This is a genomic window from Pseudoalteromonas sp. MM1 (genome assembly GCF_030296835.1).
Taxonomy (GTDB): domain Bacteria; phylum Pseudomonadota; class Gammaproteobacteria; order Enterobacterales; family Alteromonadaceae; genus Pseudoalteromonas.
In genome coordinates, this window is record NZ_AP027923.1 from 576,711 (window position 1) to 634,381 (window position 57,671).

47 protein-coding genes (2 of these 47 cut by a window edge) are annotated in these 57,671 nt (G+C 38.7%); 34 read left to right on the forward strand and 13 right to left on the reverse strand.

Features of this window, described 5'->3' with window-relative positions:
- The 9 genes from QUE46_RS19225 to asd all read left to right on the forward strand — a co-directional run.
- A protein-coding gene (locus tag QUE46_RS19225; RefSeq protein ID WP_286248185.1) for a DUF3450 domain-containing protein crosses the window boundary here: on the forward strand, positions 1 to 120 show its 3' end. 633 nt of this gene lie to the left of the window's left edge; the window shows 120 of its 753 coding nt (coding positions 634-753); the start codon falls outside the window, past its left edge; it ends in the stop codon at positions 118 to 120.
- Positions 121 to 130: 10 nt separating this feature from the next.
- Entirely contained in the window at positions 131 to 1,498 is a 1,368-nt protein-coding gene (locus QUE46_RS19230; RefSeq protein WP_286248187.1) for a MotA/TolQ/ExbB proton channel family protein, read from the forward strand.
- Between the two features lie 3 nt (positions 1,499 to 1,501).
- Entirely contained in the window at positions 1,502 to 2,029 is a 528-nt protein-coding gene (locus tag QUE46_RS19235; protein ID WP_286248189.1) for a MotA/TolQ/ExbB proton channel family protein, read from the forward strand.
- 51 nt (positions 2,030 to 2,080) lie between these two features.
- On the forward strand, positions 2,081 to 2,494 hold the full coding sequence (locus QUE46_RS19240; RefSeq protein ID WP_004586342.1) for a biopolymer transporter ExbD: 414 nt from the start codon (positions 2,081 to 2,083) through the stop codon (positions 2,492 to 2,494).
- 12 nt (positions 2,495 to 2,506) lie between these two features.
- Positions 2,507 to 3,112: an energy transducer TonB gene (locus QUE46_RS19245; RefSeq protein ID WP_029772986.1), complete on the forward strand. Its 606-nt coding sequence runs from the start codon at positions 2,507 to 2,509 to the stop codon at positions 3,110 to 3,112.
- Between the two features lie 33 nt (positions 3,113 to 3,145).
- The gene (locus QUE46_RS19250; protein WP_286248192.1) at positions 3,146 to 4,468 is read left to right on the forward strand and encodes a CDC27 family protein; all 1,323 of its coding nucleotides are present in this window, start codon (positions 3,146 to 3,148) and stop codon (positions 4,466 to 4,468) included.
- 303 nt (positions 4,469 to 4,771) lie between these two features.
- Positions 4,772 to 6,373, forward strand: coding sequence for a hypothetical protein (locus tag QUE46_RS19255; protein WP_286248193.1), 1,602 nt, complete (start codon positions 4,772 to 4,774; stop codon positions 6,371 to 6,373).
- A 97-nt stretch (positions 6,374 to 6,470) separates the two neighbouring features.
- The gene (locus tag QUE46_RS19260; RefSeq protein ID WP_286248195.1) at positions 6,471 to 9,188 is read left to right on the forward strand and encodes a TonB-dependent receptor plug domain-containing protein; all 2,718 of its coding nucleotides are present in this window, start codon (positions 6,471 to 6,473) and stop codon (positions 9,186 to 9,188) included.
- A 199-nt stretch (positions 9,189 to 9,387) separates the two neighbouring features.
- Positions 9,388 to 10,527, forward strand: a complete 1,140-nt coding sequence (gene asd / locus QUE46_RS19265) for an aspartate-semialdehyde dehydrogenase (protein ID WP_286248197.1) — start codon at positions 9,388 to 9,390, stop codon at positions 10,525 to 10,527.
- 55 nt (positions 10,528 to 10,582) lie between these two features.
- On the opposite strand, the gene QUE46_RS19270 is transcribed toward asd, so the two are convergent.
- Positions 10,583 to 11,743: a GGDEF domain-containing protein gene (locus tag QUE46_RS19270; protein WP_286248201.1), complete on the reverse strand. Its 1,161-nt coding sequence runs from the start codon at positions 11,741 to 11,743 to the stop codon at positions 10,583 to 10,585.
- 276 nt (positions 11,744 to 12,019) lie between these two features.
- Between QUE46_RS19270 and QUE46_RS19275 the strand changes: the two genes are divergently transcribed.
- Complete coding sequence (locus QUE46_RS19275) at positions 12,020 to 13,135, forward strand: DUF748 domain-containing protein (protein ID WP_286248204.1); 1,116 nt, start codon at positions 12,020 to 12,022, stop codon at positions 13,133 to 13,135.
- 45 nt (positions 13,136 to 13,180) lie between these two features.
- Here the strand turns inward: QUE46_RS19275 and QUE46_RS19280 are convergent, their stop codons facing one another.
- Positions 13,181 to 13,996 carry an ion transporter gene (locus QUE46_RS19280; protein WP_286248206.1) on the reverse strand — a complete coding sequence of 272 codons (816 nt, stop codon included), beginning with the start codon at positions 13,994 to 13,996 and terminating at the stop codon, positions 13,181 to 13,183.
- 89 nt (positions 13,997 to 14,085) lie between these two features.
- Here QUE46_RS19280 and QUE46_RS19285 point away from each other — a divergent pair, with 89 nt between their 5' ends.
- The 7 genes from QUE46_RS19285 to QUE46_RS19315 all read left to right on the forward strand — a co-directional run bounded on the left by QUE46_RS19285 (position 14,086) and on the right by QUE46_RS19315 (position 22,451).
- Positions 14,086 to 14,298 carry a hypothetical protein gene (locus QUE46_RS19285; RefSeq protein WP_286248208.1) on the forward strand — a complete coding sequence of 71 codons (213 nt, stop codon included), beginning with the start codon at positions 14,086 to 14,088 and terminating at the stop codon, positions 14,296 to 14,298.
- Between the two features lie 3 nt (positions 14,299 to 14,301).
- The gene (locus QUE46_RS19290; RefSeq protein WP_286248210.1) at positions 14,302 to 14,583 is read left to right on the forward strand and encodes a hypothetical protein; all 282 of its coding nucleotides are present in this window, start codon (positions 14,302 to 14,304) and stop codon (positions 14,581 to 14,583) included.
- A 59-nt stretch (positions 14,584 to 14,642) separates the two neighbouring features.
- Entirely contained in the window at positions 14,643 to 14,837 is a 195-nt protein-coding gene (locus QUE46_RS19295; RefSeq protein ID WP_138540049.1) for a YwbE family protein, read from the forward strand.
- Complete coding sequence (locus tag QUE46_RS19300) at positions 14,834 to 15,349, forward strand: DUF4240 domain-containing protein (protein WP_286248215.1); 516 nt, start codon at positions 14,834 to 14,836, stop codon at positions 15,347 to 15,349. The genes QUE46_RS19295 and QUE46_RS19300 overlap by 4 nt, the downstream gene beginning before the upstream one ends.
- A gap of 188 nt (positions 15,350 to 15,537) precedes the next feature.
- On the forward strand, positions 15,538 to 15,825 hold the full coding sequence (locus tag QUE46_RS19305) for a hypothetical protein (protein ID WP_286248218.1): 288 nt from the start codon (positions 15,538 to 15,540) through the stop codon (positions 15,823 to 15,825).
- Complete coding sequence (locus QUE46_RS19310) at positions 15,815 to 21,838, forward strand: M4 family metallopeptidase (protein WP_286248220.1); 6,024 nt, start codon at positions 15,815 to 15,817, stop codon at positions 21,836 to 21,838. The genes QUE46_RS19305 and QUE46_RS19310 overlap by 11 nt, the downstream gene beginning before the upstream one ends.
- A 145-nt stretch (positions 21,839 to 21,983) precedes the next feature.
- Positions 21,984 to 22,451, forward strand: a complete 468-nt coding sequence (locus tag QUE46_RS19315) for a hypothetical protein (RefSeq protein WP_286248222.1) — start codon at positions 21,984 to 21,986, stop codon at positions 22,449 to 22,451.
- Between the two features lie 34 nt (positions 22,452 to 22,485).
- Here QUE46_RS19315 and QUE46_RS19320 read toward each other — a convergent pair whose 3' ends face one another.
- The 3 genes from QUE46_RS19320 to QUE46_RS19330 form a co-directional block, all read right to left on the reverse strand.
- A complete protein-coding gene (locus QUE46_RS19320) occupies positions 22,486 to 23,748 on the reverse strand; it encodes a Y-family DNA polymerase (protein WP_286248223.1) in 1,263 nt (420 codons plus the stop codon).
- Positions 23,736 to 24,149 (reverse strand): LexA family transcriptional regulator, encoded by a 414-nt coding sequence (locus QUE46_RS19325; RefSeq protein WP_055017071.1) that lies wholly within the window; start codon positions 24,147 to 24,149, stop codon positions 23,736 to 23,738. The genes QUE46_RS19320 and QUE46_RS19325 overlap by 13 nt, the downstream gene beginning before the upstream one ends.
- 81 nt (positions 24,150 to 24,230) lie before the next feature.
- Complete coding sequence (locus tag QUE46_RS19330; protein ID WP_286248228.1) at positions 24,231 to 24,650, reverse strand: MarR family winged helix-turn-helix transcriptional regulator; 420 nt, start codon at positions 24,648 to 24,650, stop codon at positions 24,231 to 24,233.
- A gap of 126 nt (positions 24,651 to 24,776) precedes the next feature.
- On the opposite strand from QUE46_RS19330, the gene QUE46_RS19335 reads away from it, so the two are divergent.
- From QUE46_RS19335 to QUE46_RS19345, 3 genes are all read left to right on the forward strand, one after another.
- Positions 24,777 to 25,520 (forward strand): siderophore-interacting protein, encoded by a 744-nt coding sequence (locus tag QUE46_RS19335; RefSeq protein ID WP_286248230.1) that lies wholly within the window; start codon positions 24,777 to 24,779, stop codon positions 25,518 to 25,520.
- Between the two features lie 140 nt (positions 25,521 to 25,660).
- On the forward strand, positions 25,661 to 26,650 hold the full coding sequence (locus QUE46_RS19340; protein WP_286248233.1) for an LLM class flavin-dependent oxidoreductase: 990 nt from the start codon (positions 25,661 to 25,663) through the stop codon (positions 26,648 to 26,650).
- A 293-nt stretch (positions 26,651 to 26,943) separates the two neighbouring features.
- Positions 26,944 to 27,942: a patatin family protein gene (locus tag QUE46_RS19345; protein ID WP_286248235.1), complete on the forward strand. Its 999-nt coding sequence runs from the start codon at positions 26,944 to 26,946 to the stop codon at positions 27,940 to 27,942.
- Positions 27,943 to 28,007: 65 nt separating this feature from the next.
- On the opposite strand, the gene QUE46_RS19350 is transcribed toward QUE46_RS19345, so the two are convergent.
- From QUE46_RS19350 to QUE46_RS19360, 3 genes are all read right to left on the reverse strand, one after another.
- Positions 28,008 to 28,865, reverse strand: coding sequence for a DMT family transporter (locus QUE46_RS19350; RefSeq protein WP_286248237.1), 858 nt, complete (start codon positions 28,863 to 28,865; stop codon positions 28,008 to 28,010).
- A 95-nt stretch (positions 28,866 to 28,960) separates the two neighbouring features.
- Complete coding sequence (locus QUE46_RS19355) at positions 28,961 to 29,671, reverse strand: AraC family transcriptional regulator (RefSeq protein ID WP_286248239.1); 711 nt, start codon at positions 29,669 to 29,671, stop codon at positions 28,961 to 28,963.
- Positions 29,672 to 29,744: 73 nt separating this feature from the next.
- Positions 29,745 to 30,176 carry an Lrp/AsnC family transcriptional regulator gene (locus tag QUE46_RS19360; protein WP_055254207.1) on the reverse strand — a complete coding sequence of 144 codons (432 nt, stop codon included), beginning with the start codon at positions 30,174 to 30,176 and terminating at the stop codon, positions 29,745 to 29,747.
- A 167-nt stretch (positions 30,177 to 30,343) separates the two neighbouring features.
- Between QUE46_RS19360 and QUE46_RS19365 the strand changes: the two genes are divergently transcribed.
- The 6 genes from QUE46_RS19365 to QUE46_RS19385 all read left to right on the forward strand — a co-directional run bounded on the left by QUE46_RS19365 (position 30,344) and on the right by QUE46_RS19385 (position 35,763).
- Positions 30,344 to 31,426 (forward strand): ornithine cyclodeaminase, encoded by a 1,083-nt coding sequence (locus tag QUE46_RS19365; RefSeq protein WP_286248245.1) that lies wholly within the window; start codon positions 30,344 to 30,346, stop codon positions 31,424 to 31,426.
- Positions 31,423 to 32,334 (forward strand): citrulline utilization hydrolase CtlX, encoded by a 912-nt coding sequence (ctlX, locus tag QUE46_RS19370; RefSeq protein WP_286248247.1) that lies wholly within the window; start codon positions 31,423 to 31,425, stop codon positions 32,332 to 32,334. Before QUE46_RS19365 ends, ctlX begins: the two co-directional genes overlap by 4 nt.
- Positions 32,335 to 32,459: 125 nt before the next feature.
- Positions 32,460 to 33,866: a sodium:alanine symporter family protein gene (locus QUE46_RS19375; RefSeq protein ID WP_286248249.1), complete on the forward strand. Its 1,407-nt coding sequence runs from the start codon at positions 32,460 to 32,462 to the stop codon at positions 33,864 to 33,866.
- Between the two features lie 139 nt (positions 33,867 to 34,005).
- A complete protein-coding gene (locus tag QUE46_RS19380; protein ID WP_286248251.1) occupies positions 34,006 to 35,019 on the forward strand; it encodes a patatin-like phospholipase family protein in 1,014 nt (337 codons plus the stop codon).
- Positions 35,020 to 35,276: 257 nt separating this feature from the next.
- On the forward strand, positions 35,277 to 35,405 hold the full coding sequence (locus QUE46_RS20310) for a hypothetical protein (protein ID WP_374761415.1): 129 nt from the start codon (positions 35,277 to 35,279) through the stop codon (positions 35,403 to 35,405).
- 100 nt (positions 35,406 to 35,505) lie between these two features.
- On the forward strand, positions 35,506 to 35,763 hold the full coding sequence (locus tag QUE46_RS19385) for a DUF2442 domain-containing protein (RefSeq protein WP_286248253.1): 258 nt from the start codon (positions 35,506 to 35,508) through the stop codon (positions 35,761 to 35,763).
- Between the two features lie 1,107 nt (positions 35,764 to 36,870).
- On the opposite strand, the gene QUE46_RS19390 is transcribed toward QUE46_RS19385, so the two are convergent.
- The gene (locus QUE46_RS19390) at positions 36,871 to 37,434 is read right to left on the reverse strand and encodes a YSC84-related protein (protein WP_055019010.1); all 564 of its coding nucleotides are present in this window, start codon (positions 37,432 to 37,434) and stop codon (positions 36,871 to 36,873) included.
- A gap of 143 nt (positions 37,435 to 37,577) precedes the next feature.
- Between QUE46_RS19390 and QUE46_RS19395 the strand changes: the two genes are divergently transcribed.
- Positions 37,578 to 38,789: a tyrosine-type recombinase/integrase gene (locus tag QUE46_RS19395; RefSeq protein ID WP_286248255.1), complete on the forward strand. Its 1,212-nt coding sequence runs from the start codon at positions 37,578 to 37,580 to the stop codon at positions 38,787 to 38,789.
- Positions 38,789 to 39,988: a sodium:proton antiporter gene (locus QUE46_RS19400; protein WP_286248257.1), complete on the forward strand. Its 1,200-nt coding sequence runs from the start codon at positions 38,789 to 38,791 to the stop codon at positions 39,986 to 39,988. Before QUE46_RS19395 ends, QUE46_RS19400 begins: the two co-directional genes overlap by 1 nt.
- A 144-nt stretch (positions 39,989 to 40,132) precedes the next feature.
- On the opposite strand, the gene QUE46_RS19405 is transcribed toward QUE46_RS19400, so the two are convergent.
- The gene (locus tag QUE46_RS19405; RefSeq protein WP_286248259.1) at positions 40,133 to 43,180 is read right to left on the reverse strand and encodes an FAD-binding and (Fe-S)-binding domain-containing protein; all 3,048 of its coding nucleotides are present in this window, start codon (positions 43,178 to 43,180) and stop codon (positions 40,133 to 40,135) included.
- Between the two features lie 145 nt (positions 43,181 to 43,325).
- Between QUE46_RS19405 and QUE46_RS19410 the strand changes: the two genes are divergently transcribed.
- Complete coding sequence (locus QUE46_RS19410; RefSeq protein ID WP_286248261.1) at positions 43,326 to 43,535, forward strand: PGPGW domain-containing protein; 210 nt, start codon at positions 43,326 to 43,328, stop codon at positions 43,533 to 43,535.
- A gap of 65 nt (positions 43,536 to 43,600) precedes the next feature.
- Here the strand turns inward: QUE46_RS19410 and ppsA are convergent, their stop codons facing one another.
- Positions 43,601 to 45,976 (reverse strand): phosphoenolpyruvate synthase, encoded by a 2,376-nt coding sequence (ppsA, locus tag QUE46_RS19415; protein WP_286248262.1) that lies wholly within the window; start codon positions 45,974 to 45,976, stop codon positions 43,601 to 43,603.
- Between the two features lie 154 nt (positions 45,977 to 46,130).
- On the opposite strand from ppsA, the gene QUE46_RS19420 reads away from it, so the two are divergent.
- Positions 46,131 to 46,940, forward strand: a complete 810-nt coding sequence (locus tag QUE46_RS19420; protein WP_286248265.1) for a pyruvate, water dikinase regulatory protein — start codon at positions 46,131 to 46,133, stop codon at positions 46,938 to 46,940.
- A 60-nt stretch (positions 46,941 to 47,000) separates the two neighbouring features.
- On the opposite strand, the gene QUE46_RS19425 is transcribed toward QUE46_RS19420, so the two are convergent.
- On the reverse strand, positions 47,001 to 48,350 hold the full coding sequence (locus QUE46_RS19425; RefSeq protein WP_286248267.1) for a class II 3-deoxy-7-phosphoheptulonate synthase: 1,350 nt from the start codon (positions 48,348 to 48,350) through the stop codon (positions 47,001 to 47,003).
- A gap of 971 nt (positions 48,351 to 49,321) precedes the next feature.
- On the opposite strand from QUE46_RS19425, the gene QUE46_RS19430 reads away from it, so the two are divergent.
- Positions 49,322 to 50,197: a DNA replication terminus site-binding protein gene (locus QUE46_RS19430; protein ID WP_286248269.1), complete on the forward strand. Its 876-nt coding sequence runs from the start codon at positions 49,322 to 49,324 to the stop codon at positions 50,195 to 50,197.
- 60 nt (positions 50,198 to 50,257) lie between these two features.
- On the opposite strand, the gene QUE46_RS19435 is transcribed toward QUE46_RS19430, so the two are convergent.
- Complete coding sequence (locus tag QUE46_RS19435) at positions 50,258 to 51,472, reverse strand: hypothetical protein (protein WP_004586302.1); 1,215 nt, start codon at positions 51,470 to 51,472, stop codon at positions 50,258 to 50,260.
- Positions 51,473 to 52,246: 774 nt separating this feature from the next.
- Between QUE46_RS19435 and QUE46_RS19440 the strand changes: the two genes are divergently transcribed.
- The 3 genes from QUE46_RS19440 to QUE46_RS19450 all read left to right on the forward strand — a co-directional run.
- On the forward strand, positions 52,247 to 53,485 hold the full coding sequence (locus QUE46_RS19440) for an AAA family ATPase (protein ID WP_004586301.1): 1,239 nt from the start codon (positions 52,247 to 52,249) through the stop codon (positions 53,483 to 53,485).
- A gap of 15 nt (positions 53,486 to 53,500) precedes the next feature.
- The gene (locus QUE46_RS19445; RefSeq protein WP_286248273.1) at positions 53,501 to 54,463 is read left to right on the forward strand and encodes a transcriptional regulator; all 963 of its coding nucleotides are present in this window, start codon (positions 53,501 to 53,503) and stop codon (positions 54,461 to 54,463) included.
- A 435-nt stretch (positions 54,464 to 54,898) separates the two neighbouring features.
- A protein-coding gene (locus tag QUE46_RS19450; RefSeq protein WP_286248275.1) for a DEAD/DEAH box helicase crosses the window boundary here: on the forward strand, positions 54,899 to 57,671 show its 5' portion. Its footprint extends 371 nt past the window's final position; 2,773 of the gene's 3,144 nt are visible here — the first part of the coding sequence; its start codon is at positions 54,899 to 54,901; the stop codon falls past the right edge of the window.

Genomic DNA, 57,671 nt, shown 5'->3' on the forward strand with positions numbered 1-57,671 from the left:
ACAAAATCGTTTGTTACATTACCAGACTCAACAATTAGCCAAATCAACAAAGGTTTACGCATAGCACGTAAGCAACTTGCCCCAGATATGTTAACTCTGCCAGTACACGCAGCAGAATAAGAGGTTGAAAATGAAACTGTTTACTCAAATGACAAAAATGGCCCTTTTTGCTGCAAGCCTAAGCTTTGCAAGCACAAGTGTGGCTGCTGAGCCTATGGATTTAGACTCATTATTAAAAACACTTGAAGAAGGCAAATCGGCTCAAAGCGCACAAAACAAACAACGCGAACAAGAATTTATGGCGCGCCAAAACGAACAAGTGCAAATGCTTAACAATACACAAGCAAAACGTAATCAAATGCTTGTCGAGTCTGAGCGCTTAGAAACACAGTTTGAAGAAAACGAAGTAAAACTTGCTAACTTAACAGATACACTGTCTAAACGAATGGGTTCTTTAAAGGAGCTATTTGGTGTGCTTCAGCAAGTTGCAGGCGATTCTAGCAATAAGTTTGCTACCTCTGTGGTATCAGCTGAAATTGCGGGTCGTAGCACATTTATGGATGAGCTAGCACAAAAAATGGGCTCTACTTCAAAGCTTGCCTCTATCGAAGATATTGAAAAAGTATGGTTTGAGCTACAACGTGAAATGACAGAGCAAGGTAAAGTAAGCCGCTTTACTACCGATGTAATTGTACAAGGTGGTGAAAAAGCACAGCAAGAAGTGGTGCGTGTTGGTGCTTTTAACTTAATCTCTAACGGTAAATACCTAGAATTTAACCCAGTAACAAATACCTTAAGCGAGTTAAATCGCCAGCCTGTAGCGCGTTTCACTGCAACAGCAGATGAGTTACAAAACACTAAAAGCGGTGTTGTACAGTTTGCGCTTGACCCAACGGGTGGCTCAATTTTAGGCTTATTAGTGCAAGCACCAGATACCGAAGAGCGTGTGCACCAAGGTGGCACAGTCGGTTATGTTATTTTAGGTGTAGGTGTCATTGCTTTACTTATTTCACTTGAGCGTTTTTTCTCATTACTGATTATGGGCGGTAAAATTCGTCGTCAACTTAAAGATGATGTAGCACGCGATGACAACCCACTTGGTCGCGTAATGAAAGTAAAAGATCAGTTCCCTGATGTTGCCCACGACACATTAGAACTTAAATTAAGTGAAGCTATTTTACGTGAAATGCCAAAAGTAACGCGTAATTTAACGCTGATTAAAATCATCTCGGTGGTGGCACCGTTACTAGGTTTACTAGGTACAGTAACCGGTATGATCAACACCTTCCAAGCAATCACATTATTTGGTACAGGTGACCCTAAACTAATGGCTGGTGGTATTTCGCAAGCATTGGTTACAACGGTTTTAGGCTTAGTTGTGGCAATTCCTACGGTATTTTTATACACCCTACTCAATACACGCGCTAAAAACATATTGCTTACTATTCAAGAGCAAAGCGCAGGTATTATCGCACAGCGAAGCGAGAAGGGAGCATAAACCATGGTGCTATTGATTGACTCAATCAATGCTATCCGTGATTTTCTCGACACTGGTGGCCAAGTCCTCTTGGTCATCGGGGTGTTAATCTTCGCGATGTGGTTATTGATACTCGAGCGATTTATTTATTTTTTCAAAGGTTTTCGTAGTTACAAGCAAAACGTAAAAGCGCAGTGGAAAAACCGTGCAGAGCGCAATAGCTGGAATGCTGAGCAAATACGCCAGGCAATGATCTCTCGTGCCTCAATGCGTTTAGACACCAACTTAGCGCTGATAAATGTAATGGTTGCATTATGTCCGCTACTTGGCCTATTAGGCACAGTAACGGGAATGATTGAAGTATTTGATGTAATGGCAATTACCGGTACAGGTAGTGCGCGCTCTATGGCATCAGGTGTTTCTAAAGCAACTATTCCAACCATGGCAGGTATGGTTGGTGCACTTTCGGGTGTATTTGCCTCTACGTTTTTACAACGCAGAGCCAAGCGCGAAGTTGAACTACTACAAGACAGCATGGTTTTAGACCATTAAGTAACATTTTGATAAGTGGCTTATATAGTCGCTCATCCTAGGAGAATAAAAATGAGAGCCCCGTTAGGAAATCTATTACAAGAAGACGAAGCAGAAGAAATTAACATGACCCCAATGTTAGACGTTGTATTTATCATGCTTATTTTCTTTATTGTTACCGCCTCGTTTGTGAAAGAAGCCGGTATTGACGTAAACCGCCCAGAAGCCGCAACAGCGGTTAAAAAAGAACGCGCAAATATTTTAGTGGCTATTTCTGATACAGGCGAGATTTGGATTAATAAACGCCAAATCGATGTACGAGCAGTGCAAGCTAATATTGAACGCTTAAAAGCTGAAAACCCACAAGGGAGCGTGGTCATACAGGCTGATAAAAAAGCCACCACTGATATGTTAATTAAAGTAATGGATGCGTCGCGTGCTGCGGGTGCGTTTGATGTGTCAATTGCTGCACAAGATGCGTCTTAAGGGTTAGTCATGTTGCGATATTTAGTAGCATTAATAGTAGCGGGCGTAGTGACCTTTATGCTGTTTTTAGGCATGCAGGCACTGATCACCGGTGGTGAAGGTGCCATGTCGGAGCCAGTAAAAGGAAACGTTCTAGACTTTGTACGTTTGAAAAAAGAAGAAACAGTACAGAAGAAAGAACGTAAACCGCAAAAGCCACCTACTCCAAAAGAGCCACCACCGCCAATGGAGTCGCCGCAAATGCAAAATAATGATGCAAACGCGGCCAGCAATAATTTTGACTTTGGCGCCGATGTAGGCAGCGACGTTGACCTAGCAGGTGGCTTAGCGCTTGAAACCAGTGATGGTGAATATCTACCCATTGTAAAAGTAGCTCCTGTGTATCCGCGCCGTGCTTTGTCACGTGGTATTGAAGGCTACGTAATTGTGGAATTTACAGTAACTAAACAAGGTACTGTAAGAGATCCGCAAGTAGTAAAAGCGGTTCCTGAGTCACTGTTTGATAGAGCTGCGATGGATGCTGCACTTAAATTTAAATATAAACCGCGCGTAGTAAATGGTGAAGCCGTTGAAGTGGCGGGTGTTCAAAACAAAATATCTTTCCAAATTAATGGTTAATTTATCTTAATTGGATGAAATAGCGAGGCGATTATGAAATTACTACCTACAGCTAAAAATTTAAAGCTGGCATTATTTTGCACTGCCGCGATTAGTGCAAGTATTGTTGTGCCAAGTACACTAAGCCTTGTGCCAGGGCTAAACGTAGCCACTGCACATGCAGAGCAAAAAACAAAGCGTGTACCCGCATTGCGTGAAAAGGTTTATAGCCAACTCGCTCGTGCGCAAAAGCTTGCTGACGATGGCGATGTAAAAGGCGGCCTTGAAGCACTTGATAGCATTCAAGAGCGAGCGTCTAGTATGAACTCGTACGAAATCGCGATGATGCATAACTTTTATGGCTTTATTTATTACAACGAAAATGATTTACCTAAAGCGATTGCCTCTTTTGAAAAAGTGGTAGCCGAAGAGGCTATTCCAGAGTCATTACGTTTAAGTACTACGTTTAGCCTAGCGCAGCTTGCAATGGCAAATGGTGAGTATAAAAAAGTAATTGCGTTTTTAGATAAATGGGATGAAATAAATACCAAACCTATTACTGAAGGGTATTATTTACTTAGAGCGCAAACTTACTATCAGTTAAAAGAATATCCAAAGGGACTTGAGTACATCAATCAAGTTATTGCTCTTAGCGACAGCGAAGGTAAAACCCCTAAAGAAAATTGGCTGGTACTTCAGCGCGCTATGTATTACTCACTTAATCAAACAGATAATGTAGTTGCAGTACTTGAGCGCATGGTCAAACTTTACAATAAACCAGAGTACTGGGTTCAGCTAGCTGGTATGTACGGAGAAACGGGCAAAGAAAAAGAACAACTAGCAGTAATAGAAGCAGCTTATCAACAAGGCTTTTTAAAAACTAAGTCTGACTTAAGACAATTATCACAAACTTACCTTTATAACGGCCTAGCATACAAAGCGGCTAAAACAATGAGTGATGCGATAGAAAGCGGCGTTGTAGAAAAGTCAGCGAAGAACTATGCCTTTATTGCAGAGGCTATGATCCAGGCCAAAGAAGACGAAAAGTCGATTAGTTACTTTGCAAAAGCGGCTGACCTATCAGAGCATGGCAAGTACGATCAACGCTTAGCTGAAGTTTATGTTAACATCGAGCAATACGAAGAAGCCGCTGATGCTGCGCGTAAGGCGCTTGATAAAGGCGGTCTTGATTTTGAATCAAACGCCTACGTTGCGCTAGGTATGGCACAGTACAATATGCAAAATTTTGATGCGTCTATTTTAGCGTTTGAACAAGCCCAAAAGCATGATAAATCACAACGTTTAGCAAATCAGTGGATCAAATATGTGAAGCGTGAAAAAGTGCATGCGCAAACACTTAAAGCCGCGTTACTTTAACTTTTTACTCTAACGCTATTTTATACCAATAAAAGAGCGTTTACCTTTTTCATAATCGCAACACCAAAACCGCCTTAGGGCGGTTTTTTTCGTTGTTAAATTATTTAAGTTATTGAATTTAAGATAATTACTATTGTCATCTTATGGTTACCAAACTGTAACTACTTTGTCATATCCCTCCCGTATCTTATTTGCATCCGATAACTCAGGTCACCTTAATGCATGAGTATCGTGCCTTAAAGTGACTTAAGTTTTTTACTTAATGCACTAACAAAATAATTAAATACTTTAACGGAGTGAACAATGAAATTATCTGATTTATTCAAGGTCAGCCTAGTAGCAACTGCAATGACGCTAGCTGGCTGTGGCGGCGATATCGAAATTACACCTACTGTAAACGATAACAGCTCAACAACAGATAACAGTGTTAATAATTCAAACAATACCACTGGTTCAACAACTGAAGAAGAAGCTGTTTGTGCAAGCTACGAATCAGATGCAGGTACGGTAACAGGTGTAGTAAGCGGCATTGATTGTTTATACAACGACTCGTTTGCGAGCAAAACAATTTCTATCACAAGCAACATTACTTTCGCTGAGCTACCTGATGGCGGTGTTCACGTTTTTGAAGATGCATTACAAATTGGTGAAGACGGCAGCACAGTAGATGGCTTTGAAGTACTAGCAAATGGCCCGACAATGACTGTTGAACCAGGTGCTGTCTTAGCATTTGGCTCAGGTGAAGCAATTGTACGTATTGCACGTGGTGCAAAAATTCAAGCGGTAGGTACTGAAGAGAAGCCGGTTGTATTTACTTCTGCAAATGCGTTCGACCGTTTTGATACAGCAGGTGAAGGCGCACGCTACGCAGATTGGGGCGGTATCATTATTAATGGTAACGGTATTACTGACCAATGTACTGATGCAGAGCGTGACGGTGGTACGTGTAACGTAGCTTCTGAAGGTATTACAAGCTACTTTGGTGGTAACGATAATGCAGACTCTAGCGGTAATATTAAATGGGCTAAAATTTGGTACGCAGGTTCAGGCCCTCGCGTTGGTGGTGAAGGCGATGATTTAAATTCACTAACACTAAATGCAGTTGGCTCTGGTTCTGAGTTTGATTACCTACACATTCACCAAGGTTTTGATGACGGTATTGAAATTTTTGGTGGTGCTACAACGCTTAAACACGTAGCGGTAACAGATACACAAGATGATTCATTTGACTTTGACGCAGGTTGGCAAGGTAAAGCTCAGTACTTATTTATTCAACACGGTACTGTGACACTAAATGACGGCACTGTAGTTAACATGGGTAACAATGGCTTTGAGTCTGATGGTGTTAAAGGTTCTTCTACCGAGCAAGTGTCTCCATCTAATCCAACGGTTGCCAATGTAACGGTTGTAACTACCGATGGTAACTCGGTACGTGATGATGACCCTTCACAAGCTTACAAGTTTGATGACCAATTTAATTCAAGCATTTACAACACAGTTATCGTTAAGCAAAACGCCACTAACACGCAATGTATTGAGTTTTCAGGCGACGGTGAAGCACAAGCAGATAAAATCTCATTCACAAGTTCTGTAATGGCGTGTTCTGCAAACTTTACTGATACAGATACGTTTGCAAGCGGCCCATTAGCAGGTCAAACAAAAACAGCGTGGTTTGAAAATGACGGTGCTAACCAAATCTTAACTGATGATGTTGCAGTACTTGCAGATAACGGTTTTGCTACAAACACCGCAGCTAGCGAAGTAACGGTTACTGCAACAGACTTAAGCACAAGCGATTCATTCTTTGAAAGCGTAAACTACATTGGTGCAGTATCGGATCAGGATACAGACTCTAGCTGGTACAAATGGGTTGAAGCGGCTGTTACAGCAGCAAATGCTGACTAAATAGCAACACCCTTTATAACCTCTAATTAAAGGCGCCTTGTGGCTTGTTATTTAAGCGTCAGGCGCCTCTTTTGTATAACCTGATTAGGATTATCTCATGTCTAAAAAGCATAGACTCAATCATATTACCTGGGCAATTGGTTTAGGTTTAGTTGCTCAGTCAACCAGCTTAATTGCTGCCCAAGCCGATGAACAGTTAACAAGCGAACAAGAAATAGAAGAAGTTGTTGCTGTAGGTACGCGTTTACAAGGGAGCGCTGCGGCAGTTGTAGAAGAGCGTAAAAACCAAGCCTTTGTTGCCGATATTTTAGGCTCTGAACAGTTATCACGCACGGGCGACAGCGATGCTGCATCTGCGCTTCGTCGTGTAACAGGCCTAACGCTTGTTGATGGTAAGTTTATTTACGTTAGGGGCCTTGGTGAGCGTTACTCAAGTGCGCGTTTAAATGGCGCTTACATCCCAAGCCCAGATTTAACCCGTAACGTTATTCCGCTGGATATTTTCCCTGCCAGTATAATTGAAAGTATGGCCGTTCAAAAAGCCTACTCTCCAGACATGCCAGCAGCGTTTGGTGGCGGTAATATAGATATTAGAACTAAAACCGCACCGAGTGAATTTACAGCAGGTATTGAAGTGGGTGCAGGTTACGATACCGCATCGAGTGATGGATTTACTTACAATCGTAACGAAAATGGCATTCCGAGTGTTTTAACTGAAGCTATTTCTACCTACCGTGGTAATTTTGGTATTGGCAATATTGTTAGTAGTGAAGGTTTTGAAGATGGCGATTTAACGCGTGCAGAACAAGCAACCGCTGTTAATAACGCACTCTTAAAATCGCTTCCTCGCGATTATGAGTTAAAAGAAGAGTCTTTAGACCCGCGTTATAATATTAAAGCCCATTATGGTGATAGCTTTGAAGAGAGCTATTTTGGTGGCAAGGTTGGGTTTTTGCTTGCCGGTGCTTACAAAAGCGAATGGGATTTTGAAGAACGTTTTAGCTCAGTTATCACCCAAGATTTAGAAAACGAAGAAGGCAATATTGATTGTACAACGTCGTTAGCGACCAGTGATGATGTGAGTAACTCGTGTTACAACACAGTCAAAAATTCGCAAGTGACGACTGAAACCGAAAGCTATAACGGTTCATTAAGCTTGTCATATCGTTTAGGTACTCACAGTATTTCAGCTCAACAGCTTTACATTATTGATAATGAAGATGAATCTGAAATTGCTATTTCGCAAAGCCCTGCGGGTAGTTCTACGTTTAGTATTGCCGGTGATGGGATTGCAAACCGTAATCATGAGTTTAATTACGAAGAACGCCAATTAAACATTACGCAGTTTATGGGCCAACACACCTTTTTAGATTATTTTGGTATTGGTGCCGATTGGCAGTACACCGAAGCTAAAGCAACGACTGATATACCTACCAGTGCCGATTTTGAGTTTCGTGACACTTATAATAGTGATGGCAGTTATGCAGGCTCAACTATTACAGGGGATGATAACCGTGTAATTATGTCATACACCAATATGCAAGAGCGTGTTAAATCGTACGGCGGTAATTTAACCTTGCCACTTAGCTTTGAGCGTATGGAAGTTGAGTTTAAAGTGGGTTACGATTTTTCTGACAGAGCCCGAATATTTAATACCTCAAGCTTTGCTATAAACAATAGTGGTGGCTCTGGTATTTCAATAAACGACGGTAGCAATGATGCGCTTAATAATAGTGGCTTTTTAACTGACGACTTTATTGATAATAACGCTGTGTTAGTTGACTTTAATGAGCCAACTGCGCCTGATGCCGATGATTACATTGCTGCGCAAAAGGTGGATGCAGGTTATGCGTCTTTCGATGTGTTTTATGATCAATGGTTAAGAATAAGCGGTGGTATTCGTTATGAAGAGTTTAAACAAACTTCTATCGGTACATCGAGCCTTATTTTTGATGAAGACGATTTAAATACCTTTTACGATCCAGATAAAATTCAAGCAGGCTCTGTAATCACCGATGATTGGTATCCGGCACTGTCTATTACCTATGTAGGTGGCGATGATTACCAGGTACGCTTAGGTTATGGTGAAACAGTAGTACGCCCTGATTTTCGTGAAGTAGTGCCCGTTACGTATTATGACCCTTTGACCGATATTAGAACATTTGGTCGTACGGGGATTAAAAGTAGCCCAATTAAAAACTATGACTTACGTTATGAGTATTATGGACAAGCCGGTAATTCATTTAGCGTAGCGGCGTTTTATAAAGATATTACAGCGCCAATTGAAACAGTTTTAAACATTGGTGATGAAGATTACTCAGCATCGTTTATAAATGGTGAAACAGCAGAAGTATATGGTATTGAAGCTGAATGGCTACAAGACTTAACTTTTGTAAGTGAAGGCCTATTTACTAGCGGTAATATCACATTAAGTGATTCTGAAGCGTCTATTGACCCAGCACTTGCGGGTACATTAACTAATCCTAAAAAACGTATGACAGGCCACTCTGAGTATGTAGTTAATTTACAATTAAACTACGATTCATTAGATGGCATGCACAGCAGCTCATTAGTTTATAACGTTTTTGGTGAGCGAATTTTAGCAGCCGGTGTTGCTAATAGGGATGACGCGTATGAGCAACCATTTCACTCACTTGATTTAGTTTACACCTACTACCCAGATTTTAATTCTAAGATTAAGTTTAAAGTTAAAAACTTACTCGATGAAGATCAAGAGGTAACCCAATCAGACATTATAGTGCGCTCAAAAGAACAAGGTGTAACGTTTGATTTAAGTTACAGCTACGAGTTTTAATTTTAATCCCAAGGAAGGGGGATATAATAAAACCTAACTACCGATTAGCCCTGTATTTAATACAGGGCTTTTTTATGACTATGAAAAATATTTAAGTTTCGCTTTATTCACTAGTTTTAGGGCGCTTTGGGTGTTAGGTTTAATAAAAATTAATTCTCACGCAATGAATTTTAATTTTTAATGTATTAAGGCATCTTTTATGAATCAAACAGTGGAAAAAACAATGAAAAAAGTAGGATTAGTCGGTTGGCGTGGCATGGTTGGCTCTGTGTTATTAGAACGTATGCAACAGCAAAATGATTTTGCGCATATCGACACCACCTTTTTCACCACCTCACAAGCTGGGCAACTCGGCCCAGATATTGCGGGCGACGCAAAACCGTTACTCGATGCAAGTGATGTAAATGAACTTGCTAAAATGGATATTATTGTTACCTGTCAAGGTGGTGATTATACCAAAGCGGTTTACCCTAAATTACGCGAATCGGGTTGGGGTGGTTACTGGATTGATGCAGCTTCTGCACTGCGTATGGTTGATGACAGCATAATTGTACTTGACCCTGTAAATAAAGATGTTATCGAACAAGGTTTAGAGCAAGGCGTAAAAACCTTTGTAGGCGGTAACTGTACCGTATCGTTAATGCTACTTGCTTTAGGTGGCTTGTTTGAGCAAGACTTAATTGAATGGGTAAGCCCAATGACTTACCAAGCGGCCTCTGGTGCCGGCGCTCGAAATATGAAAGAGCTTATCGCACAAATGGGCGCTATTCATTCAAGCGTTGCCGAGCAACTAGATAACCCAAGTTCAGCTATTTTAGAAATTGATAAAATAGTGAGCGAAAAAATGGCTTCAAGCGATTTACCACAAGACCAATTTGGCGTGCCGCTTGCTGGTAGCTTAATTCCGTGGATTGACGTGCCAATGCCAAGTGGCCAGTCTAAAGAAGAGTGGAAAGCTCAAGTTGAAGCGAACAAAATTTTAGGCTCGTCTAAGCAGCCAGTACCCATTGATGGTTTATGTGTACGTATTGGTGCAATGCGTTGTCACAGCCAAGCCATGACCATTAAATTACGTGAAGACATTAGCGTTGAAAAAATTGAAGAAATTTTAGCTTCGCACAACGAGTGGGTTAAAGTTATCCCTAATGAACGTGATATCTCGGCTACTGATTTAACCCCAGTTAAAGTAACAGGGACTTTAAGTATTCCTGTTGGTCGTATTCGTAAATTAGCGATGGGCCCTAAATACATTAGCGCATTTACTGTAGGCGATCAGCTATTGTGGGGCGCTGCAGAGCCACTTCGTCGTATGCTGCGCATTATTGTAGACGGTGAATAATTTTTACATTTAAAACTATATATTAAAAAGGGTTAGCGTATTGCTAACCCTTTTTTTAGTTAAGCGGCATTGCATATGCTACTTTATTTTTCCCCTCATGCTTTGCTATGTACAAAGCTTTGTCGGCTAAATCTATAGCTTTATCAATTGGTGTGTTAACACACTTGATACTGATCACCCCAAAGCTTGCCGTAACATCTATACATTGCTTTTTGCATGCAATGGGCTTACTTGCAAGAGTTTCTCGTAATGTATCAGCAAACTTCTGTGCTTTTAATTCTGTCTCTCTGGCTATGAGTATGACAAATTCTTCTCCACCTAGTCGGGCAAAAATATCTTCTTTTTGTAAACACGCTTTTATACGCTGAGTTGCTTGAACTAACACCTCATCCCCTGCAGCGTGTCCAAATTCGTCATTGATATTTTTAAACGAGTCTATATCCCAATATATAAGGGATACATGCTGTTTACAGCTTAGATGAGCTTCAAGTTTTTGTTGGCCAATATCGTAAAATCCGCGCCTGTTTATGCATTTTGTAAGTACATCGGTTATGGCGAGTTTTTGCATCTCTTGGGCTAAGTCTGAAGCCATTATAAAAATAATAAACACCGCCATACCCACATGCGCAGTTGGGACCGTTATAAAGTTAATGAGTGTGTATAAGTCTAAATAAGTTTGGTTCACTTGGCTTCCTTGCATCAGCGCGATAGTGGCAGCAATGAATAAACATATTCCACACAAAGTGTAAGTAATGGCCGCACCAACTTCTGCTGGGAGCGATTTGGCTTTATGTTTTATTATAATTACGGCATTTACCAGCAGCAGTAAAATATCGTAATAAATATATAACGACATGAATAAGCCAACATGAACATTTATGGCTTTATAATAATAAACCGCGGCTAGAGTGATCACGGCTAATGCTAATAAATACTTTAAATTAATAGGGCATCGAGCACGAATAGCGTGCCCGCATGTGCCTAAAATCACAGACCCCATAGAAAAGCTCACTCCCGTCATCCAATAAAGGGTATCTGAGTCGAAGTAGGGCCTTAATAAGATAGTGCCCCATTGGCACGCAGAGAGTACAAACGCACCACCCCAAAATAAAGCGTATGACTTTTTCCCTAGTGTAAACCACGCCATTAAAAAAATAACAGACCAAATAATACTGGTTAGTAAAAGTGTAACTAAAATAAAAAATATTGGACTCATAGAGGTATGTTCTTGTGTGAGTTACTTTTTAATGTAGTTGAGGTTGCTTATTAATTCGAGCAAAGCGCTGTTATTAAAGCATCCTATTTGTAAAAGTTTATGTATTACTTGTTTGTGTCTAATACATCTATATTACGTTTTTTGGTATAGCTTTTGCTGCCGTTATCGTATTACATCGCTTTTTGCTCGGTTTTAGCTGATTTGTGCGTATTTAGTTCACTTACGCCCGTAACATTTACTTATTCGAGTAATTAAGCCCCACAACAAGGATATAAAATGGCTTTTACTTTTAAGCATGCCCGAAATAAATGTTTGTCTGTTTTAGTTACTACAATTTTATTTTTAATTTTATTAAGAGCGGCAGCGCCTTATGCGGTTCAATATTATGTAAACCAGCAGCTAGAACAAACCCAAGGAATAACAGGACATGTTGGTGATGTAGATTTATATTTATATCGTGGTGCTTATGCGATTGACGATGTTGAAATTTACGCTGTAGATGCAACATCAGCCCCTAAACCTTTGTTGGCGATACAAACCCTTGATTTTTCACTTGCTTGGTCTGCACTTTTGAAGGGCAATTTAGTCACTAATATGGCTTTTACTCGCCCAGAAATTGTTATATACGATAAGGACCCATCAACCGCTGAGCAAAACCAACAAGTTAAAGACGAAACAACTTGGGTTGGGCTTGCTAACGACTTAGTGCTTTTTTCAATCGATACCTTGCGTATTAATAACGGTAAAGTTTCGCTAGTTAATGCGACAAACGACGGCGAAAAACCCACGTATATTTCAAACATAAATGCTGAGATTAAAAATATAACCAATGCCCAAAACCTTTCTAAAACGCTAGTCACCAGTTTAAATGTAGAAGGTGCTTTAATGGGAGAGGCTGCACTTATCTTAAACGGGAAGTTAGACCCTTTTAGTGAACAAGCTAATTTTGATTTTAATGTTGAGGTACAACGTTTTTCGGTTAAAAATCTCGAAACTGTTTTTAAAGTGTATACCCCATTTGATATTGAGGCCGGTGGTATTGATGGTGCAATGGAGCTTGCAGCTAACAACAATAACTTAAATGGTTATGTAAAAGCCGGTGTACACAATTTAAGTGTTTTTTCGTGGCGTGAAGACATTGAAAAAGATGACGACGGCCTATTTACTGCTATTTTTGAAGGCAGTATTGATTTACTCAGTTCGTTATTAGAAAACGATGACTCTAAGCTGGTGGCTGCTCGGGTGCCGATAGAAGGGCAGTTAGATAATGCTGACGTTTCTACTTTTGAAGCGGTGGTATCGGTTTTAAAAAATGCGTTTTTTGAAGCGTTTAAAATGAAGGTTGATAATGTTATTTCGTTTGAAAGCACACAAAAGCAGCAAGATGAGTAACCAAAAGCCCTTTGCATTAACTCAATGCAAAGGGCTTTTTAAGTTTTAGCTATGAGTATTTTTATTACCCAATAACGTTTTAAGCTCAGCTATTTGCGCTTGAAGCTCAATAACCTGTCCTTGTGTTGCCGGAAGAGAGCTATTATCTGCTTTGAGCTCACGGGCACTGCGATGCTCTTCGCTCATCACTTCTAAAATGGCACCTACCATCATGTTTAAAAACACAAATGCGGTTAAAAAGATAAAAGTGAGATAGTAAATCCAGCTCAGCTCGTACACCGCCATGGTTTCGTACATAATGTCGGTCCAATCTTCAAAGGTGGCTATTCTAAATAGCGTTAACATTGAAATGGATACGTCTTGCCAAAGCACGGGGTTAATATCGGCAAACATCATGCTGCCCATAGCTGCGTAAATATAAAAAATAACAAACATAAGCAGCGCTATGTAACCCATTTGCGGTATAGCTTTAAGTAATGAATTTACAAGTAAGCGCAGCTCGGGGATCATTGATACTAAACGCAGTACCCTAAATATGCGCAGCAATCGAGCAAGTAACATGGTTGAGCCCGCAGCTGGGTACAAGCTGCCAAGTACAATAATGGTATCAAATATATTCCAGCCCTTTGAAAAAAAGTCTTTTAATCCTTTACTTGCAATAAAGCGAATAATTAACTCGATTAAAAAGAACGTTGTTATTCCTACATCCATCCAATTTAGAATAAATTCTACAGTGGGGTGAAGAGAATAGGTATGAGCACCTACGGTGAGGGCAGAAACAACAATGACAGCAATAACAAATGATTGAAATATCTTGCTTTTGTCTATACGCTGAAACAGCTTTTGTAACTGCGACATCATAATTATGGGTCCTATGCAAAGTCAGGTTTTTATGACGCTAATATACAATAATATTGTTGCTTTCGATAACGAAAGTGTAAGGAATTCTAATGTTAATCAGCCAAATAACTAAAAGTGCATTGCTGTTTGTGGGATTTTCGGTACTTGCAGGGTGCAGCTCCGACGCTCGCTTTCATGAAATTCAATCGGCACGTTTAGATGAATGTAATTATAAAGCCGATAAAGAGTATTATGAGTGCCTTAAAAAACAAGATAAAAATTTTGAAGAATATAAAAAACAACAAAGTGAGCAAACACAATAAGTTATGACAAAAACACAAAAATTGCGCGACAAACAAATACGCCAAGCCCTCACTAACGCCTGTGAGCAAATAAAAGCGACTCATTATGGCTTTGCCTATTTAACTCACACCGTTGATTTAAAAAATGAAGCAAAGTCACTAAAAATAAGCTGCTATTTTGAAGATGATGTAGCCTATCACGACACCGAGGCGCATTTCTCTCAGCTAGTCGATATTATTAACGCTGAACTTAGCAAAATAAGCTTACCGGTAGCGGCTAAGCAAGTAGCGTTTTTAGTTGATTAACATTGGTTTGCCTAGCTATGGACGGTATAATTACCAAAATTATTTTTAGGATATAAAGCATGGCTGTTCCATCGCGTTCGCAAATCACACCAGGTACAACCGTAAATATTGTATTAAAAGAAGATCAACGCAGCGGCACATTAACCCAAGGTGTAGTTGAGCGTTTATTAACTAAGTCACCTAATCACCCGCATGGTATTAAAGTACGCCTAGAAGACGGTCAAGTTGGTCGAGTAAAAGAGATTTTAGAATGACAGTGTTAACTGAGCAGGAATTTTGGGATTTAGTGACCACGCCTGAGTTAGGGCTCGACCCTCAAAGCGTAAGCGACAATTTAAAAGCTAAACTGAGCGAGCTTACTGACGAGCAGCTTATTGCTTTTGATAAATTTTTTGGTATTAACATGCGCAAATCTTTTACCTGGGATTTGTTCGGTGCCGCATTTGTTATGGCCGGTTGTAATGACGAATATGGCTTTAGCGAATTTAGATGTTGGCTTATATCGCGCGGAGAAGCCGTATTTATTAACGCATTGAATGATGCTGACTCACTTGCACAGTGTTCACCGGTGTATTATTTAAATGAGCAACCTTACCCTTATATTGATGAATACGATTTAATTGCGGGTTTACTTTATGAGCAGCGCAACGACGACGAGTTGCCGTTTGTTCCATCAGGCGAGCAACCTGCAGGTAAACGCTTTAAAGACAAACCTAAATTTTTAAAGCAAAGCTATCCGCAATTATTTGCAAAATACTGGCAGTAATACAAAGTTATTTACATTCAAGATGGTGATATTTAGTGCCATCATCTTGAATTTTCCTTTCACAGTTGTTTACAATCGTACCCATTTATTCACTTTTTTAAATGACTCTATGTTAATAATTATGTTACATTAATGTGTTTGTAAATGAACAAACACTGAATAGTAACAATATACGACATAGGAATGTTATGTATAAAACACTCTCATCAGGATTGATAGCGTTTTGCTTTTTAAATTCGCTAAGTGCACACGCGGCGGTTTCGCAACGAGTAAACAAATCATCTTTATCAGAAGTTAACTTACTTTTAAATCAAAGCGTAGGTTTAACTAACAAGGCGTCCACACACTCTTACTTTATTGAGTTAGATACTCCTCAAGCTTTCAATGTAAAACAAACACGCTCATCAGCTAAAAAGATGCAGCAGTTTTTTGCAGGCGTACCTATTTGGGGGGCAGCAAATACAGGTGCAACCTAGCAATCAACACATAAGTGGTTTTTTTGCGAAAAACATCGATGCTGTATCTTTAAATAAAACGGCTAATAATCAGTTTGATGAACTTTCTGCGGTTAAAGCTATTTTAGTAAACGCTAAACTTGATGAATCTACTGCATATCAAATATTAAACAACCAACGTTATGTTTATATTGATAACGGAGTCGCACATTTTGTTCGCTTAGTCGAATTAAACGTTGTTGATAATGGCGTTGAAAAAAAGCCAATAGGTTTGGTAAGTGAATCTGATTACAGCGTATTTAAACAGTGGGATAATATTAAAAGTGTTCATGGTACAGGCCCTGGCGGTAATACAAAAATAGGGCAGTATGAATACGGAACTGATGTTGAGGCACTGGATATTACGCAACGTGGTGAGTTGTGTTTTTTAGAAAACGACAAAGTTAAAACCGTCACTATGGAATCGGGTTTTGAGCCAAGCGAAGCTTACTCTTTTGCCTGTGATAGAAATACTTATAAAGAAGTAAATGGTGCTTATTCCCCCCTAAATGATGCCCATGCATTTGGCACAGCTGTATTTGATATGTATCAACAATGGTACAACACAGCCCCACTTACTTTTCAATTGTTGATGCGTGTTCACAGTGGTGACAACTGGGAAAATGCAACATGGAATGGTCAGGCTATGACCTTTGGCGATGGTGCTGATAGGTTTTACCCGCTGGTTTCACTTGATATCGTATCTCATGAGGTTAGCCACGGTTTTACCAGTCAAAACTCTAATTTAATTTATGCAGAACAATCAGGCGGTATAAACGAATCTTTCTCTGATATGGCGGGTGAAACAGCCGAGTATTTTTTACGCGCAGAGACTGATTGGTTATCTGGTGCTGATATTTCAAAAACAAGCCCGGCACTTCGTTATTTTGAAACGCCATCACTAGATGGGCTTTCGATTGACCACGCAAGTGACTATTACTCAGGTATGGATGTTCACTTTAGCAGTGGTGTGTTTAATCGTGCTTTCTTTTTACTTGCGAACACTGATGGTTGGAACCCTAAAAAAGCGTTTGAAATAATGCTTTTTGCAAATCAAAACTATTGGGTTAGCGCTAGTGATTTTATTGATGGTGCCTGTGGCGCTATAAATTCTGCCATTGATTTAAGGTATGAAGCTAACGATGTGATTGCCGCGTTTAATGAAGTCGGTGTTACTTGCGATAACATTCAGTTTATAGATGCCGATGCTGATTTAATGGATGATAATTGGGAGCTGCTTTACGGATTAGATCCAAGTAATGCTGATGACGCTGGACTTGACTTAGACCAAGATGGTTTAACAAATCTTGAAGAATATTTAGCGAATACTTTCCCTAATGCAACGGATACCGATTCAGATAATCTATCAGATTATGATGAAATTAATGTATACCTTACTGAGCCTAACAATGCAGACTCCGACTTTGACCGTATGCCTGATGGCTGGGAAGTTTCGTTTTCATTAAACCCATTAAATGCAGGTGATGCCCAACTTGATTTAGACTCAGACTCGTGGAGTAATGTAATCGAGTTTTTTGGTAACAGTGACCCTACAGATGCAAGCTCTGAGCCAACCGTTTTTCCAGAAACAACCTTCAGTTTTGATGATGCTCAAGTACCCAGTTTGTTTATTTCGTCGAACGTACAGACACCTTGGTTAACAACTGAGTATGGTGGTCGCTCTGGTTTTGTGTTGACTAATAACGACATTACAGACAACCAATCAACCAGTGTTGAGTTTAGCTTTTTAAGTGGCGAGCAAAGTTATGTAAACTTTAGCTACGCGCTAGACACAGAAGTTGGTTATGACTACTTTAGTGTATACATAAATGGTTCACTTGTTTTAGATGAGTCAGGAATTAGCGAGTGGAAAGCGGCGTCTTTCCAAGTTCCTACAGGGCTTAACACTGTTAAGTTGACCTATTCTAAAGATGTATCTGTTTCTACTCCTGCAGATGCTGTATATATAGATAATTTATACATAGGGCCTAACTTTCCTGATGTTGATAATGACGGTATGTCTGATTCTTGGGAATTACAGCATGGCCTTGATATAAATAACAGCGAAGATGCATCTTTAGATGCTGACGCGGATGGCTTATCTAATCTTTTAGAATTTTTAAATGCAGGTTTACCAAATAATCCTGATACAGATGGCGATACATTACCCGATGGGTGGGAGTACAATAATAGTTTAGATTTAACCAGTTCGTCAGATGCAGCTGAAGATGCAGATAATGATGGGTTTTCAAATCTAACTGAGTATTTAGCAAATACAGACCCGCAGTCAGATACTTCTTTCCCGGTTGCTTTAAACCTCACTACCTCCTTTGAAGGCTCTGCACTACCTAGTTGGATGGTTGAAGCTGAAGGTTCTAGTGCTCCTTGGTTTATTACGAATGATTTTGCGACCGATGGTATACAAAGTATTCGCTCAGGCGTTATTAGTGACTCACAGTATAGTAGCTTTACCATAACAGGCTTATTTGAAGAGAGTGTATTAGCATTCGATTATAAAATTGAGTCTGAATTTTGTTGTGACTTCTTAAGTATTATCGTTGATGGGCAAGAAGTTTTTGGGCGTAGTGACTTAAATAATTCAAATACTGCAGAGGCAACGTCTGTTTTGCTTAATTTAAGTGAAGGACTGCATAATATTGAATTTAAATACTTTAAAGATAGCTCTGTCTCAAATGGTGCAGATGCTGTATGGCTTGATAATTTTGCTTTATTTTCTCAAACTGATTTAACCGATACTGATAACGATCAATTGCCAGATTACTGGGAGTTAGTAAATGGATTAAATCGTTTTGATGCAAGTGACGCTTCATCAGATGCTGATAGTGATGGCCTTTCAGCCCTAGAAGAATTTAACCTAGGAACTAATCCAACTTCAGCTGATACAGATAGTGATGAACTAAGTGATGGCTATGAGGTAAGTAACGACCTTTTACCTTTAGATGCTGCAGATGCTAATTTAGATTACGATGAAGATGGTTATACAAATATTCAGGAATTTTACTCTCATAGTTTAGCTAATGATGCTACATCCTTAGTGCAATCTTTCACGCATTTAAATGAAAGCTTTGAAGACGGGCTTCTTCCTTCTATGTTTACTGAACTTGCTGTTAACTCTTGGGAGTGGCAGGCTAATACAAGTTGGTCAACTCAAGGCGATGCAAGTCTTAGCTTAGCATTAACGCCTAGTAGCAAGGTAGGTGGTTTTGCCATTGCGGGGTTATTTGAAGCCGGCTTTATTAATTTAGACTATTTGGTTTACAACTCTTCAGCATTACAAATAAGCTTAAATGGTAGCCCTATAGATGTAAATCGTGGTAGCCAGTCTCGTTTATTGTTACCGATAGATGATGGTTTTAACATTATTAAAGTTAAATATGAGGACGCATACCTTCAGCAGCAGCCGTTATCTGTTGATAATATAACTTGGAGTGCTGAAATTGACATTACCAGCGACTATGATTCGGACGGTATCCCTGATTTTTGGGAAGCAGAGTATGGTTTAAATGCGCTAGATGCCAATGATGCTAGTTATGATGCCGACTATGATGGTTTAACTAATTTACAAGAGTTTCAGCTTTCGGGTAACCCGCTTAGCTCAGATTCAGATGGCGATGGCATTGAAGACAGTGAAGATAGCCACCTAAATGATGCAAGTCTTGGAGAAAACATTGCCCCTGAGTTTATATCAAGCCTTGAGCCTATTACGCTTGAGGCTACCTCTGAAAATACTAATATTTCACGTCTTTATGTTCCTGAAGCCACAGATAATGGTCATTTAGAGCCTCAAGTATATACAAGTTCAGGGTCTTACTTTCCACTAGGTGAGCACCAAATTACATGGATTGCACGTGATAATGTTGGCAATGAAACAGCGGCTATTCAAACAGTTACACTAGTTGATACAACGCCTCCAGCTTTACAGCAATATCATTTTGATGTGTATGGTAATACATTAGCTGCGATACAAAATGCTATTTTGGACAGTGGTGTTATTTTTGACAATGTATCAGGAATAGCGCTTATTGAAATAGACGATAGCTTTGTATTTAGAACGGGTAATGTGCCAATTCCTGTTTCTGCTGTTGATTTTGCAGGTAACCGTGTATCGGGTGAAGTAATAGGGATGATCCATCCTGAAATTAGTATTCAGCCTATTACGTATGTGTACGAAAATGGTAATGTACTTGCCGATATATTTATCAGTGGTCCTAGTCCATATGGTTACGCTGGCTTTTATTTGAAGACTAATAATAGTACACAGTACATTCGTACTGATGGGCATGGTCCTATTAAAGTTGAGGTAGCGCGCGAGTTTTTAGCAAATTCAACAAATATTAGTGTTTTATCTAGTGGTAATGCCTTTATAGGCAAAAACGATAACAGCCAGCTAGTGTACTTAAGTGAAGCTGCCAAGACGGAATTTATTACTGATTTTTATCAAAATGGTAAAGCAGTTAATAAAACTATTCAGCGTTCTTTACCTGACTTTAATGCCACCATTAAGTTAGTAAATTTACCTAGTACAGGTAGTGATGTATCACTTGAGCTTATTGGCCCCGCAGGTGTTGATTTTTACATTTATAAAACAGCTGATTCACAGTGGGATGTTTCATTTAGTGCAAATCTTTCTGAGCAAACCAATAATATAGATTTAACTTTACGTGTAAAACAAGGTGATGAACTACTAGCAACTAAGCAAACTAGTTTACGTATTGTTGATAGCGTTATATTTGATGACACTGAGCTAGATACTGATGGCGACGGTATACCTGATATTGAGGAAGGGGTAGGTGATAGTGATAAGGATGGTATTGCTGATTACCTAGATAGCACTTCTACGACTAATACTGCTATCTTAGCTTCAGGTGATAGTGCTCACAGTATTGATGAGTTTAATCACTTAGCTGTAGGTCGCATCAAAGAGGCTCTAGCAGCGGGTTATATTGCTGATATGTCTATTTCTGAACAGGCGCTTAGCACTTATTTCTCAGATTTAGATATAATAGAACCTCACTTCCAAGCTAAAAGTGACGTAATTAACCTTCATGTTACCTTGTCTAATTCATCAAACACCGCAGAAATTGCACTACCTGAATATGTAAATGCAATTTTAAGCTCAGATATGCAAGTAAGGGTACTAACCGCGGCTGGTTGGCAGTCAGCCACTGTATTATCAGGTAATGTATATGAGCAAGTGTGTTCACGTTGCTTTAGCTTTGCAATCGCAGATGGTAGCGCATTCGACCTTGATGGAGAGGTTAATGGCGCTATTGAAGTTGTGGCAAAATTAGCGCAAGAGAGTCTAAATCAAGCGCCTGTATTAAATGTAGATATGCCTCAAGCGATAGAAGAGCTAGCTACTATTGAGCTTGATGCCTCTGGTTCTACTGATCCTGATGGCGATACGTTATCTTACGAATGGCGCGTTGAGCACCCTCAGTTATCTATTACAGCTGCGGACACTCAAGGCAAAGCGGTTCTTACAGTGGGTGAGTTTGAGCAAACGGTTGATGCGGATATTATGTTGGTAGTATCTGATGGCTATGAGCAATTTACGCAAGTATATACCGTTAGCTTTTTACATGTTAATCAACTCCCAAATGTAGAATTAAGTACATCTTCGGTGTCGGTTAAAGAAGGTCAAGAAGTTTCAGTGACGGCGTCTGCAACCGATAAAGAGTCTTCAACGCTTTCTTTTAAGTGGGTTCAAACAATGGGTGTAGAAGTTGCGATTAATGATACTGACTCCAGCACACTTAAGTTTACAGCGCCAAGTGTGTCGCAAACTACAGAGCTAGGCTTTAAGCTTGTTGTATCAGATGGTGAAGGTGAGACTGAGCAAAGTTTAACTGTTACTGTTACTAATGCATCGGGCACAGGTAGTGAAAAGAGTAGTGGCGGTGGCTCATTAGCCTTCATGTTACTGCTTTTAGCACTTTCTGTTGTGTATAGAAGAGCGCAGTGTTTTAAGTAACACTTACTAATAAATACATTCTTATATTTATAAAAGCCTCTTGATGTATTCAAGGGGCTTTTTGCTTTATGAACTAAATGTATTTTAAGTGAGTATAGGTAGGAGTGTGTTATGCTATTTTTACCAGTAATGAGTTGGGATTTTAATGAGTTATCGTAAAGTTTTATTATGTTTGAGCTGTTTATTTTTAAGCAATGTACTTTTTGCAAACACTGCTACGCCGAGTAATAAGAGCCGTTTTATTCCTTTATTAAAAACAATGCTAGGCAATTATAAGGTGGTTTCAGCAAACTCTTCGCTTTGTGTTAAAAGTCAATTGAGTTTAATAAACCCAGTCTACCCAGACGCGGGCTTCAAATTAGGCGAGCATATCGCGTTTGAAAGTCTGCATAACGGCACACGTACCACTAAAAAACCTGACTTTTGCTTTGTAACCAGCTCGTATAAATACAAAAGTGATGGTGTAGATAACAGCCTAAGAATGAGTCGCTGTGTTGATCCCGTTAACGAAAAAACCATTAGGCAAAGTATAGAATTTGTGAGCCCTACCACTGTTAAATACACCCTTAATGATCCACAAGTACAATGTACCTTTGAAAAACAAGTCGATTGAACACAGCGTTTAATTTGTAAAGGCAATAGCGCGCTTATTCATAACAGTAAATTTTAGGTATATCGTGCCAGCGAGTCGTGTACTGGGGCGATAAGTGATCTCTGTTCATATGCCAGCCTTGGTTTAATTTGCTGCTGGCTAGAGTGAGTATACCTTTTCCGTAGCGGTTGTTTATTGTATCAAGACACTGCATTAATTTAGGGTTATCGGCACTTTGGTTAAATAAATCGTTTTGCTGGTACTGCACCGGGGTAAGCTCTAAGGCGCCTACACCACATTTATAAAAGCGTACACCTGGCTGGTAAATATGAGCAAACACTTCTGATACAGCATTGGCCATTACGCAGGTATCGTTAGTGGGGGTGGCAAATTTATATATAAACGACTTTTTACAATAGCGGTCTTCGTGTTTGCCCGTGGCGGCAAATATATAAAGTTGTTTTGCTAGTGAGCGCTGGGCTCGTAGTTTACTTGCCACTGTGGTTACGTGGTTAATAAGGGCGGTTTTAAGTGCAGTTGGCTCACTGATCCGCTCACCAAAGCTGCGAGTAGAATATATTTCTCGTTTATCTTGGCGTACATCGTCCCAGGTTAAGCACGCTACACCATTTAGCTCACTTACGGTACGCTCCACCACTACGCTAAACGCACGACGCATGGTTTTAGGATTTTGCTGTGCCAGATCCCACGCGGTATGTATGTTCATTATGTTAAGCTTTTTAGCTAGGCGCTTTCCTATGCCCCACACATCGGCGCAGCTCATTCTTTGTAAAATAGCTTGGCGGCTTGGCTCGTTATCTATAACGGCTACGCCATCAAACCCGCTTAGCTTTTTAGCTGCATGGTTAGCGGCTTTAGCAAGTGTAGGTGTAGGGCCAAAACCCACACCCACAGGGAGCTTAGTTTCGCGCCAAACGGTACGCCTTATTGTATGCCCATACTCATGCCAGTTTTTAATAAGTGGCATGTAGCCATTAAAGTGTAAAAACGACTCATCAATACTGTATATATGCTGTGTATCGCAAAAGCGGCCAATTACGTTCATCATTTTGGCACTTAAATCGGCGTACAGCTCATAGTTACTCGAACGTACAACCACATTATTTTTCTCAAGCAAATGCTTAACTTTAAAATAAGGGCCAAATTTAGGAATGTTTAAATGCCGAGCAATAGGGCACACCGCACATACGCAGCCATCGTTATTAGTTAAAACCACCACAGGTTTAGAGCGAATAGCAGGGTCGAACACTTTTTCGGCGCTGGCATAAAAGGCAACGGCATCGACTAAGGCGTACATTTTAATAGCTCAGGGCTTGGGCGGTGCATTCTAATTGATAGTGTAACCACGCCCTCTAACTGAAACTCATCAGCTGGGGTTAGTTGTACCGGCTTATGTAAAGGCGATGCCGAGAGTAACCGCGCATTGGTTTTATCCAATAGCTTACACACAAATAAGCCATTTAAATTGGCAACAATAACATCGCCGTTATCGGCTTGCTCAGCACGGTCTACTACAAGCAAGTCGCCCTCAAAAATCCCCACCTCTTGCATGGAGTTACCCGATGCAATACCAATAAAGGTGGCGTCGGGGTGCTTTATTAATAGCTCATCAAGCGAAACCCCTAGCTCGGCATATTGCGCCGCGGGCGATTCAAATCCACACACACCAGCTTCTATATAAACGGGAATAACAAACATAACATAACCTAAAACACATATACTGTATAAGTGTACAGTATATGCGTTTTGTATGAGTTATGCCAAGAAATGAAAGGCAGCTTAGTCCATGTTTTTGATCATTTGTTGCGCGGTATCTAAAAAGTCTTTGATTTGTTGAGGATTTAAATTTTTACACATTTGTTCATTTATTTGCTGCTCAGAGGCTAATAACTTATCAAAAAGTGTGTTGCCTTGTTCGGTGAGCGACAAAATAAAGCAGCGTTTGTCGTGCTCACTTGCTTGCTTATTGATAAGGTTTAAGGCAATTAAATCTTTAATTAAGCGGGCAATTTGTGCTTTGTCGCGCTGTGTTTTGGTAACTATATCGTTAGCGGTGCAGTTACTTGTAGCGGCAATTATATGTATACAACGCACGTGCATAGCATTAATACCAAGGTCGCCTGCGTTAATGGCCTCGCGGATTGTTACACGGTAATTTTGCATGAGTTCAAACAAGGTATTTGATAAAGACGTATTCATAGGGCTCTCAATGTAGTTGACAATGTCAATCAATCTGTTTATGGTTGATTTTATCAACCAATGAGGCGTTGTGCAATGCTTGCTTTAAAAAGCAGTTAACTATTTTGTTAAACGAGGTGATTTTAAATGGGTAAACAAGTTCGCAAAGCTAGAGTACTAAGTACTGAACAAATAACGCCGCATTTACAGCGCATTATTGTAGGCTCAGCTGAGTTTTCGGATTTAACGCCAGCGCATATTGGCAGCTATGTAAAAGTGCTTATTCCTCAAAATGGCAAAGTTGATTTTAATTTAAAAACCGCGTGTATGCGCTCTTACACAATAAGAGACGTTGATGAGGCAAGTGGTGCGTTAACGCTCGACTTTGTAATAAATATGCACCAAGGCCCAGCAACCCATTGGGCTAAAATTGCCCAAGTAGGTGATGAGCTCGCTATAGCAGGCCCAGGCCCTAAAAAGCTTGATAATTACCAGCACTCGCACTATGTTTTGCTAGGCGATTTAACCTCAGTAAATGCAATAAAAGGGTACATGCAGCAGTTACCCGCAAGCGCAAAAATTGACGCGTTTGTGCATGCGCCTACAGAGCAAGACATTATTGATTTACACACGCAGCGCGATGTTAATTGGATAATTACAGATACACCTGATACCGATATGCTCAACGCGCTTAACAATTTGCCACACACAAATGAGTCACCTATTGTATTTATGGCATTAGAGGCAGGATTAGTGCGTAAAGCAAAAACCTTACTTACGCATAACTTTAATATACCGCGTAGTAATATAGTTTCCTCTGGTTATTGGAAAAAAGGCGTAGACTCAGAGGGTTATAAAAAAGAGCGTCAGCAAAGCTCTGAGCTTGCATAAATACCTAAGAGCAAAACAGCCTAACGCTATTTTGCTTTTATCTGTTACCTTACTTGAATTGAATAAATAGCAGACCCATTTAAGTGTTTTATGCTGATGATGAAGCCCATTATTAGCATGCATTTTAAGGAGCTGCTATTTTGTTATCTTCCATTCCCTTTTCGTTATTAGAGCTTGCCCCCATGATCAAAGGGGAAAGCGTTTCTCATACGCTCAAGAAAACCACTAAATACGCCCAGCGGGCAGACCAATTAGGGTTTAATCGCTTTTGGCTGGCTGAGCATCACAATATGCCCGGTATAATTTGTGCTGCTACTTCAATATTAGTAGGCCATATTGCAGGTAAAACTCAGCGTATTCGTGTTGGCTCCGGCGGAATAATGCTGCCGAATCATTCGCCATTAGTTGTGGCTGAGCAATTTGGCACGTTAGAGAGTTTATACCCCGGGCGAATAGATTTAGGTCTTGGCCGCGCCCCAGGTAGTGATCCGGTCACTAGCCGTGCACTCAATAATGATATGAGCCGCGCTGAAAATTTCCCTGAGGAGGTAACAGAGCTACAAACATTATTAGGCCCATACAATGGTACTCATCCTATACGTGCTATTCCTGGGGAGGACACAAATGTACCACTTTGGCTGTTAGGCTCGAGTTTATTTAGCGCGCAATTGGCCGCCCAAAAAGGGCTACCTTATGTATTTGCAGGACACTTTGCGCCGCGTTTTGTACACGATGCAATAGCGCTATACAAACGAGAGTTTAAAGCCTCAAACGTATTAGATAAACCCTATGTAATGCTTGCTTTACCGCTGGTGGCGGCAGAAACCGATGAAGAAGCGCAATACCTCTCTACCACCTCAAAACAACGGGTGCTTGAATTAATACGCGGCAAAGAGCTATGGCTAAAACCTCCGGTAGATACCATGGAAGGATTATGGAGCGAGCAAGAGCGTGCCCACGTAGAAAACTTTTTAAGTTTAAGCGTAGTAGGCGGGCATGTGAGTATAAAACACAAATTACAGATGATAGCGAAAGAGCTAGAAGTGGATGAGTTTATATTTACTAACGATGTTTACAACAGCGAAAAACGCCACAGAGCCTTAGAAATTTTAATGGAAATAAAACATTAATTATATTGGTTAAGCAAGCGTACACCCTAAGCTTGATACTATACAGGCATCATTAAAAGTTAGTTTTTATATACTTTGTTTATTAACTTTCAGTGGTGTCTGTATTAAGTTGTTTTCGGTATTTAATTAGTTAGTGCAAAGTGTTTTGCCAATGTTTAACGGCTATTTTTGCATTTATTACCGTTCTATTTTTTCAATTAAATTGATTTAAACAATCAATTTTAAGATACCACTTTAATTTTTTATAATGACTGTATAAACAAAAACATCATTAAATTAAAGGAAGGTACACCGTGAACGCTCTAACAACCGCATCGGCTAATTCAGTTACAAAACCAGCGCAGCCAAAAGTTGCACTGATAGCTGAAGGTGGCGGACAGCGAGGGATATTCACAGCCGGTGTACTTGATGCGTGGTTAGAGCAAAATTACGACCCCTTTGATTTATTTATTGGCACCTCTGCCGGCTCGCAAAATTTAACTAGCTATTTAGCACGCCAAAAAGGCTATGCAAAACGTTTAATTAGAGGGCTTTCGCGTAACAAGCGTTTTTTTCAATTGGGCCGTGGTTTAATGGGTAAACACATAGTTGATTTAGACTGGTACTTTGATAAAACCACCGAGGTAAACAGAGTACTCGACTTTAAAACAGCTAAAAGCAGTTTAGGTGAGCGAGAGTTACTTATAACTGCAACCAATACTCGTGACAGAAAAGCCTATTACTTATCGCCAACAGGTGAGGGAAAGCAATGGCGAGATTTATTAAAAGCTTCTAGCGCGTTACCTTTTTTGTATAAACAGGGGGTTAAATTAACACCTTGGTTAGATACAAAAGCAGCAAACGAAGCAGATTTAGCTCGTCAAGAGCACTCTAGTGACGACTTTTATGTAGACGGCGGTTTAGCAGCGCCATTGCCGGTACGCGAAGCTTATAACCGCGGTGCACGAAAAATCGTGGTAATAAGAACCGTTGATGAGCATTTTCAAGCGCAAACTGCATGGGTTCAAAAGCTTAGAACATTTGCATGTGCGTCAGGTTACTGCCCAAAAACACTCGATTACTTGATTCAACACGAACAAGCATACCTAGACGAGCTAACGTTTATTGCCAATCCGCCTAGTGATGTAGAAATTATACAAATTTTTGCAGATGAAAAACTACACAGTAAATTATTAGGCAGTTCAAACGATGATTTACGCTTTGATCATAAACTAGGTGTAAAAGCAGGCCGCGCTTATTTAAAAAGTCAAAATGCACGTATAGTAGATTACGCACACAGCTATGCCATGTAGCTGTGTATACCAGCGCTTAAACTTAAATTACCACGCGCTGGTAAAGTGCCTTAGCAAAATTAAAGCTATGCTTTTTTTAAGCTTATCGATGGCTTTTTATTGCTAATTGCCGCACCTAATAAAATAAGCGCTAAAGCAATAAATACTGACCAACTAAAGGGAGCCTGCGAGGCGAGTATTAAAATAAATGTAGAGAGCACCGGCGTTAAAAAGCTTAAGGAAGCTAAAAGCGAGCGATTACCAAATTTTAAACCATGATCCCATAAATAAAATGCACCACCTACTGGGCCTAATCCTAATAAAATAGCGCCTAGCCATTGTGAAGCAGACAAACTAGTAACGGTTGTTTCAAAATAAAAATGTGCACAAAGGGCAAGCACTGCCACAATAAGTGAAAGCCAGCCTATGTCATCTACATGGCTATTAAATCGCGACATTAAATAAGAATAACTCGACCAAAGTACGGCGCAGCATCCTGCAAAAACATACCCTAAGTAATATTCACTATTGATTGATAACCCACTGCCATCGGTAATTAAACTAAGCGTGCCTAAAAATCCCAGTAATCCGCCCAATATAGCTTTAAATTTAGCCCCTGGGGTAGCAACAAATACACCTAGCAATAATGGCCAAAGGTACACAATTAAGCTTACCTCGATTAAAGGGCCGTATTTTAAAGCCATAAAATAACAAAAGTGAAAACCAAATAAACCAGTAACACCTATTATAATTTGCTTTTTAGAAAGCTTAGGAGGGGTTAATAATGGCTGTTTTGTAGCTACGCGTTTAACTAATAAAATAATAAAAGAGAGTGAAAAACATATAAAAAGTAACTGAAAAGCAGGCAGTGCTTTGGTTAAATTACCCAGTAATGCTAAAAGCCCCCACGAAAATATTGCTAAAAAGCCTATGTTTGTTGCCATTAATTATCCCCCGTAAATACTATTTACTGAGTGTATCAACAGGGTGAAGTATAAATATGCTAAAAAGATGGTGTTGTTGTTTGCTTAGGCGCAATTTACTGCTTTGTAAACGCTTTAGGTGGCTGCCCAAAGTATACATTAAACCGACGGCTAAAAGCTGAGGCATCATTATAACCAATGCGCTCACCTACTAAAGCAATCGGTAGGTCTGAATGCGTTAATAAGGCGCGCGCATGCTGCATTCGTAACATAGTTATATATTGCAGCGCACTCATGTTAGTGTTTCTTTTGAAAACAGTTTTAAATTGCGTAACGCTTAAACAGGCTATATTGGCCAGCTCTTTTAACGTGTAGGGATACGCTAAATTTTGCTTTACCGTGGTTATTACATTATCTATTCGCTTATCAATATTACTGTGGCTGCTTTGCTCACAAAGTAATAAATAAAATAAATCAAAGGTTGAGCTAGTCAGTTTATCATCACTAACAACGAGCAGTTGCTGCTCAATAAATTGTAAGTAACTTAATAAGCGGCTATCTATTGAAATTTTAGGGCAAAAAAGATTTATAAGGTTATCAGGGAGCGCATCTAAATCTGCCACAATAAAACGTGCAGCCTCATCGGCCGTAAAGGCATGCACTACGTTTTTATGTATAACTATACAACTGCCTGTACTGACCGTTGTTTTAAAGTCATTATTTAATGTTATGTGTATTTCACCGTGTAGAGGTAACACGAGTTGATGGTAATTATGCTGGTGGCGCTTTATATCTTGCGAATAAAACCGAATAGAAAGCTTATTCATTGCCTACTCCAATATCTAATACATAAACCGAGTATTGCCTAAAATACTTTAGTAAAACATAGCGTTAATAAACCTAAGTAGATGACAATAATATACTGGTTTCGCTATTTAAAATGCCTTCTATTTCGCGTACTTGCCTGAGTACGCCATCAAACTCACTTAAATTAGCAGCCTGTATTTCAGCCACTAAATCCCAAGCGCCATTAGTAGTATGTAACTTAGTAAGCTCAGGTATACCACGCATGGTTTTAATTACCTGCGAGGTCGATTTACCCACCACTTCTACCATCATAATGGCTCTTACGGCTTCGGTTTCTATGTGTTCATGTACGCGCACAGTAAAACCTAATATAGCACCCGATGAGACTAAACGGTCCAAGCGGTTTTGTACCGTCCCGCGCGACACTTTTAAAACATCGGCCAATGCTGAAATAGAAGCGCGGCCGTCTTTTCTTAATTCGGCTATTAACGCGTTATCTAATGAGTCGTAAATATAAGGGGTCATAAAACGCCTTGGGTTATGTGTTTATTACAAATTACTAAATTTGTACTTTGATGCATAGCAATTTGCTAAAAAATAATATTATTTGTATAAATTTTTGGCATTTTAAGTAACACCTCTGGCCTATAAACTTATTTCAAATAATTTATTTAGTCATTAAAGAGGTATTTATGAGTCATTTTATCGCACAGCCTAAACAAGGTGTTCCATTTGTGAGCGTACAGGCAATGGCCAAACTTATAAATAAAGTGGGCATAGAAAACGTGCTATTAGCGCTTACTCAAAGGTTAGAGCAAGATTTTGCTCGCTGGCACGAATTTGATAAATCGCCACGTTATGCAGCGCACTCTCCAGATGGCGTAATAGAGCTTATGCCCGTAAGCGATGGCAAAATGTTTAGCTGCAAATATGTAAATGGTCATCCAAAAAACACATTTAAAGAGCTTCAAACAGTGGCCGCATTTGGTATTTTGTCGGATGTTGATAGCGGTTACCCAGTAATGATCAGTGAAATGTGCCTACTAACGGCCCTACGCACAGCGGCTACATCGGCGCTTGTTGCAAAGTATTTAGCGCCTGAAAACTCAACAACGCTGACATTAATTGGTAATGGTGCACAGTCTGAGTTTCAGGCACTCGCTTTTAAAGCCGTATTAGGTATTACCCACATTCGTTTATACGACATTGATAAAAACGCCTCACAAAAAGCCTACAACAACTTAAGTGGCTACGGCTTAAATGTAACTATATGCAATAGCGCAGCGGAAGCCGTACAGGGCGCGCACATTGTTACCACCTGCACAGCGGATAAAAAAAATGCCACTATTTTAACCAACGATATGATCCCACAAGGTGTGCATTTAAATGCCATTGGTGGAGATTGCCCTGGTAAAACAGAGCTTGATTCACAGTTACTAGAGCGTGCCACTGTGTTTGTAGAGTACGAGCCGCAAACCAGAATAGAAGGCGAAATACAGCAAATGAGCGACACTTTTGCCGTAACAGAGTTTCATAAAGTAATTAATAAACAAGTACCTGGACGTACAAGTAACGACGAGCTAACTATTTTTGATGGGGTAGGTTTTGCAAGCGAAGACTTTACCGCATTGGTTTATATTAAAGATGCGCTGGTGGCTGCGGGTGAGTTTGAATTACTTGATTTAATTACACAACAAGCTGATCCACGTGATTTATTTTCGGTACTTAATTGTACACAAACAGCAAAAACCCATAATCAAGAGCAAGTGGCATGAGTTATATAAAGCAAGCACCAAGCGCCGTGGTTATGGTGCGACCGCATCATTTTACATCTAACCCACAAACTATGTTAGACAACACGTTTCAAAGTACCTGCAATTCACAAAATCAGAGTCAGCACGCCTTTGACGAAGTAACCAATGCGGTTAAATTATTACAAAACGAGGGCGTAACCGTTCACCTTTTTGAAGACGAGCACACACACACGCCCGATTCAGTGTTTCCAAATAATTGGTTTTCTACCCATCAAAGTGGTGAGCTAGTTGTTTATCCAATGTATGCAGAAAACAGAAGATTAGAATATCGAAAAGATATTATTGATTTTTTGACTAATCACTATAAAGTGTTGTCTGTGACTGATTATTCATTTTTAGCGAAAGAAAATGCATATTTAGAAGGCACAGGATCGCTTGTTATTGATCACCCACATAAGCTTGCTTATGCAGTAGAATCTAAGCGCACTACTAAAACTGTGGTTAATACAGTATGTGAACAATTAAAACTAAAACCTGTTGTATTTAATGCGTACGATAAACAAGGTACTGCGGTTTATCATACTAATGTATTAATGTGTATAGCAACAGAGTTTGCCATGATCAGCTTAGATATGGTGCCAAATAGTCAGCACAAACAAATAACTAGCCATTTTATACAAAGCCATTTAGAAGTAATAAACTTAACTAATGAGCAAATAAGTAGCTTTTGTGGCAACGCAATAGAGCTACAAGGTACAAATGGCCGCATTTTAGCACTCTCACAAACGGCGTTTAATGCACTTACAACCGAACAAAAAGCAGCAATACAAAAAACAGCTAAACTTGTTCCGTTACCTATACCAACCATAGAGTCGGCGGGAGGTTCGGTTAGATGCATGATTGCAGGCATTCATCTGCAAAGTAAATAACCTACCACTAAGTCAACATACTAAGGCAGCTTAGCTGCCTAAATCTATGGCTAATATGCATAATTAAATGCCATTTACTCAACCACTTGCTGAGTAAAACATAATAAATACAAAAGGATTAGCCCATGTTCGATACCGTAGTAAAAAGTGTAAATGGCCTATTATGGGGAGAGGGCCAAATACTGATCTACATACTACTGTTTGCAGGTATTTGGTTTTCGGTGCGTTTAAAAGCAATTCAAATAGTAAAATTTAAACACATGTTTAGCCTTTTAAAAGGCAGTAGCAAGTGTAAAAAAGACGATATCTCTTCATTTCAGGCATTGTGTACTGGCCTGTGTGCTCGTGTAGGTACAGGTAATTTAGCTGGGGTAGCCGTTGCCATTTCACTTGGCGGAAGCGGCGCCATATTTTGGATGTGGGTTATTGCCATACTTGGCATGGCAACCGGCTTTGCCGAAAGTGTATTAGGGCAGGTGTATAAAGTACGCGATAGTAGTGGCGAGTTTAGAGGCGGCCCCGCCTATTATATTCAACAAGGTTTAGGCAGCCGTGCCTTTGCTATTGTGTTTGCCGCGTGTTTATTTTTAGGTTACGGCTTTACCTTTAGTGCCATGCAAACCAATACCATAACCGACGCCCTTAACTATGCATTTGAAGTACCCACCTTTTATTCAGGATTAGTAATTACCGTATTAGCAGGCTCAATTATACTTGGCGGCTTTAAAGCAATAGCCCGTTTTGCTGAACGTGTAGTGCCATTAATGGGCATATTATTTGTAGCAGCTGCCGTAATTATAACGCTTATAAATTTACCGCAAGTACCAGCCATGCTTAAAGATGTATTTTTATCAGCCTTTGGCTTGCAAGAAGCTGGCGCAGGTGCAATGGGTGCAGCCATTAAAAATGGTATACAACGCGGTTTATACTCTAACGAAGCCGGTGCGGGTAGTGTGCCCCATGCAGCAGCAAGCGCAAGCCCTATTCCTAATCACCCAGTAACACAAGGCTATATACAAATGCTTGGCGTGTTTTTTGACACCATTGTACTTTGTAGCTGTACCGCCGTTGTGATTTTACTTGCCGATGTAGATATAAGCGGCGAAATGGAAGGCATACGTTTAACGCAAAGCGCCATGACCGCACACTTAGCACAAGGCGGCGTATATTTTGTTGCGGCAGCCATTACTTTATTTGCCTTTACTTCGGTGGTGGCCAACTACGCTTACGCCGAAAGTAACCTACATTTATTTAAGCTCGATAACAAAGTAGGGCGCACAATTTATACATTACTTTATTTATCAATGATGCTGTGGGGCGCATCTGCGTCTCTAAAAGAAGTCTGGGATTTAGCCGATATAGCATTAGGGTTAATGACAGTAGTTAACGTAATCGCTATTATATTGCTCACGCCGACTATTTTGTCTGTTAATCGCGACTACAACACACAAAGAGAAAAAGGCATAGAGCCCGAATTTAAAGTAAAAAATGTAAAAGTACAGGGAAAATGCGAAAGCGGCATTTGGGATTGATTCGCGTATTTTAAGCAATTTTAACGATAAAAAGCGGTTTTATGGCAACATAAAACCGCTTTTTAAATTTGCATAATTATTCAGTTTTGGGTTTTGTAAACTGCACTAAAAGCTAAGAAAAATAAGGTAAACTGATTTAATGATAGACATTCATGCAGGGAAAACAGCAGCAAAAATTATTAACAAGCAGGGCTTTAAACCCGAGTTATTTACCTCTTTTTTAGGGGCAAGTGGTGGGCCTAAATGGTTTACTTTATTTGGTTTAGACAAATATATTTTTGGTGAGTTTTTTAAACACCGCACCCAACCACTTAACTTAATTGGATCATCTGCTGGCGCATTTCGATCTGCGTGTTTTGCACAAAACGACCCCGTTGCTGCCATTGAGCGTTTAGCAAAATCGTATTCGCAAACGCGCTATTCTAGTAATAAACCAACACCAAATGAAATAACAATAAAAGCGCGCGGATTACTTGAAGATGTTTTTGGCGATAACGGTGTAACCGAAATTTTAAATAACCCCGTGTTTAAAGCGCATTTTATAGTGGCTAAATCTAATGGCTTTATTGCCAGCGAAAATAAATTAATTCAGCTTTTGGGTTTATCAAAAAGTTATATGCTCAATCGCGTAAACCGAAAATTGTTAGGCTCGCAGTACGAGCGATTTATTTTTGGTGCGCCAAACAGTAATTTATCAATAACTGATAGTTATAACTTTAAAACTCAAAACATACCACTTAGCCAAACTAATTTAAAAGATGCCTTACTCGCATCGGGCTCTATACCGCTTGTTATGCAAGGTATAAAAAATATTGCCGGTTCACCACAAGGTATGTATCGCGATGGTGGAATAATTGACTACCACTTTGATTTAAAAATTAATAACCCAGGCTTAATTTTATATCCGCATTTTAATAGCGAGCCAAAAGCAGGGTGGTTCGATAAAAATTTAAAACGTAAAGTAGCACCACAAAATTACGATAATGTTGTGATGATCTCACCATCAAAAGAATTTATAGCAGGTTTACCTTACGGAAAAATTCCAGATAGAAATGACTTTACTAATCTCGATGCAGACACACGCATTAAATATTGGAATACCGTTTTTAGTGAAACTGAAAAATTAGCTGAAGCGTTTGATAAGAAGCTATAAATAAGTATGTATTAGCTCAGGCATGTACTAAATTATTACATTTTTATTAAAGGGCTAGAGTATTAAATAATAAATATGGGATTGTGCTAAGCGAATAAAAAATTATACTTACTAATTATAGAGATAGGAGCTTTTAGGTATACTTTAAAACGCAAAACTTAAGTTAGGCAATGGAGAAAGGAGATATTTATGCCAAAAATATATGAATACTTTGGGCTAGTACTATTTTTTATAGCAATGAACATGAGCCGATCCATATTCATGCTAAATTTCAAGGTAAAGAGTCTAAAGCCGAGCTGCATATGTTGAGCGGCCGCATTCACAAGATTGTGATAAAGGATAAAGGAACGGGACTTGAACAGAAAAAACGCAAAGAATTTGAATAGTTCGTTAATGCTTATGCTGACGATATAGTTAATAAATGGGTCGATTATTTTGTTAAAAAGAAACATATCAGTCCACAATTGATTACAAGAAAGGTGAAAAATGTCAGAGCTATCGGTAGTTAATGCTAAACATATTACAGGTCATATACTTGATATTGAATTCAATGACGGGCATATTTCGACTGTAGATTTTGCCACATTTATTTTTTCTGTAGGTCATCCTGACTACGAAGCTTACAAAAAGATAGATGGTTTCTTAAACTTTGATATTGTTGATGGAAATATCAATTGGGATGACTACACTATGATTTTTCCTGTTGAGGATTTATACAAAAATAAAATCATAAAACATAGCTAGAGAAGCTTTAAAGTTAAATTTATAAGCCGCTAAAAGCGGCTTATAAATTATTTATCTGAATATAATATAAGTCCACAAATAAGGTCGTAATATTAAGGAAGAGGATGAAAGCCTTTCTGTTAATGCTTATGCATTCTGTAAAGCAATATACTTTGTCTTTTTTTACTAATTAATCTTAATATAAGGCTTCATTAATTTCGTTAGCTCTTGTAAAAAACAATTCAAATTAGAACTAGCTTCTCTATTGTATTCATAAATCCTTTCTAGGGCAGCTGGTTCACCAGTGCTTTGCATTGCTCTTTTAGTACCATTAAAAGATATTACATATTCATGTACTTTCTCTAGAAATTTATAAATTCCAGATTCTGACGGAAATAGTAATTCTGAAGCATGAAATGAAGCAATAAAGTGGCTAAAAGTAACGTCAGAAATATATCCATTGGTATACTCTTGATATAGCTTCTGCGAATCTATATAAACTTTATATCTGCTATTAAAAAGAGCTAGATTAAGATTACGTTTTTTGTATTCGAGTTTGAATGGACGCAATTACAAACATAGCTATAGCTACAAAAGATGAGACCAGGGATACAATGAGTGTTAAGTTATCTATCGTGATGATAGGCATCTTCTTTATCCTTGTTTATCTATTTAGTCTATCATATCAGAAAGAAAATAAATAAAAATACTTATAAATCAGCAGCTTAGTTTGCCATACAGTCACTTAAACTAAAGTGTTTATTAACTTCCTGTACTTTAAGATATTTCACCAATTATATTTAAAAGCTGGCTTTGTAGGTTAGATAAATAAATATTCTAAGTTTTATTTTGTGCATTAAATATTTTACACATGTTATCTGATATTAACCAAACAATGAAAAGAGAATAATAAGCATTAAATATTCGATTATATAAGAGTTAAATTATTTTAGCTGATAGCTGATAGCTGATAGCTGATAGCTGATAGCTGATAGCTGATAGCTGATAGCTGATAGCTGATAGCTGATAGCTAACTTCCCATAAATTACGTTATGTTAAATTAAATAAGAAATAAAAAAGCGAGCGTGATTATACAAACCAGCCCGCTTTTAGGAGAGTTATTAGGGGTTAATTTAGCTCAGAATCTACCCAAAATTTAGTGCCTTTTAGTACAGCTTGAAGTGCAAGGCCATTTTCGGTTAAAGAATATACGGTAACTTGGTCGGCAATGGCTTCTGCAACCAGTGCTCCACCTTTATCTTCGTATTTTGCTGCGGCGTCTGCGTTACCGCCAAAGGCCCAACCATGTTCAATAAATCTATTTACTGCTGCTTGGTTATGAAAAACCATAACAACGTTAAAGTCTTTTACACCTAAACCAAGCCCTAAACCGGCTTCACCCATATTCATGTAGGTTGATTTACCGGTTAAGTTATTTTTTACTACACCGTACCCGCCACCAAAACTGGCTAAAACAACATTGACGTTTGCGTTATCAAACACCGCGTAACCGGCCGAGTTGGCAATTTGTTTTTTAACATCGGGTTTTTGTGCGTATAATTTGTCGAGCGTATTGTTTTTCATGCTTTGAACTAAAGCGCGTTTTTCGCTTGGTGATGCACTGCCTGTAGTAGCACAACCTGTTAGTAATACACTTATTGTAAGTAGGCCTAACACGATAAATTTTTTCATAAAACTTTCCTTAATAAGATTCATATCAATGCGCAATAACAAAAATGCCTAAATAAGTAGACTTTCACTATGTCCAATACTAGACAGTATCGGACTTTAACGTTAAAGTGTAAGTCTATTATTTTATTGAATATATATACATTATGCTTGTTGCTTTAGTTGATACGTTAAAACAATTAAGATATCAAATTGCTCATCTTGACGACGATACTCTAAATTCAGAATACCCAGAACTTGCATCCTTTATACAGCAAGTTGGCTTGACTGTAACTGAATCAAAGGACGAACTTAAATTCTTATACCAATTTTTATATGTGTACGGTCGAAAATCTGAAGCAACATTTAATCGTTTTCGTAACGAGCTCGAACGATTTTATTTGTGGTCTTGGTTAATTGCCGAAAAATCAGTGTTCGATTTAAAACGCGAAGACATTGAAGCCTATGTCGATTTTATGGTTGAGCCAGATAAAAAATGGGCATCAACTTCGGTGCAATGGCGCTACAAAGATGAGCAAGGCATTCGTAGATTAAACCAAAATTGGCGACCTTTTATGTTAAAGGAGTCAATTGCGAGTCAGCAAACATTAGCCGCAATGTTTACTGCGCTAAATGTATTTTATAAGTTTTCTATTTTAGAAGAAAAAACATTTGCTAACTTTATTCCTGTAGTTAAAAAAAATAGCCCCTATTTGGTTGTGCAATCACAAATTCAGATCCCAGACACGCTAAGTGACATACAATGGGAATATGTATTTGGCGTAACACGCGATTTATGTGAAAAAAAACCAGAGCTTGAACGTAACTTGTTTACTTTGGCATGTTTAAAAGGTTTATATTTACGGATCTCGGAACTATCCGAGCGCCCTCAATGGTCACCCGTTATGTCGCACTTTTGGCAAGATAATGACGGTTTTTGGTTTTTACGAATAATGGGGAAAGGTAATAAACTACGAGATGTTACCTTAAGTGATGATTTTGTTGAGTATTTAAAACGTTATAGATTGTACAGAGGATTACCCGCCCTACCTCGTGTTGATGAAGCTGAGCCATTGGTGCATAAAATTCGTGGCCAAGGTGGGATGACAGTTAGGCAAATTAGGCGTTTAGTACAGCAAAGTTTTGATTTGGCTCAACAATCTTTACTTGATGATGGCTTCAAAGATGATGCAGAACAACTTGAAGCAGCCACTGCCCATTGGCTTCGTCACACGGGTGCAACGCATGATGCACAAACGCGACCGCTAAAACATTTATCGGAAGATTTAGGGCATTCTAAAATTGCGACAACCGATCAAATTTATATTCAAACAAATATTAAAGAGCGAGCAAAATCTGGCGTTAAAAGGAAAATTTAATGGAATACTTAGTAATAGCATTTATTGGTTTTTTATTTTTGGTTTATTCAATTTCAATTAGGCAGCTAGAACGTACAGAAATAACTGGCCCTATGTTTTTTGTTATTGGCGGTATGTTTTTGGCATTTTTACTCCCCAATGAAGGAGAAAAATTAAAAGCAGGGATAGATTATTTATTACCATTAATAGAGCTAACGCTAAGTATATTTTTATTTTCTGATGCGGCTAAATCTAAGTTAGGGGTATTGAGGCATAGTTTTCAGTACCCTAGTTTATTATTATTTGTTGCCCTACCCTTAACTTTATTATGCGGTATTGGTGTTAGCTTATTTTTATTTGCAGAGCTCTCGCTAATTCAATCGGCTTTGCTAGCAATTATTCTAACCCCAACCGATGCAGCATTAAGTAAAGGTTTATTGCAAAGTACACAAGTGCCTGAAAAAATTAGGGAAGGTATAAATACCGAAAGCGGATTAAACGATGGCTTATGTGTACCAGTATTTTTAATTTTTATTTTACTCGCTAAAAACCCTGACTCTGCCATTACGGCATCACATACATTAAGTGTGTTTTCAAGAGAGCTTGGCTTAGCACTTTTAATTGCAAGTTTTTCTATAGCGATATTTATTCCGTTGTTAAATTTTGCAATGAAGCGACATTACTTTGCAAAAAGCACTAGCCCATTTTTACTTTTAGGTTTTGCGATGGCGGTGTTTTCTATCACTCAATATTTTCATGGCAGTGGATTTATAGCGGTGTTTATTGCAGGTTTGTTATTTGATAAATTTTCTAAAACCGATATTCGCGCTGAATTAATAGAAGATTCTGAACACATTGCTGATTTTACATCGTTGATGATTTGGTGTTTATTTGGATTTGTGTGTGCTTATTTAGTAATACCCAAATTAAATACAAATATAATTGTGTATGCATTGCTAAGTACTACATTGATTAGAATAATTCCGGTTATGTTGTCGTTACAATTTACAGCACTTAACTGGAAAGAGCGTTTTACTTTTGCTTGGTTTGGGCCACGTGGTTTAGCATCAATTGTTTTTACATTAATGGTAATAGACACGCAAATAGAGAATAAATACGAGATTGCCACTATTGCTATGACCACTATTTTATTTAGTGTGTTTATACATGGTATAAGTACAAAGCCAATTGCAGATAGTTTTACTAAACAATCTAAATAACGTTTATAAAAATTACTGAAATTTTTGCCGAGCTATCTACACATTTTTCCAGCATCAAAATTGCTAAATTAATTAAGAAAGTTGATATAAATAAAAAAAGGCGTAACTTATTTTAAGTTACGCCTTTTTTATTTTTAACTTTTATTAGCTAAGAACCTGTGCAAGTAGCTCTATTGGGTGCTTAGGTTTAAATTGTTCAAAGCGTTTTACTTGGCTGCGGCACGAAAACCCAGTAGATAAAAGTTGCTCTGGTTTATTTTTATCTACTATTGGTTTCCAACTCATTTCGTACAGTGCACGTGAATTTTTTTGGTTTTGTGCTTCGTGGCCATAAGTGCCGGCCATGCCACAACACCCCGTATTGGTGGTATTTAGAGTTAAGCCAATATCGGTAAAAATAGTTTTCCACACACTTGCCGCTTTTGGTAAAGCAGTTGTTTCTGTACAGTGGCTCAATAATGTAAATTCAGTATCGGTTTTTTGTTTAGCCGATAGCGATTTAAACGATTGAGTTTGTAGCCATTCATGGGCAAGTTGTACATGAAAATCACCGCGATTATTTTCTAAAATAGTATTGTATTCATCGTGATAACACATAACCAACGAGGCATCTAAACCAACCAAAGGCGAATTAATATCAGCGAGATTGTTTAAAAACTCTGCGCCATTTTTTGCCGTTACTTTAAACTCATGCAAAAACCCTTTTACGTGTTGGGCTTTACCATTAGGTTTAAATGGTAATAGCATCGGCTTTTTACCCAGTGCGGTGATAAGTGTTATAAAACTTTGCACTAACTCGGCTTCGTAAAAGCTGGTAAATGGGTCTTGCACTATTAGCACATAGTTATTTTGTTCATCGCTTGAAAGTGAATTTAATAATTCAAAATCAAATTTATGTGCTTTTGCTACGCGTTTTTCAAGTGATGGAATGCTTAATTGAGGTGTATCTACATACCCTACTGTTTTTTTAATTAAACTACTTACTAAGTTTGTTTTAACAATTGGGTTTATTACACGTGCAAATTTAGACATAACAGGCGCTGAACTTTCAATGTTAGCGACTAAATAATCTTTGAGTGGACGCGCGTAATAACTGTGATAGTAATTTAAAAAGCGTGCTCTAAAAGTAGGTACATCTACTTTAATTGGGCAAGATGTTGTACAGGCTTTACACGCTAAACATTCATCCATTGATTCTTTTACTTCGTGCGAAAAATCGTAAACGCCTTTGTTTTTTTTGCGGCTATGAACAAAGCGCTCCCACCAGGTAATAACTTCGCCTTTGTTAAGTTCTTTTTCTACTTCGAGCAAATCTACATTTTTAGACTCTTGAAGTCGTAACCATTCTCGCATTAATGTTGCGCGCCCTTTTGGCGAGTGTCTACGATCACCGGTTACTTTATACGACGGACACATTGGTGAATTTTCGTCGTAGTTAAAACAAATACCGTTACCATTACAGGTCATTGCATTGTTAAAACTTGTTTTTACATCTATAGAAATTTGCTTATCGAAGTACGAACGTTTTTGCCCATCTACGCTAACTAGTGAGTCTTCACTTTCAATAGGTGTGCATATTTTTCCTGGGTTTATTCTATTATTAGGATCGAAGGCGGTTTTTATTTTACGTAGTTGTTTAAATAAATGCTCACCAAAAAATTCAGGGCCATATTCACTGCGGTAACCTTTACCATGTTCGCCCCACATTAAACCGCCGTATTTAGCGGTGAGTTTTACAACTTCATCAGAAATTTTCCGAAGCAGTTTTTCTTGTTCTGGATCGCACATATCTAGCGCTGGGCGTACATGTAAAACACCCGCATCAACATGGCCGAACATACCATATTGTAAATTATGGCTATCGAGTAATGCTCTAAATTCTACGATGTAATCGGCTAAGTTTTCTGGCGGTACGGCGGTATCTTCAGCAAAGGCCAATGGCTTTTGGCTGCCTTTAACATTACCAAGTAACCCGACAGATTTTTTACGCATTGCGTAAATTTTTAAAATATCAGTTTTACTGCTGGTTAACTGATAGCCAATAACCCCGTTGGTTTGATTTGCTACGCACTCATCTAATAATGTACAAAGTGTATTTACTTTGTCTTTTATATCTTCAGGTGATACTGCATTAAACTCAACCATGTTGAGTCCTTGCATATCTTTATTTGGTACATCGGTTATTAAGTCCGATACTGAATGCCAAATAATATCTTCGCGAGCCAGGTTTAATACCTTGCTATCGACTGTTTCTACCGATGTTGCACGTGCATCTACTAAAAACGGAGAATGACGAAGTGCCGAATCAAAACTATCGTATTTAATATTTATCAGTGTTTTAAATTCGGCTATGGGAGTGAGGTTTAATTTTGCCTCGGTAACTATACCAAGCGAGCCTTCTGATCCGGTAATTAGCCTACTCATATCAAAAGTTTGTAAGTCATCACTTAGCACATGCTCTAGGTCGTAGCCGGTTAAAAAGCGATTTAAACGTGGAAATTTTTCTAAAATAGCCTCACGCTCATTTAAAGAAATTTCCAATACTGTTTTGTAAAGGCTACCGATTAATGATTCTTGCTCGGCTATTACTTTAGCTTTTTCTATGTCTATTGGTGATGTCACCATTGGGCTGCCATCGACTAAATAGGTAGTAAGTCCTAAAACATGGTTGCTGGTTTTACCGTAAACTAATGAACCTTGACCTGATGCATCGGTACTGATCATTCCGCCAATGGTTGCTCGGTTACTTGTAGATAAGTCGGGTGAGAAAAAAAAGCCGTACGGTTTTAAAAAGTCGTTTAATTGATCTTTAATTACACCTGTTTGTACTCTAACCCACCCTTCTTCAACATTAATTTCGAGTATTTCGCGCATATAACGTGATAAATCAACCACAATACCAGGTGTGAGTGACTGCCCGTTAGTACCTGTACCACCACCACGAGGGCCAAAAGTAAGCGACAAAAATGGGTCGCGAGATGCTGTTTGCAATGCCAATTGAATGTCTTTTTCTGTTTTAGGAAAAATAACACCTTGTGGGATTTGCTGATAAATACTGTTATCGGTAGAGGCGGTTAAACGCGTTGCATAGCTTGCATCGGTGTCTCCACTAAACCCCTGATTTTTAAGTGTACTTAAGTAGTTTGCGACAAGCTCGGTCGCTGCATCTTGCTGTGTAATTGTTGCTATCATGACGGCGATAATTTAAGGCATTTGTGTAATTATATCATGGTGATGACTAATAGAAATTGAAGATTTTACAGTTTGTAACACTCTTTTTATCGTATTTTGAGCTGCTGTATTTATAATCAAGTTAAACCATTGTATTGAGGTTTATATGAAAAAATGTCTATTACAGATCATAGGTGTGCTGTTTATTTTGCTTGGGTTGTTTTTTGCTGTAGTGCCAGGCCCCTCCCTGATATTTTTTATGGCGGGATTACTGTGTTTTTCTTTTTACTACCCAAAAGCCAGGCATTATTTAAAGCTTTGCCAAAGAGCCTTAACTAAATCGTGTAATTATTTAGATAAAAAATTAGCACGCTAAATTATGCCACATAAAAAAATGCCAGCTATAAAGCTGGCATTTTTATTTGTTACGGGTACTGATGATTATTTAGCAAGTTTATCTGCTAGGTATAACCATGTTTCTAGTACTGTATCTGGGTTTAGTGAAACAGAATCAATGCCCTGCTCTACTAACCATGCTGCAAAGTCTTCATGATCTGAAGGACCTTGGCCACAAATACCTACGTATTTACCTTTTTCTTTAGCAGTTTTAATTGCCATAGAAAGTAGCTTTTTAATAGCAGGATTACGCTCATCAAATAAATGTGCGATTAGGCCTGAGTCACGGTCAAGGCCAAGTGTTAACTGAGTTAAATCGTTAGAGCCGATAGAGAAACCATCGAACATCTCTAAAAATTCATCCGCAAGTAATGCATTTGAAGGAAGCTCACACATCATGATTACTTTAAGACCATTTTCGCCACGTTTAAGTCCGTGCTCTTCAAGTAATTCGATAACGCGTTTACCTTCTTCAAGGGTACGTACGAATGGGATCATGATTTCGATGTTGGTCATACCCATGCTGTTTCTTACGCGTTTGATTGCTTCACACTCAAGGGCAAAACAATCACGGAAGTCTTCAGAGATATAACGTGCAGCACCACGAAAACCAATCATTGGGTTTTCTTCTTCAGGTTCGTACTGCTCACCGCCTACTAAGTTTGCATATTCGTTTGATTTAAAATCAGACATGCGCACAATTACACGCTCTGGTGCAAAGGCACAGCCTAGCGTTGAAATACCTTCTACTAATTTAGAGATATAAAACTCTACCGGCGATTCGTAACCGGCAATAATGTCGGTAATTTCTGCTTGTAGAGCAGGTGATTGGGCATCAAAATTTAATAGCGCTTTAGGGTGAACACCAATCATGCGGTTAATTACAAATTCAACACGTGCAAGGCCAACACCTGCATGTGGTAAACGTGCAAAGTCAAACGCGCGGTCTGGATTACCTACGTTCATCATCACTTTCATTGGTAGTTCTGGCATTTTATCCACGCGCGACGTCAGTATTTCAAAATCTAAAATACCTTCGTAGATGTAACCTGTATCGCCTTCAGCACATGATACGGTTACTTCTTGTCCCGCTTTAATTAAATCGGTTGCGTTACCACAGCCAACTACCGCAGGAATACCGAGTTCACGGGCAATAATTGCGGCATGACACGTACGCCCACCGCGGTTTGTAACAATGGCCGCGGCGCGCTTCATGATAGGTTCCCAATCTGGGTCGGTCATGTCGGTAACTAAAATGTCGCCTTCTTGCACTTGGTCCATTTCTTTGATTGAATCAAGTACACGAACAACACCACTACCAATTTTATGGCCAATGGCGCGGCCTTCAGCAATGACATTGCTTGTGCCATTTAATTGAAAACGCTCCATAATATTGGCATCTTCGTTTGAGCGAACGGTTTCTGGGCGCGCTTGCACTATGTACAATTTGCCATCGTTTCCGTCTTTTGCCCATTCGATGTCCATAGGACGACCGTAATGCTTTTCGATAATTACAGCTTGCTTTGCAAGTTCTTGCACTTCTTCATCTGTAATTGAAAATTTGTTTGAAAGGCTTGGCTCTACGTCAACAATTTCTACTTGCTTACCGTGTGCTTCATCAGCAGAGTAAATCATTTGAATGGCTTTTGAGCCAATATTACGACGTACTACTGATGGCAACCCTTTTTGTAATGTAGGTTTATGAACATAAAATTCATCAGGGTTTACTGCGCCCTGTACAACCATTTCACCTAAACCGTAGCTTGAAGTAACAAATACAACGTCTTCAAAACCAGACTCTGTATCAATACTAAACATAACGCCTGATGCTGATTTATCTGAACGCACCATACGCTGTATTCCAGCAGATAGTGCAACACCACGGTGATCGTAACCTTGGTGAACACGGTATGATATGGCGCGGTCGTTAAATAAAGAAGCAAATACGTGTTTAATAGCGACCATTACTGAGTCGATACCACGTACGTTAAGGAAGGTTTCTTGTTGGCCTGCGAATGATGCATCTGGCATATCTTCAGCGGTGGCTGATGAGCGTACTGCAAATGATACATCGGCTGATGTATCGCCATGAAGTTGGCTGTATGCGTCGCGAATGGCTTGGTCTAGGTTAGGTTGGAATGGGGTATCGATAATCCATTGGCGGATATCGGCACCGACTTTAGCGAGTGTATTTACATCATCAACATCAAGCGTATCTAAAATGTCGTGAATTTTTGCATTGAGTCCAGATTGTTCTAAAAACTCATTGAAAGCGTCGGCTGTAGTGGCAAAACCACCCGGAACCTGTACACCTGCGTTAGCGAGGTTTGAAATCATTTCACCAAGTGAGGCATTTTTGCCGCCAACACGAGGAACATCTTGCATACCAAGCTCTTGATACCAGAGAACGTATTCTTGCACGGGTCTTTCTCCAAAAAACAAATTGTAGTTGTAACTGTGAGAGTTAAGAAAGAAAACCTTTTATAAAGGTCACCTTCATTCTACACTGGCATTAGACCTCACGTAAACCGTGAGTAAGCCATTTTAGGGATTAAACGTAATAAAAAGGTTAACTATGAGAACTGCTTTTTATATATCAGACGGCACTGCTATTACCTCCGAAGTGTTTGGTCACGCGACTTTGTCGTTGTTTCCGGTTGAATTTAATCATAAAACTATTCCTTTTGTAGAAACAGAGGAAAAAGCAAATGAAATTAAAGCGTTAATAAACGCAACTGCTGCAAAAGAAGGTGAGAAGCCATTTGTATTCTTTACCTTTGTAAATCACAACTTAAGTGAAATTATTAAATCTGCCGATGCAATCGCGTATGATTTTTTGTCTACTTACAGTGAAAAAATAGAAAAAGAGCTTAATGTTGCGCCAGTGCCAAAAATGCATCGCACCCACTCTATTCATGAAAAAAGCTATGACTTTAGAATAGATGCGGTTAACTATGCCCTTATGAATGATGATGGCGGAAATATTAAAAACTTTTCTGAAGCCGATATTATTTTAGTAGGTGTAAGTAGAAGCGGTAAAACACCAACAAGCCTGTACTTAGCCTTACAATACGGCATTAAGGCTGCAAATTACCCAATAACTGAAGATGACTTAGAGAGTGAGGGATTACCTAAATGTTTACTCCCTTACAAACATAAGTTATTTGGGTTAACTATTGACCCTGAGCGTTTGGCTGCAATTAGGCATCGCCGTATGGCAAACTCTAAATACGCATCAATAAGACAGTGTCGAATTGAAGTGCGTGAAGTTGAAATGCTTTATAAGCGACATAAAATTGCATACTTTAATTCTACCCATCATTCTGTTGAAGAAATATCAGCAAAAATCTTGATAGACGGTAACCTAGAGCGACGTAAGTACTAACCAACTAATTTACTGTTTTGCTAAAAAAAGCCGCATAATGCGGCTTTAATTTTAACTTTATTATTTACGTGCATCTTTTAGTAAGTCAGCTACTAAAAAGCCTACTTCTAATACTTGGTCTGCATTTAGACGTGGGTCACATTGTGTTTTGTAACGTTGCGCTAGGTCATCATCAGATAAACCGTATGCACCACCGGTACACTCTGTAACGTGCTGGCCAGTCATTTCTAAGTGAATACCACCTGCGTATGAACCTTCAGCTTTATGTACAGCAAAAAACTGGCTAATTTCGCGCATGATATTATCAAAGCTTCGCGTTTTATAGCCTGATGTCGCTTTTTCAGTGTTACCGTGCATTGGATCCGAGCTCCAAATAACTTTACGGCCTTCTTGCTGAACGCGTCTTACAAGTGCTGGAAGTTTTTCTGGTAGTACGTCGGCACCCATACGTGTAATTAGCGTTAAGCGACCCGGAATGTTATCTGGGTTTACAGCATCAATTAAACGAATTAGGTCTTCTGGGTCCATTCCTGGGCCAACTTTAACACCAATAGGGTTTTTAATACCTTTGAAAAACTCAATGTGTGCATGGTCTAATTGGCGCGTACGCTCACCAATCCATACAAAGTGCGCAGAACAGTCATACCAGTCACCTGATAGGTGATCGCGACGAGTAAGCGCTTCTTCATAGCCTAGCAATAATGCTTCGTGAGACGTGTACAAATCGGTTTCTTTAAGGCTTGGCGCAATAGTAGAATTAATGCCACATACTTCCATAAATTCAAGCGCATCTTGAATTTTATCTGCAAGCTGTTGGAATCGTTCTTTTTGCGGATTAGCGGCTACAAAGCCCATGTTCCAGCGATTCACTTGGTGTAAATCTGCTAAACCACCTTGTGCAAATGCACGAAGTAAGTTTAACGTAGCAGCACTGTTGTGGTATGCCTTCATTAAACGTTGTGGGTCGGGAATACGTGCTTCTTCTGTAAACTCAAAGCTATTTACAATATCACCACGGTAAGATGGCAAAGACACACCGTCAATAGTTTCTAAATCAGCAGAGCGTGGTTTTGCGTATTGGCCTGCCATACGTGCAATTTTAACAACTGGGCATTTACCGCCGTAAGTTAAAACAACAGCCATTTGTAAAATGGTTTTAAATGTATCGCGAATATTAGCGGCATTAAAGTCACTAAATGATTCGGCACAATCGCCACCTTGAAGTAAAAATGCACGACCTTCACATACATCTTCTAATTGTTTAAAGAGACTTCTTGTTTCTTCTGCAAAAACAAGTGGCGGAGCACTCTTTAACTGGCTTTCTACTGTTTTCAGTTCATCTTGATCTGGGTACTGTGGCTGCTGCAGTATTGGCAGTTCTCTCCAGCTATTTGGGTTCCACGATTGCATGTTCTTTCCTCATTCCTACTTTACCTGATATAAGGAAATTAACGTATGCATGGCACTAAGTTCAAGGACTATATTCACTATTTACCAACTAATTTGTTATGAGTTAAATATTTTTAAGGTTATTTGTGACTTTAAGGTTATTCAGGCTGGGATTTAAGAGTTATTTAATTTACTTATTTTTATTTTAATACAATAAGTTAAGCCAGCTAAGGTGTTTTTTTAACCATCCCAAACTAATTTGGATTAAAAGCCTTATAGTTAAAAGTTTCGATAGGAACACATCATACTTAAATTGGGTGTAACGTAATCTTAACTTTACAGTGCAGATTAAATTAAATTAACTAACAGGCTGGATGTGTGGTTAATTATATGGTAATGGCTGCTGAGTTGTAAATGCATTCAGAAACAAGCCAGCTTGAGTGTACGTAACTGGAACGCTGTGTTCAGGTTGTTAGACAATGCCAACATTCCAATTAAAGCTACTAAAAAAACAGCCTTCATAAATGGCTAATATTAACTATAAGAGTTCATTTTCACAGTGCTGCATTTTCGTTAAACGAGCTTAGCGTTTTATTACCGATTATTGTCTATCAGTACCATACAATAAGTGATTACACTATCTAAAGTGGCACAACCCAAAATATTACGCCCCCTTAAATTCAATATATATTTTACACATTTCGATAATACATAAAGGCATTCATTATCTTAGTGAGCACTTTTGACACAATAAACTACCTGTATATTTAAATACGCAAAAGTATATTGATCACGCCTGGCCTCACTATTCTTATGTTTAATGCAGATACTTAAGCATGAGAAATTACCAATACAAGGGAATATTAAGAACACATCATACTTATATCAATTCTAAATATAACTTAGCATTAATGAAAATATTAAATTTAAATCACCAAAGCAAAAGGTTAAACTTAGTGTTTATGTGAGTAAGATGTGTTCTTAAGGTGTTTATGGTTTCTAAAGTACAAATAAGAAGTCAATTTGATTTAATGAATGAATTAACGTCGTTATTGATTGATGAATTACGCGACTGTGAATATTCAAAAGCTGAATATTATCAGCTGCCTGATATAACTAGTGTTGACGAGAATATTATACCCGAATCTATTCCTGTGAAAAAAATAACCGGTGAAATTGCTCATAGGTCAATTTTAAACTCTTTTACTGATATTTATAAAAAAGAAAGTTTAAGTAGCAGAGTACTAAAGCGCCACCCTGGGCTTTTGGTTCTAAAAAATGCAGATGTTGCAGGGTTAACTAGCCGAATACAACAAGTAAATAAAGCGAAGGCTGCTTTTAAGGAATGTGTTTTGGCCATAGATAATAACGATGCTCGATTTGAAGCTGTTCATAACGCGGTGCCAAATTTAATCACCCTTGCAGCCTATCGAAAAATTCATTTTCAAAGCGAGTCTCCTTTTTCAGTGCGATTTACATGGATGCATAAGCATGCAACTAAAACTCTAACTAAAAAAATGGCACTCGAAATGCTGGATAAATCTGCAGGTTATAGAAACCCAAGAATGATCGACCAACAAAAATGGCAGTCCCTTGTTGCACAAGAACAGTTACGGGTAGCTAGTTTGGGTGAAAAAGAAAAGTTAAGAATTCGCCGCCCTACCCGAGTCAGCCCCCAAGTTAATGTTAGGTATACTGCAGAAAATAGGTATCACGTAAGTGCAGCATTGCCGTTTATTTTAATTAACCCACAGCCCGATGTTAAGTTAGGTACTTTGCCAGATTATCAAAAACCAGAGTCTCACCCGCGAAAAAAAGAGTATGACTTTTTAGTGGATAGACTTTATTTAGAACAAGTTGATAAATGATTATGTTAAAAAGGCCACAATATGTGGCCTTTTTGGTAAGTATTAGTATTTTAACTGCTACTATTTTTCGACTATTTCTTCTATTTTATCTTCATCAATTAAAACTGCGTTTTCGACAATTCGTTTACCACCTTGAATCTCAATACGCTTATTGTGCTTGTTGAGCGTGAGTATCTCATCACAAAACTGATCAGAAGGATGCATTTCATAGGTGTAATCAATAATATTTCCGGTTTTATCATCTTTTACATTAGTAATGCTGTACTCTGAAATAGCCCCTTTTTCAATCAAGTCTTTCATTGTTGTGGTCATATCACGGCGTAATGCTTTTAGTTTATTTTCTGTGATATCGTCGGTTGAATAAATAGAACCGTATTTTTCCATAATAGATAACAATCTAAAATGATACGTTTTCCCAGGCGCGGCATAACGCCAAAGGTGGTATAAACGTAGCATCATCCAACGCGATAAACCACGTTTTAGCTCTTGTGCGCTATTAAAGTAATACCCTTTGTATTCAAGGTTATCAATCATGTTATGAACAAATGCATTTAAACATGCAACACATTTAACATTGCCGCCTTGACCTTTTTTACCACTAAAGTGAAGAGACGATAAAAAGTTCATGTTTGACTCATAAAAAGAGTCATCAATATCAGTATTTTTAGTATCAGTAGCCGAGTATTTAAATGAAAGTTTAGAGCCTTGAAGTGCTTCAAGTGATTCTTTAATTTGCGGGTATGGCATTGATTGGCCAACCGCTTTAAGTTCTTGGGCTAATTCGTTCATCGAAAAAACCACGGCATATTGAATACCGGACTTAAAATTGATTTTTACAATTTTACCTTTTGATGCAAGGCGAATTAATGCGCGCTCAACTTTTTCTTCTCTATCAGATGGCCACACTAAATATTCTACGTCTTCGCCATCTTTACGCGTGCTTACAACGGCCGGTGTAATTTTTATTTCGCCGTCATATAAAATACCATCCACTTTTTCGGATATTTTACGCGTAATAATTGTTTTTTTAGGAGCTTCTTCCAATGGCAATTTTTTATGCCCAGAACGTACAAAACGCCCCCATAAATCATAGTGGTTAAACGTGTTCGAATAAGCACGTAACCCATGAGCGGCATTTTCGATAGAAATTCGCACATCTTTGTTATCTGTAAATAGTGCTAAACTTTCGTTATCTATTGCACTTTCCACCCCGTGTATTTGGCCCCTAAGTGTATCGGGCAAGTTATCTACCGAGATGTTGACCTTTCGGCTCATTGTTCTGATTTCCATTTTTTATTGCGACAGCTAATAACAACACATTAAGCAACAAAAGTTAAATGTTTAAGTTAGTATAAAACTGATCTGAGTATAAATAAACGTATCGGATCATTATTATACTAAGTAAGGAGGGATAAGCTTAATTTCAGATCACTATTTTACTAAGGTAAGCTTCTCAAGCTAAATTTTTACTAACTCAATTTATTTTTTGTCCATCAAAAGCGCTATTTTTAAACTTTTTACACGACAAACGTTAGTAAAATAAATACCTGCTGTGGATAACAGCAGTTCGAGTTAGCATAGATCTGATCTGTACTTACTACAGATCAGATCTATACCAATTAAACGCCCTATTCTTAGCAAGGTTAAGTGTATAACTTTATAATTTACTTAGTAAAAAACTGATCTCGCAGAGTCATTTTGTATATAACTTTTTGAGTAAGCTGTGCATAACTCTAATTTTTAAATAAGGCTTAGTAAAAAGCTGATCTGCGTGTAGATAAAGATCTGATCTTAACCAAGTATAAAGGTGATCTGCTTTTTTTTACATTATTTATAAATATCATATAGTTATATAGCTATTATACACCTTTAACCTTTATTACCTTATATATTTAACCACCTTTAAACTTCTTTATTTATACTAAGCAATCTTAAAGGTGTAAAAATATTTTTAAATGTCTTGTTATTAAAATGCATGTCGCCTTAAATAGTTGTTTACAGGTATTTGAATGGACATTATACTAACTGCCTAACTTTGAGGAAGAAAGTATGTCTATCAATAATAACGCGCTAAGTACTTACCGGCTTTTAAAAGCAACAGCCGAAGTTGCTGAAAAATCATTAAAAGGACGCATACAACATTACCGCGCTCATCTTAAATCAGAAGAAAAAGAATTAAGAACTTACACCCAAAAAGCGGCAGCAGATTTATTAGGGTGTAATAATCGTACCCTTAAACGCCGCCATGACAATGGTGACTTTGATGATTTAAACATTAAGCGTGGTGCAAATGGGCACTATGCGTACACGTTAGTTAATATTTTTGCTATGGCCGATATCATGGATATTCAGCCTGATCACCGCACTGCTAACGATAAACTCCAAGTTATTGTTATTAACTCACTTAAAGGTGGGTGTGGTAAAACAACCAGTATGGTTAATATCGCTGCTGCGTTGGCGACGACGAATATCAAACGTTATCGTATTGGTATTATTGATTTAGATCCTCAAGGTTCATCTTCTAGCTTTTTCCCTTCAAACGATCATGACCCTGTTACGGTAGGCGACTTAATGCGTGATTGTATTGATTTAGACGAAGGCGAAACTTGGCCGGAGTTTGTTTCTAGTGCTTTTGTAACTACGCATATTCCAAATATTCGTGTTTTACCCTCAGGTATGGATGATTTTTACTTTGAGCACGAGACCGCTACACTTTTAAAAGATACCTCCAATTATGAGCAAACACGTCATTATCATAAGCTTTTAGAAAAGGTTATTGAGCCGGTTAAAGACGAATTTGATATTATTTTAATCGACACAGCTCCTACACTTAACTTTATGTTTTATAATGCTTTAATGGCTTCTACAGCAATGCTTATACCGGTTCATCCAGAAGCTGTAGATTTTGATGCTAACAATAAATATTTAAAGCGTTTAGGTGAGATTTACCACACTGTTGCGGCACTTGGTCATGAAGGTTGGGACTTTATGCAGTTTTTAGTGACTAATTACGTTAAGGGTAATCATTCACAGCGCGATATTGTTAAAGATGTACGTAGTGCGTTTGGCCGCCAGGTTATGAGCTACCCAATTAATCACAGCTCGGCCATTACGGCTAGTTCATCGTCTTTTAATACCATATTTGATCAAAAAGCATCGGATAGTTTAGCAAGTCGCGAGTCTTTATTACGCGCGCAAGAAAATATTAAAGATGTTGTGGACGAACTAGAAATGCTTATTCGTTCTAATTGGGAGTCAACCCAATCATCACTTAACAACACTAAGTAAGGATGTTACATAAAAATGGCTACAAAACGTAAAAACGACACCCGCTTAGATCCATTTGCAACTGCCGTAGGTAATAGCAGCCTCGATGCATTACTTGAGCAAGCAAGCGCTGGTGATGTAATAAGAATGCCTGCGCCAAGCGACCCTACACGCGAAATAACCTTAGTATGTAAAGTTATTGCTCATGCAGATATTGAATCTAGCACCACGGTTTACGGTAAAAATCGTCGTGTACAAGCGCTCTTAAACGAAAAGTCGGTTTCTGATATTTTACCCGCAATCAGTGAAGATGGACGCAATCAACACCCTGCTTTACTTTGGGATCAGGGAAATACTAACTTAGTACTTGCTGGTTCGCGTCGTCGCAAGGCATGTATTTTAGGTAATGCCGATTATTTAGTTTTAAGCTCACCTGATTTTACCGATCAAGACGCTAAAATTTTGGCTGTATCGTCAGATCAGTACATAGCCCCGAGCCTTTGGGAACTAGGCCAAGCTTACCAACAAACTAAAAACGATCTTATTGAGCAAGGTAAAAAAGGCTCTTATCGCGAAATTGCCGCTATTGAAGGTGTATCGCACACCGCAATTGCAGATGCCATTAAAGCGTACGAGCAAATACCGGCAGATGTAATCTCACTCTACCCAACGGCTAATCACGTAGGCAGAGAAGTCGCTAAAAAGCTTGTTAGTGCAAAGGAGCGCGACGAGAATGCGTTTAACGCCCTTGTCAGCGAATTACATACAGACAATGAGATTAACGCCATTACAAGCGACGACAAGCGTGCAATGGCAATTACTAAACGTTTAACTACCGAGCCTAGCACGGTGGCTAAACGTGAAGCTGTATTTGAAAACAACTTTATAAACGTACAACGCAATTTAAAAAGTGGTGACGTATCTATCAAAATAGATAATAAAGTGTTGACGGACAAACGCTTAGAACAACTTACTAAGCTATTAAGCGCGTTTAATTAGCCCAGTATTACTTAGTAAAATAGTGATCTTAAAAGCCTGTTAGGTTAGTTAAATTCTGATCTAATGGGCTTTTTACTTAGTAAAATCCTGATCTTTTTTTCTATTTAAAACCAATAACTCCCTCATTTTTGCTCTAAAGATCACATTTTTACCAACTGAGTTTAGTTTTTACGACTATTTAATGCGCGATCTTTTTTTGTTAGTAAAAAATTGATCTGTAAAGCCCCTGCGTTGTTAATAAGTTGTTTGTAATATGTGTGTTTGCTGTTTACCTGTTATTTTTTGGCAGTTAAAATGCTATAAAGCACGTATAAACCGATTTTTTACTAACCTATCAGCTCCAACCAGTTTATATAACGTTAATATTGCTTTTGCTGTGCGCAGTTAAAGAATATACTGGCAGAATTATTTTAAAAATTAAATGCTTAGAGTGACATGTCTGCTAACTTATCAAAAAATGATTTACTGGCTATTTTTGAAGAAATAAAAAATGAGCAGGCAACCTTGTTCCCTCTATCTGAGCGCTTTATAAAAAAGCTGTTTAGGCCTAACGTACTCGAGAAAGGCAAAGAGTATTATAAAAATGGCCAAATTAGTTGGTTAGAACATAGCAGTGACTTTGCTGTTATTGATTCAACGGTACAAGGCGACACCGGATCAGCATTTAACCAACGAATTGAGATCAGTAAAGTACCTACTGGTTACTCTGTTGATACGCATTGTACCTGTAATGCTAAAATCAAATGTAGGCACTTAGCCGCTGTATTATTTAAACTTAAAATAGAGCATTCAGGTGAATACGGTGAAGATTACTTTATTAACGATTGGTTTAGTGAGCTGACAGCACTTAAAAGTGTCGATGCTAAAGCCCCTTCGCAAGTTCTTTTATTTGTATTAGATATTGAAAACAATAAAGTATTTTTAACGCCAAAAATTGCCAATTACGACAAAAATAATAATTACACGCTTGGGCGCAATTTAACTGAGCAACAATTAAATAGCTTTGTAACGCCAAACGATTTGCTCGAAAGTGACTTTAGGCTGTTTAGTTGGATTCGCTCACAAAATGCTGTGGGTAATTTAGAGCTAAAAGGTCAATGGGGTTTTAGCGCTTTACAACAATTAATTGCCACCGACCGACTATTTTTACAACGCTCTCGAGTGGCTATTAAAGCCCAAACTGGGCAATCCCTTAACTTTAATTGGCAGCAACAAAACGAGTTATCGCAATTAATTATTGAGCTTGAACACAGTAAAAATTGGGCTCTAATAAAAACCACGCCGCCTGCTTATTTAGATCTCGATCATTTTATAGTAGGCCGGATCAGAACACAGCTTAGCGCTGACGAAATAGCACATTTGCAATCTATTCCTGCACTGCACGATGCTAATTTTGATCGCATTTATAAACAACTTGCCGACAATTTTGGGGCCGGTGTTATTCCGCATCCGAATAACGAACAAGTTAACGTTAAGCAACTTGGTAATGCTGTTTTAAAAGCCACTATGAATGAGCAAGGGCTTAAAGTTTCGCTATTATTTAAATATAAAAATAAAAATTATTTAGCGGGAACAGCACCTGCGAGTTTAATAAACAGTGCATTTGAAAACACAGTAACAAATGAGTTAGTAAATTTAGGTTTTGATTTTTGTAAAGGGGGTTTACAAAGTGAGTTTATATTTAATAAACAATCACCTATACATTTACATTGGCTTGTTTACGAAGTATTCCCTGGCTTTAAAAAGCGTGGCTGGCAGGTAACTCAAACTAAAGTAAATGTAGCCGATCCCAAAGGGCACGTTACACTCGATGTAAACCGTGCTGCAGGGCACCAAATGCATTGTAAAGTGCAATTAAGCGATGCTAAAGCCGCTGTACTTTTTAATGCCGATGATGCCATGTATCAATCGTTAAACCGCCAAAGTGAGCTGTTTTATTACTACCCTGTCGGGCGTCAATTTGGTGTTATTAGTAAAGCAGCCATTAATTTACTGACCGAATTTAAGCAACGCTTTGAATTTGTAAAAACACGCGATGAATTTAATATCCCGCTTTCTTATTTACCTGAGCTGGTAAAGCATACCGCAGTTACTATAGACCTTCATGATGACTCATTGGAGCGTTATCTTGATGAGTTAAACAACACCGAGCAGGCAATGCCAGTGGTGCCCTTACACGGTTTAAATGAGTCGGTAACACTACGTGAATACCAGCAACAAGGCGTTGATTGGCTTAGCTTTTTAAAGCGCCACCAATTAGGTGGCATACTTGCTGATGACATGGGGCTTGGCAAAACGCTACAAGTTATTGCCTTTTTAGCCAGCAGTTTTAATCGCCCGCAAGCGGGGCCTACTCTTATCGTGTGCCCTACAAGTTTGGTCAGTAATTGGCAAAACGAAATAACCAAATTTGCTAAAAGCCTTAAGGTAACCACTATTTTTGGCTCGCAACGTAATGAGCCTTTACAACATTTAGCGCAAGCGCAATGTATTTTAACTACTTACCCATTATTAAAGCGTGATATTGCTTATTACTCGCCACTTTATTTTGAAAATATTATTTTAGATGAAGCGCAATATATTAAAAACGATACTGCACAAGTCTCGCGCTTAGTTAAGCGTTTAAATGCCGACTTTAAGTTATGTTTAAGCGGTACGCCTATCGAAAATAATTTGTTTGAGCTTAAGTCGTTACTCGACTTTGCCATGCCTTCATTACTTGGCTCGCAAGCTCACTTTAAACAGCACTTTCAAACTCCTATTGAACGCGAAGCCGATTCAGAGCGAGCTGAGCAACTAAAAGCGCTTATTATGCCGTTTATATTACGCCGTACAAAAGCGCAGGTAGCGCAAGAGTTGCCACAAAAAACAGAGCTGTTAAAAGAGTTTGAGTTTGAACCTAAGCAAAAAGATATGTACCAAGGTATTACACGCGCCCTAGAAGAAAAGCTCATCGACTTATTTGCTGAGCAAGGCGCACAAAAAAGTAAGCTCGCATTTTTAGAGGCGCTACTAAAACTAAGGCAAATTTGTTGTCATCCAAAATTAATTGAGCCAGAAACACAAGCAGGTTCAGCAAAATTAGAATGGCTAACTACGCATTTGCCGTTAATGCTAAGCCTTGGTCGTAAAGTGATTATTTTTAGTCAATTTACCTCTGCGCTCGATTTAATTGCAGAGCGTTTAAACGACATAAATATTAATTTTA

Coding starts and splice junctions, on each gene's coding strand:
- QUE46_RS19335 (WP_286248230.1), top strand. CDS start 24,777: ATGGGTAAACAAGTTCGCAAAGCTAGAGTACTAAGTACTGAACAAATA.
- QUE46_RS19360 (WP_055254207.1), bottom strand. CDS start 30,176: ATGACCCCTTATATTTACGACTCATTAGATAACGCGTTAATAGCCGAA.
- QUE46_RS19420 (WP_286248265.1), top strand. CDS start 46,131: ATGAGAACTGCTTTTTATATATCAGACGGCACTGCTATTACCTCCGAA.
- QUE46_RS19300 (WP_286248215.1), top strand. CDS start 14,834: ATGACAGTGTTAACTGAGCAGGAATTTTGGGATTTAGTGACCACGCCT.
- QUE46_RS19280 (WP_286248206.1), bottom strand. CDS start 13,996: ATGATGTCGCAGTTACAAAAGCTGTTTCAGCGTATAGACAAAAGCAAG.
- QUE46_RS19325 (WP_055017071.1), bottom strand. CDS start 24,149: ATGTTTGTTATTCCCGTTTATATAGAAGCTGGTGTGTGTGGATTTGAA.
- QUE46_RS19350 (WP_286248237.1), bottom strand. CDS start 28,865: ATGGCAACAAACATAGGCTTTTTAGCAATATTTTCGTGGGGGCTTTTA.
- QUE46_RS19410 (WP_286248261.1), top strand. CDS start 43,326: ATGAAAAAATGTCTATTACAGATCATAGGTGTGCTGTTTATTTTGCTT.
- QUE46_RS19320 (WP_286248223.1), bottom strand. CDS start 23,748: ATGTACGCCTTAGTCGATGCCGTTGCCTTTTATGCCAGCGCCGAAAAA.
- QUE46_RS19330 (WP_286248228.1), bottom strand. CDS start 24,650: ATGAATACGTCTTTATCAAATACCTTGTTTGAACTCATGCAAAATTAC.
- QUE46_RS19365 (WP_286248245.1), top strand. CDS start 30,344: ATGAGTCATTTTATCGCACAGCCTAAACAAGGTGTTCCATTTGTGAGC.
- QUE46_RS19255 (WP_286248193.1), top strand. CDS start 4,772: ATGAAATTATCTGATTTATTCAAGGTCAGCCTAGTAGCAACTGCAATG.
- QUE46_RS19430 (WP_286248269.1), top strand. CDS start 49,322: ATGGTTTCTAAAGTACAAATAAGAAGTCAATTTGATTTAATGAATGAA.
- QUE46_RS19260 (WP_286248195.1), top strand. CDS start 6,471: ATGTCTAAAAAGCATAGACTCAATCATATTACCTGGGCAATTGGTTTA.
- QUE46_RS19305 (WP_286248218.1), top strand. CDS start 15,538: ATGTATAAAACACTCTCATCAGGATTGATAGCGTTTTGCTTTTTAAAT.
- asd (WP_286248197.1), top strand. CDS start 9,388: ATGAATCAAACAGTGGAAAAAACAATGAAAAAAGTAGGATTAGTCGGT.
- QUE46_RS19445 (WP_286248273.1), top strand. CDS start 53,501: ATGGCTACAAAACGTAAAAACGACACCCGCTTAGATCCATTTGCAACT.
- ctlX (WP_286248247.1), top strand. CDS start 31,423: ATGAGTTATATAAAGCAAGCACCAAGCGCCGTGGTTATGGTGCGACCG.
- QUE46_RS19295 (WP_138540049.1), top strand. CDS start 14,643: ATGGCTGTTCCATCGCGTTCGCAAATCACACCAGGTACAACCGTAAAT.
- QUE46_RS19285 (WP_286248208.1), top strand. CDS start 14,086: ATGTTAATCAGCCAAATAACTAAAAGTGCATTGCTGTTTGTGGGATTT.
- QUE46_RS19355 (WP_286248239.1), bottom strand. CDS start 29,671: ATGAATAAGCTTTCTATTCGGTTTTATTCGCAAGATATAAAGCGCCAC.
- QUE46_RS19290 (WP_286248210.1), top strand. CDS start 14,302: ATGACAAAAACACAAAAATTGCGCGACAAACAAATACGCCAAGCCCTC.
- QUE46_RS19235 (WP_286248189.1), top strand. CDS start 1,502: ATGGTGCTATTGATTGACTCAATCAATGCTATCCGTGATTTTCTCGAC.
- QUE46_RS19405 (WP_286248259.1), bottom strand. CDS start 43,180: ATGATAGCAACAATTACACAGCAAGATGCAGCGACCGAGCTTGTCGCA.
- QUE46_RS19400 (WP_286248257.1), top strand. CDS start 38,789: ATGGAATACTTAGTAATAGCATTTATTGGTTTTTTATTTTTGGTTTAT.
- QUE46_RS19390 (WP_055019010.1), bottom strand. CDS start 37,434: ATGAAAAAATTTATCGTGTTAGGCCTACTTACAATAAGTGTATTACTA.
- QUE46_RS19380 (WP_286248251.1), top strand. CDS start 34,006: ATGATAGACATTCATGCAGGGAAAACAGCAGCAAAAATTATTAACAAG.
- QUE46_RS19385 (WP_286248253.1), top strand. CDS start 35,506: ATGTCAGAGCTATCGGTAGTTAATGCTAAACATATTACAGGTCATATA.
- QUE46_RS19240 (WP_004586342.1), top strand. CDS start 2,081: ATGAGAGCCCCGTTAGGAAATCTATTACAAGAAGACGAAGCAGAAGAA.
- QUE46_RS19435 (WP_004586302.1), bottom strand. CDS start 51,472: ATGAGCCGAAAGGTCAACATCTCGGTAGATAACTTGCCCGATACACTT.
- QUE46_RS19440 (WP_004586301.1), top strand. CDS start 52,247: ATGTCTATCAATAATAACGCGCTAAGTACTTACCGGCTTTTAAAAGCA.
- QUE46_RS19250 (WP_286248192.1), top strand. CDS start 3,146: ATGAAATTACTACCTACAGCTAAAAATTTAAAGCTGGCATTATTTTGC.
- QUE46_RS19315 (WP_286248222.1), top strand. CDS start 21,984: ATGAGTTATCGTAAAGTTTTATTATGTTTGAGCTGTTTATTTTTAAGC.
- QUE46_RS19230 (WP_286248187.1), top strand. CDS start 131: ATGAAACTGTTTACTCAAATGACAAAAATGGCCCTTTTTGCTGCAAGC.
- QUE46_RS19395 (WP_286248255.1), top strand. CDS start 37,578: ATGCTTGTTGCTTTAGTTGATACGTTAAAACAATTAAGATATCAAATT.
- QUE46_RS19375 (WP_286248249.1), top strand. CDS start 32,460: ATGTTCGATACCGTAGTAAAAAGTGTAAATGGCCTATTATGGGGAGAG.
- QUE46_RS19275 (WP_286248204.1), top strand. CDS start 12,020: ATGGCTTTTACTTTTAAGCATGCCCGAAATAAATGTTTGTCTGTTTTA.
- QUE46_RS19425 (WP_286248267.1), bottom strand. CDS start 48,350: ATGCAATCGTGGAACCCAAATAGCTGGAGAGAACTGCCAATACTGCAG.
- QUE46_RS19270 (WP_286248201.1), bottom strand. CDS start 11,743: ATGAGTCCAATATTTTTTATTTTAGTTACACTTTTACTAACCAGTATT.